Raw genomic sequence first — 46,790 nt, forward strand, 5'->3', positions numbered from 1 at the left:
GTGTACCACATATCTAGCTAGATATGTGGTACACTTGCAACTTTGGTGGGGGTGCAGTTATCTTGTTGTGGTTCACTTGATGCCATGCCTCTGTGGTGGTGCGGTTGCGCTGTTTATCATCATCATGGCGAGTTCACTTATTGCGGGGCGTGTAGCTTTGCTTCCTCTACCTTCATGCGCGCCATTAGATATGGCCTTGAATCAGTAGCCAGCTCGTTATTTGCTGCGTTCAGTTGTTCTTAAGCGCTTCATGCAGTTCGTCCTTTAACCCTATTTGTCCATTAAAAACAAAGATATGCGAACCGGAAACGACGTTTAGTCATGTCATCAACTGCGCCCTGGCAGCCTGAACAAGTGTGCTATAGCTCACATATCAAACTAAATTCAGGTTTGCATTTTGATTGTCATGTTTGCATTTAAATGGAAACCATGCGTTAATAATGAAAACCGCAAAACAGCGGGATAACGACCGGAGGGTGTATGAGCCTGATAGCTCTGCTAGATGAGGCAGTAATGAAGTCAACGGCGCTGGTGAAGGGCGTCGCCATGGGTCAGTTCGGTGGTGACTCACCGGAATCACGGACTATAAACCGCCGCTTTGGTATCGGTGAGGCCGCAGAGATGATCGGGGTCAGCAAGACCGCCATCGACAAGGCTGAGGAAGATGGCCGGTTGCCAGCGCCTGATATGTTGGAGTCAAAAGGCCGAGCCAAGGCGCCACGCCGTGCTGGCTACACCATCAACCAGATCGACAGCATGCGTACCGTATTCAAGAAACATCCATGGCGGGCCGAGGGAGAGGACGCGGTCGTCGTCTCTATCGACGGCAACAAGGGCGGGTGCTTCAAGACCGCCACCAATGTCCACCTGGCGCAGTGGCTCTCGATGGCTGGCTATCGCGTTCTGCTCATCGACATCGACCAGCAGGCCCACGCCTCGATGTACTTCGGCTACATCCCAGACCTCCATGTCACAGGCGATGACACCGTGCTGCCATGGATGCTGGGCCAGCGTGATGACCTCTCCTACGCCGTGAAGCCGACGGCGTGGCCAAACCTTGAGATCATCCCCTCCTGCCTGGCTATGCAGGTGCTCGAGCAGCAGATGCCTGGTGCAGTGCTGCCGGTGGCTGAACACATGATGCTGCGGGCCGGGATCGAAACCATCATGGACAACTACGATGTGGTGCTGATCGATGGCCACCCTGACCTTGGCCTTGGCACCATCAACCAGATCTGCGCGTCAGACATCATCCTGGTGGCCACCAGTGCAGAGCTCAACGACTACATGAGCAGCGTCCAGTATTTCACTGCAGTACGCGATGTGCTGCGGAATCTGGATCTCGGCGGGTTCGAGCCAACCCTCAAGGTGCTGCTGACCAAACTCGGCAACCCCGGGTCGAGCAGCCGGTGGATGGAAGAGCAGATCCGTAACCAGCTCGGCGGCTTGGTGCTGAGCGGGGGGATTGCCATCACCGATGAAGTAGGCAAGGGGCAGCTGCGGATGATGACCATGTTTGAACAGGACCAGGAACACCGCAGCACCATCAGCGCCTGGCGCCGTGGGCTTGGGGTGTACCAGGGGGTGTTCAACGAGATCCTGCACTCGCTGATTTGGAAGAAGTGGCCGTCAAAGTGGGAGGTTAAACCATGAAAGGAGCACCGATAGTAGCCCCTGTTACGCAGACAGAGGCATTACCAGGAGCAGCGGTTGGCGTAGGCCAAGTCCGCACCAGAGTGCAGCTCAACAGCATCAAGGCGGGCACCGTCGATATGCCGATGCCGAACGGCGGAACCAAGCCGTTCAAGCTAGTCATCATCCCTGCAGAGCATGTCGAGAAGAAGACCATGGTCAGCCCGCTCAACGAGCGCGACCAGCACCTCCTGACCGAACGGGCACTCTCAGACATTCTGCCATCCGTGCGCCAGTACGGCGTATCAGAGCCGGTCATGGCCCGCGATGTGAACGGCGTGCTGGAGATTGCCAAGGGCAGCCGACGCCGCGCCAGCGCCATCCATGCAGGTGTTGATCTGCCAGTGCTGGTGGGCGAGCTCACAGATGAAGAGGTGATGGCCCTCGACCGGGTCAGTAACTACCACCTCCAGCCAAGTCCATGGGAACGTGGCCGCCGTTACAAGAAGCTGGTGGACCGCTGTGGCAGCCTGCGTAAAGCCGAGATGTACCTGGCTGACGTCGGTGAGAAGGTGAGTCGTCGCGACATTAGTCGCTGCATCGCCACCTACCTTCTGCCAGTCGAAATTATTGCGGCCTTCGACTGCCCTAACGACCTCAGTGCGCGGGCCGGTGAAGACCTTGGCAACCTGTGGGCAGCAGGGGCGGATGAGCTGAGGGAAGCCTGGCTTGCGCTTGCTGGCCGCTTTGTGGCTGGTGAGGTAGAGAAGGGCGAAGAGTGGGACGCTGACCAGACCGCCGCTGCCTTCAAGGCGCTGCGAGTGGGTGGCGACAAAGAGGGCAAGGCCAAGCCGGCCAAGGTAGTGAAGAGCTGGGGGAGCGGGCGCATCAAGCTGACTCATGCCGGCAAGAAGGCCAGCATCGTCATCAACGATGTGGATCAGAAGGTGGTCGACTATGTGACCAGGTTGATTGCTGGCGAATTCCAGCTGCCACTTGATGCGGCCAAGGCCGAACAGGATGGCGATGGTCACGCTCAGCTCGACCTGTTGAGCCTGGAATACGGCCCCGCCTTCCAGGCTCTGCTTGGAGAAAAAGACAACCGCGAATTAGTTGAGATGGCGTGGGGGAAGTACCGCAAGGCCATCGGCGAATTCAAAGAGGAGCTGCAGGTGCGGGGCGCCAGCGAGGAAGAGATAGAAACGGTCGAAGAGCTGGCCGAGGAACGCTTCCGGGGCGAGACCAACCCCAAGGTGCTGCTCAATATCAGGGAAGTCCGCGCCATCGTTAAGCGCTGCATTGAAGAGCTGGAGCTGTCCTGCTGGCAGCCCTAGAAAGCAAAAACCCCCTGCGCTAACAGGGGGTCACCACATCAACTCGACCAGGAGTAAATATGAAAGCCAATCATACCCCAAGCAAGGGCGTTCGTCTAATCGACATCCCCAACCTGCCTGCCGACCAGGCGCTGGCCATGCTGGCGAGGATGCCTGAATACCTCGGCGAGGCCGTGGCCAAGCTCTGTTACAACCAAATCAACCAGCAACGATAAGCACGAGGAACATTTTTATGATCGCATTTAATCCGAAGCCAGCAACCGACCTTGAAGTGTACGAACTCATGGTTGCTGCATTCCCTGACAAGTTCAACGAGGACGGTCCTGACGACATCTGGGACGATGTTATGGAGTTTGTCGATGAACAGTTTGGTGACTTTGATGTGCTGGCTGATCTGTTAGGCCGCCTTGTTCTGCTGACGCACCCTATGGAGTCTGCTCTCACAAACCAGCATTCCCATTGCATGGGGCCAGTCGAGATTCGTGACGGCAAGGTATTTATGATGGCTGCAATCCAGCGGCAGGTAGAAGCCAAATCCAACAACCAAGAAGATGGTGATCAAGATGGCCAAAAATAAATTCGAGCTCAAGATTGACCAGGATGACATCTACCTCGATCTGGTTTTTGAAGTCGATGACGAGAAGTTCACTGAAGAAGTAGCCACCGAGATCAACTCATTCTGGTCGAATGAAAAGCGCCGGGTGGATGAATGCGGTGGATCTGTTGTTAAGGCCGCACTCAAGCTGTATGCCGCCGAGTGCTTTGCTCTTGCTGCATTCAACAACTTCAAGAATGAGGGATGGGTGATGGACCAGTTTGACTGGAGCAAAGACAAGGGGGTTGAGGGGTTCCCCAGTTTCCAAGAGGCGGGCATCATCCTGAAAAGAATTGATAACTTGCAGATTGGTTTTGACCTAATCGAGTTCGCATAATTATCGGCCCGAACACCACCAAGCCCCGCAATGCGGGGCTTTTCTTTGCCTATGATCAAACCATTGCCACCAGGAGTAACCGCCATGCCCATCATCGACGTCGACCATGTAGGTGGCTTGCCGGAAGGCAGCCTGATCGCCCTGTCAAACCATGAGCTGGCGCAGCAGCTGCTCGACACAGCCAAGGCCGAGGAAGGAGTGGGGGCTGTCCTGCTGGCCCTCATCGAGGAGGCTGCCCTGCGGCTGACTGAAGCCGGCGAGTGAGGGTGGGGCCACTGGCCCCACTTACAGATAATCCTCTACTCTGACCAGCTCCAGGTTCGGGAGCAACAAGCCGCCCATGGCTGCTTTGGCTATAGCCTGATCCCGGTTGACCGAGTTGGTCTTGGTCACGGCCTCCTGAATGTAATAGGTCACCGTTCTCGGAACGATCCCCAGAATGGCCCCTATCTCTGCGGCCGTCTTCCCTTCGCTGGCCCAGAACAGGCACTCCACCTCCCGTTTAGTCAGCGACCTATCCTGACCCCGCTTGCTGACCACTCGGATGGCCGCGTCCAGGATGTAGTCTGCCACCAGGCGTAATAACGGGCTGGTTTCCAGCAGGTGGCCAGACCCGTAATCATTGGTGATAAAAGACAGGATCCCCGCTTCCCCGCCAGCACCACGCAGCGGGAACGACACCCCATTGCGCAGGCCATACTCGCTCGCTCGTTCCATCACCTCCATCGCGCCCAGCGGGAGATCAGGCGTCCTGATGATGCTGGTCTGCCAGAAGATAGGCAGGGTCTGGCGCATGGCCATATGGATGATCGGGTCGCGCTGCAGCATGTTCTCCTTGGTGTACTGAGCGACCCACTCCTCAGAGCAATGGGAGAAGATCACAGCAATAGGACGCTGCAGGCTTTGCGGAATGATTAGGGCCAACCTGAACTGATGGAACCCCATGGCCGAGGAAAAGGATGCCAAGGCTCTGGTCAGCTCACCTTCCGTGGTGACCACGCTGAATTTATCGATAACCCGTTTGATGTCCATGCTACTTACCGAAGAGTTTGACCGCCCCTTTATACACAAGGATCAGCCACGAAGCATGGGCCAGAGGCATTTCCAGAAAAAAAGAGAGCACTGCATACCGTTCCTGTGACTGATGGCGCCAGGGAGCCTCTGGCAGGATGTCTCGAATGTGGATCCCGAGGGCATCGCAAACCATCACGGCATCACCCAGGCCAAGGAAGTCTTGCCGGTTGATGTTCAACCAATGGGAGATAGTGCTGGCCGGGATCCCTGTGATAGAGGCGAGCGTCGCATGGGTCATGTCCCGCTCTTTTAAGATCAGCTTTAGTCGATGCTTGGCAGCCAGCACATAGTCACGGGCAGCTGGTGTCAGATAGGCTTTTTTACGAGACGACATTTGTTGATCTCCGTCACAAATGCCCGTGCTTCTGCCTGTAATTTATTACAGGTTCTATCGTTTACTGAATTTTATAGCTGATGCCCCATATTTTTGCACGACAACTCCCCTTAACATCTGGCCCGACCACAATAAAGAACGGGATAATTAAGGGTTTATGAAAAACAAAAGCACATCCATTGGGCTGCTGTCTGTGCTCGAAAACGCACTGAATCCAGGCTTGGTGCTCGACGACAAACTGGTTGATGGCATGCTGGCCATATTGAAGCAGGTGAAAGCCGCACTTGAGGAGGCAGCACAACCAGAAAACTAAACTACAGTTTACTTTTAGTTATACTATAGTTTATATTCATGGTGTCTAACCAACCAGGAGACACCATGATGAATCAACAACCACCACATCCCCGCATATCCCTCTTTGACCCCACACAGCCAGCCTACATGGCAGGGGTGTCCCATGAATGAAGACGTCCGTCGTCGCTATGACTTCAACCACGACCGGGTCCACGACACCGGGCTTGCCGGTACCGGCGACTACACCAAAAAACTGATGGCAAGCATGGAGCAGACCAAGCGCCTGCGGATGAAGACCCGTGATGGAGGGAAAAAATGATCGCCCAAACCAACAAGCTCAAGGTCGGCAGCAAGGGCATAGCCAAGGCGTGGCTGAAAGAGCAAGGGTACGTGCAAGTGAAAGGCATTTGGCTGAAGGGGCAGCGCCATGCTGCCCGCATTGAAAAACTGGTGACCGGACGGGTCGCCATCATTGAGGGGGTGACAGCATGACAGCTGAACGCAAATACGGCATCGGCACCGCGCTGGTGTTGCTCATCATCTACATCTCAACCATCGCTGTTTAACAACGACCAGGAGTAAACATGCGAGACCGACACCAGGTGCTTTGCGCCAAGATTGAAGAAGCCAATCACCAGTATTACGTCCTCGACAAGCCGGAGATCCCGGACGCCGAATACGATCGGATGATGATCGAGCTGACGGCTATTGAAGCCTGTCATCCCGAGTTGAAAACAACTACCTCGCCGAGCGTTCGGGTGGGGGGCCAACCACTGGCCGTATTCAAACCGGTTAGCCACCGGATCCCCATGCTGAGTCTGGATAACGTGTTCAGCGCCGAAGATCTGCGGGCGTGGGAGCTGCGCACCTGCAAGAGCTGGCTCCCTGGCAGCATCTGCTGTGAGCCAAAGATAGACGGGCTGGCTGTAAGCCTGATCTATGTCAGAGGCATGCTGGTGCAGGCGGCCACACGGGGTGATGGAGCTACCGGGGAAGATGTCACCGAGAACGTGCGCACCATCAAGGCCATTCCCTTGACGCTGCGTGGAGAGGGATGGCCGCGCCTGCTGGAGGTTCGCGGCGAGGTGTTCATGCCAAAAGCCGGGTTCGAGGCGATGAATGCCAAAGCGAGGGTGGCGGGCGAGAAGGTATTCGTCAACCCACGCAACGCAGCGGCAGGCAGCCTGCGCCAGCTGGACTCTCGTATAACCGCCAGCAGACCTCTCTCCTTCTATGCCTACGGCATAGGGGAAGGCGGCGAGATGATGGCAAATTTTCACTCAGAACGACTCGCTCAGTTAAAAGCATGGGGATTGCCGGTCAATCCAGAAGTCATGCTGAAAGTCGAGGCCGAGGGATGCCTGGGCTTTTATAACGACATTCTGTCACGCCGTGCTGAACTCCCCTACGAGATCGACGGAGTGGTCTACAAGGTTGACGCGATTCACCTGCAGCAAGAGCTTGGCTTCGTCTCCCGTGCTCCACGCTGGGCAATCGCCCACAAGTTCCCAGCGCAGGAAGAGATGACCCTGCTCGAGGGCGTTGATTTCCAAGTCGGCAGAACCGGCGCCATCACCCCGGTGGCAAAACTCAAACCCGTCTTTGTCGGTGGGGTCACTGTCTCCAGCTCCACGCTACACAATGCCGACGAGATCGCCAGACTGGATCTGATGATCGGCGATACCGTCATAGTTCGGCGGGCAGCCGACGTGATCCCGCAAGTGGTGTCAGTGGTGAAGGATCTGCGGCCTGCAGCTGGGGTGCCAGTGGCATTCCCTGACCAGTGCCCGGTATGCGCATCCACCATAGAACGGGCTGAGGGAGAGGCCGTCGCCCGATGCACTGGCGGGTTGCTATGTGAGGCTCAACGCAAAGAAGCCATCAAGCACTTTGCCTCTCGCAAGGCCATGAATGTAGACGGGCTGGGAGACAAGCTGGTCGAACAACTGGTTGACCGCTCTATGATCCGCACACCCGCCGACCTGTTCAACCTCCGTGCAGGTGAGGTCGCAGAGCTCGACCGGATGGGCAAACAGTCTGCGCTGAAGGTGATGGCCGCCATCGCCAGGTCACGCAACACCACCTTGCCGCGCTTCCTGTTCGCCCTGGGTATCCGCGAGGTGGGGGAAGCAACCGCCATCAACCTGGCAAACCACTTTCTCAGTCTTGATGCCATCCGGGGCGCCTCTGTCGAACAGCTGCTCGAAGTCACCGATGTAGGGGCCACCGTGGCGACCCACATCTACTCATTCATGCGCCAACCACACAGCAATGAGGTGATCGACGCCTTGCTGGCAGCAGGTATTCAGTGGCCAGCCATAGAGAGAAAAGAGACAGCAGAGCAGCCATTTTCCGGCAAGGTCTTTGTGCTGACCGGGACGCTATCAACCATGACCCGCCAAGCGGCTGAGGAAGCGCTGCGGATGCTCGGCGCGAAGGTCGCCGTATCTGTCTCATCACGAACCCATGTGGTGGTGGCTGGGAGCAACGCTGGTTCAAAACTCAAAGACGCCGAACGCCTTGAGATCGAGGTGTGGGACGAAGAAAAACTGATTCAGGAAATTGGCGTACACGCATAACCAACCAGTGGGGCCACTGGCCCCACTGATAAAGGAGCTTATATGAACAACACAACCGAAACAGCCAAGGCCATTGCCGGCCAACTCGAAGCGCGGGGCCTGCTGGCTGGCTGGTTGCAGACTGGCCCTGATGGCCAGCGCATGGACATGGTGCTGATGATGAACCAAGCCCATCCAGAACCAGAGTGCCAGCGCCACTTTGCCATTTGTGTTTTCGACGGGAAAAACCTCACCGATTCCGCACCAGAATGGCTGCAGGTCATGCTTAAAGATGAACCGGAATTATCATGGAGCCGGTATGCCGACTTTGATGGTGCTCAATACGACTCGCTTGAAGAGTTGATCGACAACGAAGATATCCGAGAGGGGGATGTGGTCTATTTCGGTGAGAAGCTACCATATGACGGGATGAAGACCATCGACGCTGACTTCGTAGCGGAGCAGATTCAGGAGAGGGTTTCTGATGATATCGGTCAGTATGCAGAGTCCTGGGAGTATGCAGAGGAGGCACTCGATGAGCTGGATGCTTTCTTGACCGCATGGATGAAAAAGCACAACCCGACCGGGTTCTATCTCATATCCGAGGACAAGGAATACACCGTCACTGCGGAGGATCTGACGTGACCCAAGACAACAAGGTGGAGTTCTCCCCCATCGTTATCGTAATAGACACCGAGACCCTTGGCCGAGGAGAGAGAGCGGTCATCGGCACCATTGGCGCAGTGGCCCGCAACGTGATGAGCAAGAAAGATCTCGGCCAGTTCTACACCCGGATAAACCTTGAGCTCGAACAGCCAGGCCGTGAGATCCATGAGGATGTGACCGAGTGGTGGGATGGCATGGCCAGCAGCAACCCTGCAGCATGGCGTGAAATGTTCGACCCTGACCTGCCGCGTGGCGACCTGCCAACTGCGCTGGCCAGCTTGGCCGAGTTCATCGCCATGGTCAAAGCCCACTGCAAGCCGGGCAGCTATGTGCAGGTGATGGGCAACGGGCCGGAGTTCGACAACGCCATCATGGCCCATGCCTACGAGTCACACGGTATGCCCCTTCCATGGCAGTTCCGCGCTAACCAGAGCCTGCGAACCATGGTCTGGATGGGCCGCTTGCTGCTCGGCATCGACCCGAAATATGCCGGGGCATTTGCTGGCACCCAGCACCATGCTCTCCATGATGCCCAGCATGAAGCAGACACCCTGCAGGCTATCGTGGATGCGTTCAGGGGAGGCCTGCGGATATGAGCCGCAAATACTGCACGGGCCTTCGCAACGTGAAGCCTGAAACAAATACATGCTGTCATCAGCACGACAGGGACTACGGAATAAAGGGAACAGTAACCAGGTCACAGGCTGACAAGAGGCTAAGGGAGTGCCTTATAGCGCAAGGGAAGCCAATCATCGCCTGGCTTTTCTGGGGGGCATGCCGCCTTGGTGGCTGGATTTTTTGGAAGGAAAAATCAACATCGACACAGCCCTCTGGAATGTGAAAATAGAAGCTGAACCAATGGGGCCTGCGCCCCATTTTTTTGCATCAAAAAAAGGCTTGATATATCGCGCGCGCGATATTATATTTAGTTCATCGACACGGGGATGGCCCCCTTAGCTACCGAACAGGTAGCCGGTTCAACAAGGAGATACCGACATGTATATATTCGTGAATGGCTTGATTACTGTTTCCGCTTCTGCCCCTGCTGGCTTCACCATCACCAGCGACATCAAGGATCTGCTGGATGACCTGAAAGCGGAGAAGGTGACCGGCTCCTATGCCCTGTCTTGCGACGCCCTGGCTGATGTGCGCAATGCACTGGAAGATGGCGCCGTCCTGGCTTCCCTTGGGGTGGATGACGACTACCAGGAGGAAGTGGAAAACCTACACTCTGCGCTGGTTGACAGTGAGCGCCAAGAGGCATTTGAAGAGTAAACAGGCTGGGGCCAGAGATGGCCCCTCTTATCGAGGAAGAGTTTGTGAAACAAAAAGAACGGATAGCTATGCAGAGGGCGATGGCGGAAGAGGCCATCGGAAAGTTGAAGGCCATCAGGCAACTGTTCGGCGCCGAGGTAGGGGATGCCTGCGATGCCGGTATTAGTGATCTTGAAGCATGGGACAAAAAGTTGAGGGAGTTTGAGGCTTGGGTGTGGGATGAAAGCCCGATTGCATAATGGAGGATGGTTGATGTCATCAAGAACAGACGCGCACCGGGCGGCGGATCGGCGCTATAAGGAGAAGAAAGCGGGAGCGGGACGGTTCCCCGGCGTTCTGCTTGATCAGGAGGTGACTGATCTGCTCAATGAAATGGGGGCGCTCCATGGTGGAAAAACGGAGGCCATTATCAAGGGGCTGCGCCTGTTGAAAGAATCTGGCGGCACAGGTGAAAAAGGTGCTTGATATATCGCGCGCGCGATAGTATCTTAAACTCATCGGCAGGCAAGACCGCCCGCCACTACCTGACCAGGAGTAGACGATGAGAACCGAATTAGCCCAGCAGTTCCAACAGATTGAAGCCGCTGCAGAGCAGCTGGTTAAAATGATGAGCAACCTCACCATGGCCCAGCTGCATCTGGCAGGACAGCTTACCGCCGAGGAGAAGCTGGCCATGCTGTTGATAAGCCAGCAACGAGGTCAAGCCATGAGCCTCCTCAGCGGCCTTGGCGCCATCAACGAAGCCGCCAACAACTTGCGGCAGGAATAAAAAAAAGCCCCGGCCAATCGGCCGGGGCTTTGCTTTACTGCTTCTTTTCGCTCTTGATCGGGGTGGTCGCCTCAATGGTCATGCGATACCCGCCAGAACGACTTCCGCGAGCCACCACGCGATCGATGGACATCTCCCCAGCCATGCCATTGGGGAACGACTCGTCGAGCGTGATAGGCGTCTCAGCGGCTAAATACGGATCGCCTGGAACGTCCAACGTGATCCGCCGTTTCTCCCGCTTAGTCTTCCTGCTCTGCCCCTTGAGCGCCTGCGTTGCATGTTCGGCGTTGACATACATATGGGGCAGCTTGCGATAGGGAGCCTCCCCAGACTTCACTTCATGCACCTTGCCGGTGGCATCATCCTGCCACTGGGCGATCACCCCTCCACTGCTCTTGCGTTGTGGCATGTCGAGCTCGCAGTTCACAAAGCGCTGGTTGCCGGGGCGGTTATCTGGCGGTACCCGCAGGATCACAGGCTCCATCTCCTTGCCGCTGATTGTGGTGGTTCTGCCGCGCAGAGCCAGCACATACATGCCGTCCATCGGCTTGGCCACCGCGTCATGCTCCTTGGCAATCCTGGTCAAAAAGGCCGCATCAGTCTCGTCTGTCTGGTCAATATGGCCGAGGGGGATGCCATCCAGTTCCGGGTCAACTCGCGGGGTCATGTCGTGGGATATCACTACCTCCCTGAACAGCTCGCCGAGGGTGGGCGCATCCCAGCTGCGAGTTCGCCGCTCCTTGAATCCGGTCTCATCCTTGCCGGTGAAGGGGGCTGCGGTGGCCACGATAGTGATACGGCGCGGGAACAGGCGCGGGGTGATGCGGGTGATCTTGAAATCCCCTATCCGAACCGCCCCCAGTTCCTCGTACCCCTCAAACCATGTCAGCACCTGGTCAGTCTGCGGGATACCATCTACCCCCTCAACGTTCACCACCAGGGTGAGCTGGTCACTCTGATGGCCTGCCGCATCCACCCGGTCGAATGACTCGAGGCGGGCATTGATCATCTTGCTCCCAGGTCCCTCGCAGTAATGAACCGGCGTGGTGCCAAGTCTCAGCTCCATACCCCCTCCCGCTCTTTCGGTGCGCTGGGCGGTAACTCTGGCATGGTGATCATCACCCCGGCTGGCAGCACCAGGCCATAGGTGTGCAAGTGTGGGTTTAGCAGGTAAACCTCGTCCTCGATGGCATCATCATCCCGCCCCAGCAGGCGCCATGTCAGCAGTCCGACGGTATCGCCGTCAGTGGTTCTTACTTTCATCGGCGTTGACTCCCAAGGGATGGGTTAGCGAACTCCACCAGGTTGATCGATATGTCCTGCACGACACAGGTGCCGTCGTGGATCATCTGCTCCCCCTTCACCTCAAACGACTTGAGAACATACTGGCCATAGCTGGTGCCATCACCACGCACCAGGGTGCGCGGCTTGAACTCATCGCGGGCAAGCCTCAGCTTCTCTATCTGCGCTTCCCCATCGCTTGAATACCAACGGCCGGTAAAGCTGATGGTGTCCAGCTTGCGGCCTGTCTGCTGGAGCAACGGCAGCTCGTTGAGCAGTTCTATCTCTACCCAGCCGCCATCAAAGCTGCGGGTCATGCCGAGTAGCGGATTGCCGCCAGACATAGAGAAGTTGTAGCCGCCCCAGCTGAACTGCTTGTCCGGTTTGGCTTGCGCCGGATTCAAAAGAAAGCCAGCCCCGAGGCTGGCCAATAGTTGCGTAGGAAACGCCATCAATCACTCCCCAATCCAGCCAGGCTGGCATCTGTTCGCGTATCCAGCGAGAGGCTGCTGGTCAGCAGGGACGGCAAGAAGCTCGACAGCTGCGCCTTGATCTTCTCCACAAGGGCGTTGTCCTGCTCAGGGTCGCCACTGGCCCGGACATCAAAACGCAGGTCGAACTTGTTGGAGATCTCGGTCTTCTTGGTCTCCTGCTTGATCACCTCCTTGACTGGATCCGCCCCATTGGCCAGCGCCGTCTTGTCGGTGGCAAACCATTTGCCGATCTGCTCACCGATGACATTGCCAATCTCACCGCCGCCCCAGGCGCCAAGCGCACCCCCAACGGCTGCCCCGACCGCTGTGCCAATCACCGGCACCACAGAGCCAATGGCAGCACCAGCAGCAGCACCTGCCCAGCCACCTGCCGCACCACCAAGAATGTCACCGGTGGCGCCGCCCATGACCGCCGTGTTGCCAGTCATGGCAGCACCATACAGCTCACTGCCTGCCGAGATCATGCCGAGGGGGCGAATTACCTTGCCCGCCACATGGCCAACCGTCTTGCCAGCACCAGCCAGCACCTCAGCCGTACCACCACCTACATCGGCCACCTCCTTGACCATTTCAGAGGCTTCAGCGCCCTTTGGCATCATCATCAGACCGGCACCAAGACCAAGCAGGCCCGCACCTTTTCCAAAGCGGCCAAAGCGACCGCGAGAGCGGCCAGCCCCAGCGATACGCTCCTCTGCCTCACGCAGCTTGCCAAGGCGGGATCGGGCCTTGCCACCTCGGCCAGCTCGGCCACGTGCGCCACTGGGGCCACCGGCCCCACCCATCATATCGAGCTGGCGGTTTACCCGCGCCAACCCAGCAGCAGCACGGTTAGCAGAGGAGGCTGTTTTGTCGGTCGCACCGCCCAGCTTGGCCTTCATGATCCGGCCAGCCTGGAACATGTCGCTGAAAATAGACTTCACGCCTTTGAAGACGATGATCCCTGCCTTCAAACCAATGAGCGCCGCACCAGCCTTGACCAGCCAGCCAGCCGTTTCTCTGGCCGCCTCGGAGGTCTCCATCAGCTTGGCGCCAGAGGCAGCCATAGCAGACAACGGCTCCACCACTTCATCCATGAGCGGCAAGAACAGATCGCCCAGGTTGATGATCAGTCGGTCAAAGTTGGCACCAGCACGCTCCAGCATCGCCTGGCGGGTCTTGGCCTTGTTCTGGTACTCGGCCTCCATCGACCCGGCATAGGCTGCCTCATCACCAGCCAGGTTCATCGCCTTGCGCAGCAAGTCGGTGTTAGCCGTCAGCTTGCTGACTGCGCCCACCACCTCCTCGCCGAACAGCTGGCTGATCACAGCGGCCTGCTTGTCCTTGTCCTGAGTGCCGATCTTGCCAAGCACCTTGAACAACGTACCGCCAGCATCGCGCTGCATGTCCTTGGCCAAGACCATGGGGTCAAAGCCGAGCATGGCCAGCGTCTCTTTCTGGGCCTTGGTGGCGGCAAAGGACTTGTTGAGCCGACCTGTGATGTTCTTCATGGCCGTGGCGGTGGTTTCCTCACCCTCGCCACCGGCAATGAGCGAGGCCGCCAGTGCGGCCGCTTGACGGTCGGTAAAACCGGCCTTCATGGTGGTAGCGCCCTGCCGCAGCATGACGCGGGCCACCTCGGCAGGCTTGGCCGCCATCTCGTTTGAGATCGCATTGGAGTAGTCGGCCAGGCGCATCGCCTGATCCTGATCCATCCCCATCGCCGAACGCCACTTGGCCAGCGTGGTGCCCGCCTCTTCGGCAGTCATGTCCATGGCCACCGACATCTTCGACGCATCACCGGCAAAGCGCAGCAGCTCGTTGGCATCCGTGGTGCCGTCGGCCCGCTTGCCGATACCGGCCTCACCTGCCGCCGCCACGATATTGGTCATGCCGACTTGATCAACACCAAGCTGACCGGCCATCTCCATCATGCGGGAGCGGGTTGCCGCCTTCTCGGCATCATCCTTGAAGGTCACGACCTTGGTCACGCCAGCAAAGGCACTCTCGTAGTCAACCGCCTTCTTGGCAGCATACAGGGCCGGGGCGGAAGCCGCCGCCAACCCAAGCAGCTCTCCGGGGATATCGGCCCGGGTCTGCCGGTTGGCAGCCATCTTGGCCTGCGCATCTGTGATGGTGGCAAGCCGCTTCTGCTGCCGCTCCATTGCCGCCGTGGCGAGATCGGTATCGCGTTTGAGGCGCAGCTGCTCGGCGCCGAGCGCCTTGGTGTTGACCCCTGCCTTGTTCAGGTCATTGGTCAAGGAGCCGAGGCGACGGCCCTGGCTACCCAAGGTGTCGGTCAGTCGCTTGGCTTCACCGGTCGCGCTCTTCTGCGCCTTTTCAGCCTCTTTGATCTCCTTGCCTGCACCGGCATAGGCCGCTTTCAGCTCGGCTATCTTGCGGGTGGTGGCGGCAATGGCCTCCTGCTGGGCTGGCGTAGTCGGGCCGACAAAGCCCTTCATCTTCTCCAACTGGCGCTCGGCAGCCTGCAGCTCCTTCTTGTACCCCTTCTGCTGCTCGGTCAGGTTCTTGATGGCAGTGGCCGCCTTGCCGGCTTCCTCCTTCGCGCCGGCAAGCGCCCCCTTGGTGCCATCCATCTCCTTGCGCAGTGACCCCAGATCCGCCGAGCGCTTGCTGGTATCACCCAGCTGCTTGAGCTGCTTGTTGGTCTCGTCGATCTCTTTGCGAAATCTGGCCGAGGCAGAACCCGCCGATTCAAAGGTCGCGCTCAGGTTCTCTTTGGCCGAGAGCGTCACCGAATACTTTTTGTCAGTCATGCTTCTTCACTCCCAGCCTGGCCAGCGCCAACTCATAACGGCGCAGGGCAGCAGGCACCCGCCACCCCTTGATCTCCTCTTCCGATGCCGAGTAGACCAGCGGAACTACATCGATCAGGCGTTCGACGTCTGCAGGGGAAAGTAGTCCGCCGTTTCTTCCAAAAAATCGTTCAGTCTCCGCTGCAGGGCGAGCCAGTCAGGCATATGCAGCTTCATCACGGTGGCAGGCATCAGGTCAGTACAGGTAGCAACCAGCTCACGCTCCTGGTCGAACTCACCAAGCTCGCGCACCGAGTCGGTCAGACGAACCGTGGGTGGGCGCATCGTCACCATGGTGACCGGATCCTTGCCGCTGATCGGGTCAACTACCGGCACCAACAGGGTGAACTGATCGGCCTCTGCCTTCTCGGCGTTGTTCACCAGCTCGCTGCTCGACTTCATCGCAAGCTCATGAACATGCTGCGTGATCGAGTTGAGATCGGGCTTGGTAAGGTCGCCGCGCTGCTCCTCGGTCAGGCCGGTATGGGCCAGGAAGACAGCGACAGCAAAACCGTGTTTGTCCTTCTCCGCTTCATCACGGCTATCCATCTTGAACTTGGCCCGCAGTTCACGCATCAGACCGATGGAGATAGTGGAAATGATGACGGCGGTCAGATCGGTAAGTGGCCAGCGCAGGGTATGGGTGCGGGTGTAGGCGTTGATCATGGTTTTTCTCGCAATAAAAAAGCCCCGCATGGCGGGGCTATCAATGGGGCAGACTGAGGTGGGGCCACTGGCCCCACCTTGATGGAGGGTTAGAACATGCCTACGTTGAGGCGATGCGGGGCCAGCAGATCACCATCGCCCAAGTCGCAGATGGATGCCTTGCGGCTGACATGCCACTCCTGGATCCCGTTCACCAGACGGCGAGATTCATCCAGGCTGAGGTTCAGGGTGTCTTCCGGCAACTCGCCCACCACGCCACCAGAGCGTTCGCGGGTGGCAATCCGACCGGTCCAGAACTCTTGGATGGCAGTCACGACACCATCCTCATCCTCCCACGACTCGCTGACGATGACGGTCACTGGGGAGCCAGCCTTGCGGCCGACCATCTTGAGTACCCATGGGGTCAGCCCCTTGGCAACGATCTTGGCCGCCATCTTCTCGACGCCGGTGCGGATGTCGCCGCCGATAAAGCTGCCGCCGAGCTCACCGGTCTTTTCTTTTGGTGGGGTCGATTCCCACGATGTGATTTCACGCTGCACCGGAATGCCATCAATGACAATCCGTTGCATCATCCGTACATTTTGACCAGCCATCAGAGCACCTCGTTCAAGAAGGATTCAACAATGCCCTCGTCTTCGCGCAGGTGGTAAACCATGTGCTCGTTCGGGCTGTAACCGGCCCAGCCGATCACGATATGCCACTCGCCATTACGGTAGTTTTCCGTGTTGTTGAGCGTGGGGTGGAGGTAGACATTCGCGCCGATCATCTTGCCGGCTGCAGCCTCGCTATCGAGCCAGTTCTGCAAGCTGGCCACCTTGGACTGCATGAACTCCTTCGACAGCAGGCGGCCCATGCCAGGCTCGGTGGTGGCGATCAGCTTGCGGATAATCGCCAGCTCGAGGCGTTCCAGGTTGATGAAGCGGCCGCTCAGCGTCCGGTTCCCCAGCAGCGAGAAACCACCCAGGCTGGTGCGGCCGAAATAGCAGATCCCGTACTTGTTCAGGCGGTCACCACCACTGGTCTTGTCCAGCAGGTTGTAGTCAATGGTGCGTTGAACCCCGTCGATATAGACGTTCATGCGGCCTTGGCTGGGGTTCTCATGCACATCGACTCGCGCTACGCAGCTCAGGTAGTGCGCTACACCGGACATGTAGACATAACCCTTTTCCGCGTTGGACCACACCTTGACGAACGGGTCTACCAGCACGGCACCGGCAAAGCCGGTATCAACCACACCGAGGGATTGCGACAGGGCAATCGCGGCTTCATCAGTCGTGCTCGGCCCTTCCAGCGCTGGTGATGCAAACAGTCGCTTGGCCATCTTGGCCAGCGCATCATGCACCGCCTTATGGTTGAAGCCAGGCGCGGCAATGTCAGTCAGGGTTTCCGGGATGTCGGCGGCCAGCGCCTCGATGCCGGTACGGCGGCCTGTCTGAGGGTCAATGCCGCCGACGATGTTGGCGATGGTGCCGGCTGCTGCCAGATCTTTGCCATGGATCACGATCTTGCTGCCAGCTACCAGGTCAACCAGCTTGAGGGTGCCGTCACCCTTGATGGTCAGCACGTTGGTCTCGCCGGGAACATAGCTCACCAAGCCAGCTGTCTTGCCGCCGATCTCAGCGGTCCAACTGGCAGCCTGCGCACCAACAACCGCATCGAGCAGAGTGGGGTCGGTCAGGGTAACTGCCAGTGACCCGTTCTCGTTGGCCTTGGTCGTCACGATCACCCCTTCGTAGTCCTTGTCTGCGGGAGGCGTCGAGTTGTCCTCCTCTTCGATCACTACGTAGATGGAGCACTGTGCCGCGTCCAGCATCGCCTTACAGGCCCGCCACAGCGTACCGCGCTCAGTGCCAGCCACATCGAGCTTGGCCAGTGCAGATTTGCTGTTGACCCAGAACGCCTTGCTGCGCGGGATGTCAGGATGGGCATCCGGCGCCGTGCCGACCAGGCCGAACACGGCGCGGCCCAGCGGCCCCATCGGGGTAGGGGCCGCTTCGCGCCGGATACTGGCGCCGTTATGGACGAATTGTTCGATTACAGGCATGGCTTATTTCCCCTTGCTGGTCTTGGCCGCCGGTTTAACGATGAGGTAACCGCTGAGGAGAAGCTGGGTCGCCTCCCCTTCGGTCATCTCGACTGTGCTGCCCGCTGCCAGCCAGTGGCCGGTATTGGGGTGCTCGAAACCGAGCTGCACTAGGTACACGCTTTTTTCCATTTCTTCTCCATAAAAAAAGCCCCATACATTGGGGCTTTAGTCGAAGTCTTTTCACATTTAACCTAGGATTTTTTGCTCAAGCTTTAAAATCCTGTCTTTTATTAACTTCAATTCTCTTCGGTGATAGGCCGCGTCAAGTGCAAGAGCTTCATCATATCTAACGCCATAGATATTACCGGCAGGCTCAACAAGCATCATTTCAGTAACCAGCTCCCCACTTTCATCGGCTTTCTCTACGTGTACGTATTGGGCTTCCCATTCGTCATAACACAAAAGCCCATACTCAAAAGCATTCAGGTCATGCTCTTTAAAAACACGTTCAATTTCCTGCGCTATCAAGCCGATATGTTTTCTGGCAGCCTCACCCTTTTCTTCAACCGCTGATTTAAACAGGTATTCCTTGAAACTCACCTCTCCCCATGCGTCAAGCAATTTATTGCTAATATCTAATGGATTTGTTTTCTTTCTCCCATCAGAAACGACAATGGCATCCGAGGCAAAATAACCTTGTTTAAACCTTCTTTCTGGTCTTCCAAGAGTTGTGTCGTTGTCGAGCCCTGGCTCGATTGAACGCCCCCAGGAACGATCCCAAGCTGCAAGGATGGGCCGATATTCACCACTGTCTTCATGGTACGAGCAAACGGAGAACCCGCGTTCTTTGGCATTCGATGTTTTGAATGCAACAGAGCCTTTCCCATGGCGCAGTGTGCCGCTATAGAACTGGTTATCAAAGGTTATGCCAGGCTTGTCTTGTACGGAGTCATCAAGCGTTTCAGATATGTACTCGATGCCGCCAATGACAACGTCCCTTCTGCCTTGGTTGTTTTTGTACCTCCCGCTTGGGTAGTCTTTGAACCATCGGCCTATCTTGAGAGGAAGCATGCCAGGTGGAACTGAAACGCTACCAAAATTACATTTTGCAGCAGACACGACACCTATCCGTTGAGAACCATCAGATGGATATCGCTGCACTGACACTCTATCTACGCTGACTAAGGCTGCACACTCAGAGTCCGTGATAATCCTGTTTACAAAGCCAAGGTTATCAATATCCATACCATCAATGGATACTTCTGAGCTTTGATTTACTATCCTTAACCAAGAACTGTCCTTGTAAACCGCACTATTTAGAGAGCCATCGATAACATCCCTTATATAGAAGTTGCTCAATTTTACGTCATGAACAAAAGACAGGTTTGTTACTGCTATTGGAGAATGAACAATGCCAGCATCATCCTTCATGTAAAGCTTCACATCATCAACATTAACACCCATAAAACCTTGGATATCAACAAGGCGGGATGGGAATACGTTACTGCTTTGATTTAGTGCCGGCCCCCTTACGGTCAGGTTCTTTACGGTTATATTTCTGCACTTCCAATCTATCGTCTTAAATATCGCATCAGTATCTGTGTCAGCCCAAGCTTGAAATGCGGTAACACAACCGTGAGCCCTGATATCTTCAAACTTTATATTGTGCGCTGCTGGCGCATTCTTGTGTGTTGCAACAGCATAGCATTTTGAGTTTGTGTTATTTGCATCAGCCCTGCACCTAGTCACAACTACATCGCTGGAACCATCGTCTATTTCTATTGCATTCTGAGTGGCTACGTACTCCGTCTTTGACTTTGCATAATCCGTTATTCTTGCTGAAATATCGTCTATGAGTATGTTATGTGATGCGTGAGTGGTTATCCCATCATCATAACAGTAGTCCTCTATATCAGTCCCTGAAACTACAACGTTAAAGCTTGGTCCTATTATTTTTCCATTGTGACCGATTCCAATGTACGAGTCATTGTAGTTGGTTATATCAAGGCAGTGCTGAGGCCCTCGTGTTAACTTTGACTGGTGAATCAGGCAGTCAAAAACAGCGGCGAGACGGATGCTACGGCCCCATTCTGTCGGGATTTCCTTGGTTCGCTCAAATCCATTGCCATCGACATCAACGCCATGAATTATGATGTTTCTGTCATATCTTAGCGTTGGACTGCCATAGTTCTCATTACAGACAACATCAAGCTCACCTGGCATTGACGGCAGGGCGTATATTCTGCACCTGTCCTTTCCGCTGCCAATAATTACCGTGTGACTTGGAACGCGAACCGTCTTTCCTACTGCGAAATGTCCATCTGGAACATAAACTTTTCTCAGCAATGTTACTGCAGCCTGAATGGCATTCCAGTCATCAGCTCCATCACCCTTTGCGCCGAAGTCCAGTATATTGAGTGCTTTTACCTGCTTCCAGAGTGGCTCAGCTGGTTCTGTTCCCTTTTTTACATCAAATCCGCCTGGTGGTATTTCACCAGTAAAGACAAAGCAGACTGCATTTTTCTTGCTGAGTACAGCCTGCTTTTCATTGGTTACTTTTGACCCTTCCTCAAAAGAGCCAGGTGCAAGCATCAACCCTTGCCTGTAAAGGCTTTCCTCGATTAGCCGTCTTGCTAAAGGATATGCTTCTGCACCATGCTTCGCTTCAGCGGCTACTTGCAGCAAAGAGTCCTGGCTTGCAGCTACACCGGATCCACCCTCACCTTCATGGCTTTCGGCCAATCTAACCATGCCGAACTCGCTACTGGTAGCATGCGGGTGGTCAGGAGTTCGCCTGTGTTCATCAAACTCATCTCTGGTGATGTAAGTTGAGTTTGCATCGATAGATACAGATATATTCTCAGCATTATCAGGAATAAACCTTAACTGATATATATAGCTCTTTACCTCGCCAGATTCCATTAATGGCTTGAAGTCATTTGATACGCGACGATACGCGTATATTATCCCTTCTCCTTCGCCAGTAAGCTCGGCGGCCATTTCCCTGATATAATACCCTTCTCCATTAATGGAGTCATTGGCAGGGATGGTACATCTTGCAATGTACTGACCTCGATTTTTTTTATCCTGAAAAACCTCAGCCGGGAACTCTTTTATTTTATGAACAAGAGCTGTCACATCTGATGGGCTTTCTCCATCAGGGAGGAAGCCATCACCTATTAATATTTTACCTATAATAACAGGGTATTCGTTTTCCGCTGCGACGGCCTCAAATGCAAAGCCGGCTTTGGTTACGTACCCGCGATAATCAGACATTTGCAGCCTCGCAATCAGATATTACCAATGTTTCAGAAAGAACAAGTGTTCGGTTGTTTATGTCGGCGCTCACATCCATTTTGAACGCTATAGAGTCTGATATGACACTGACCTCTGAAATAACGCCGGTGGAAAAATTCAAATCTGACGACCTGACAATATTCGCTTCTACGCTATCTCTTGCGGCTTTATATGTATCAATTCTTCTGATGATTCTTTTAATAAATGGAATATCTAAACTTCCATCTATAATCTCTGTCTCAAGACCGATCACGTATGGTCTTAATCTCTTTACTGAGGAGATGTTCCCCAGCATGCTCAGTGAGTCATCTATCCCTTCAGCAGTGCACGCCTTGCTTTGTAACTGGAGTGAGGTCTTAACTATTCGGCGCTTGGCCTCTTCACTATCACTGATGTCCCAATCGGTAACACCTACCTCGATAGCGAGTGAAGTCAAGAACTGGGCCGGGGTCTGACTGCCATCAAAAAGCTCTGGGAGAGGCGCCTGGTCATCAACCCATCGGATTCTGTCATCCAACGCCTGCTCTATCGCCACCTGCAAGGCGCTTCGGTTATCAGGCTGGATGCTGTCAGTCATAGACCACCTCGACAGTCACCCCGGTGCAGTAAGGGGCCTCATTGATAGCGCAGATCAGTGGAGAGGCTGGCTCGAGCACTTCGACGCGAACAACGGTCTGATGGCCGTGGGCTATCGCATAAAGACGACCGGTATCAATGATGCCTTCTAACTGCCTTGCCCCTTCTGCGTAGACTTCCAGCTCCTGTTTAATTGGCCCCTGATCGATGATGCCACCAGGGGAGTTGCTACCATGGACAACCATCCTGATTTGATAACGACGAATGGTTGGCTTTTTGACTGTTACGACATCTGAGAGCAGCCTCACCGAGGGCCTGTTCATGTATTCATTGGCATGCGCCAACAAGTCAGCAGAAGGCGTTCCGTCCCCGGCCCTGGCCAGCAGCCAGCAGTCAACCAGCCCGGACTCTGCCTTGGCCATCTTGGCTCGGCCATCCTTTACCTCCGCAGCCCGTGAGTTCTCAGGGAAGTCGTAGGTCATCACAACCCGGTTAGGCTGAGGCGAGGTCACTGTTATGTGCGGCTTGTCCCCCAGTGTCATCAGGTGGAAGCGGTAGGCGAGCTCTGACCCGGTTGTTGCAAACCCAAAGGGCGCCAGCAGGCAGCGCGTCAACAGGTCAATGTCTGACTCCATCTCGTCCGGGATCGGTGGGTAGGCGGCCGGATTGCCGGCTTTGATCACCTGGCGGGTAATCCCGTAGTCAGCAGCCCGCGCATCGAGGTTGCTTCCCTTTGCCCAGAGCAGCAGGATCTGCCGGATCTTGTCATTCAGACGGCGCTCGCGATTAACCACCACCATGGCGCATGCCTGCGCAATGATGCTGGCCAGCTCGGCATCGTTCTCCAGCGTCTCTGCAACCGCTTCTGTATCGGCGGGACGCATGGCCATGACGCGCTCCAGAATGAGCGCCTTGATCGTGGCCAGCACCGCCTCGAAACCGTCTACTTTGAGAGCATCAGGCTCGGGGATCCGGTCAATCTGGGGATTGAATACGCTACTGGTCATAGAGGGGGACCCTTACTGTGATGTCTGAGCCACGCCAGCGGCCGTCAATATGCGCATGCAGGCCGTCAGTGACGACCTCAAACTGGATGCGGGTGGGCTTGAAATCGAGCACACCATTGGCCGGGTTCAACATGGCGTCGAACATCTCTGCCTTGACCTGCAGCACCAGTGCCTGGTTGGTCAGGCGGGCCAGCGCATCTGGCACATTGCTGCCAAACAGTCGGCGCCGCGTTCGGGATGAGTTCTGTGTGGTGAATACCTGGAGCAGCCGGCTGGCCAGTTGCTCCGTGCCGCTGATAAAGCGGCCCGTTCGTCTGCCCATGCCGAGCATGTTGCCTCACTTACTGTTTCTGGTTTGGTTTGCCTACCGTGGGTTCACCGTGCGGGTGATCGTGACCGTTGTATATTTCACGGTCTTCACTCATTGACCGGGTGGCATCGCTCAACTCGCCGGTTGAGTGAACCCCAGAGGTAACGAACTCAACGCCGCCTGGCGCCGTGACCGTCAGCTTTCCTGTCTTCTTGTCCCACTCCTCCATGCCAAGGTCGCCAATCTTTCGGACAACCTTGTTCTGGTCAGCAGAGGGAAGCGGGAACTGGTCAGAGGGGATGCCGACCAACGCGATAGAGCTGGTGTTGCGGTCGCCTGAGCCGTAATTGAGGACAAGCGCAAGCTCCCCCACGCTGGGGTAGCGGCACTCGATAACATCGCCAGCGGCGCAGGCAAACCATTTGATCGGAGGAGTTCTGGCCTTGCCGATGGCAATCACCACTCGCTGCCCGACCACTTTTGCTACGGTCCCCATCTGAATGGCATTGCGCCCACGGCGGGCGCCTGATTCGAGCTGCTCTTCCAGCTCCGCCAGCCTGTCTATCAGGGGGGCCAGCTTCTGCTCGATGTACTGTTCCAGCATTCAGCTGCTCCTTGTCAGGCTATCGAGTGACTGATGCCCCCGCGCGCTTCTGTCGGGCCATTCAATGACAGGCCGAGGTAAAGGGGCTGTAGCCACTGCACCCCCCGCGACTCCACGCCGTCGATACCAAGCAGGTAGCTGGTGTCACCGTTGACCTGTATCTGCGGCATGCCGACCTGATCCGAACTGACCAGCAGCACATCAGGAAGCCCAGCTTCTGCCGCAGGCGCCTTAAACAGGGCTCGGCGCTCCAGCAAACGCTCCACCTCGGCGGCAAGATCCAGCGCCTGCAGCAGCGCATTTGGCTGGCCCTTGGGGATGATGCAGTGCGCGGTGATCATGTACTGGTGGTTGTAGCGGCCATCGTTCTGACGCTGGCCAGGGTGGCCGTCTTCCCACTGGATCAGGATGGTTGGGCCGGCGATCTCGACCTTGCCCCACTCGTCGTATGACTCGATGGCCAGCCCTTCGACCAGATTGACGCGCAACCGCTCGACCAGCGCAGTGTGATACTGGCTGGGGGTAGTGATGTCGTAATGCATGGGGATTCCTATCTGGCGCCGCGAGGTCGCTTGCCGGGGCTCATGATGTTCGTGGACGCCTTGTCCAGGCTGCCATGTTGGCCACTGCCAAACACCGACGCCCACTGGCTGCTCTTGGTTCGGCCGCGCAGGTCGGTCTCGAAGTGGCGCATAAAGATATCCGGCATCCGCTCCAGCACCTCATCCTCGATCTTGACGACGATGTCGTCCGGGATGGGGATAGTGAGCTTGGTGATCGGGTATCTCATGTCTGTCTCGCGCTGCATAAAAACCTTGCGGCCCTTGCGCAGGCTGACGAACGCCTTGTCGTAATAGCTCCCCCTGAACATCAGGCCGCCCCGGGTCTTCTTCGGGGTGCCCTTGAATGCGTTGGGGCTCAAGTCGTTCATCCCGAACCAGAACTTCATTTCCGCCATATCCGACGCTGCAGGGCGGATATAGGTTCTGACACGGGCTTTCATCGACTTCTGGTTTCGCAGCGCCAGCTCTTTCTGCAGCACCTTGCGCGATTGCGACATAACGCTCTGTTCGGTTCGCTTCATGGCTCGATGGAAGGCCAGCGATATCACCTTCGGGTCGAGGTCCGCAAACTGGTCGATGACGGCTGCGATGTCTGCATCGTCGATAAACAGGTACATCACAGCCGCCACCTCATATGTTGGTCTTGCTAAAACGGGTTCCTGTGCCTGCCGGCAGGTTGGCGTCACCGGCCAAGCCGAGCATCAGCACTGTCGTGGTGGCATCGGTGTAATCCAGATCCACGACCCAGCGGGTACCAAGTGGGGTCTCCACTTCTGCCCCCATCACATCCTCGCGGCGCAGGCGGTTTTGCAGCACTGTCAGCACCCCTTGCTCGCTGGCCACACGGACACCGCGAGGATTGCTGCTGCCGGTTGGTACCTTTGCCTCCTGCAGGCTCGTGTCCCAGATGGCAGAAATCGCCAGCGGGGAACCGCTTTTCAGCAGCAGGCTGTACTGGTTAGCCATGACCGCGTTGATGGCCATGTCGGCATCAGCCACCAGGTCTGAGAACGGGTCGCTACTCATCGGCGTAGCGGGCCAGCTGCTCCACTTCTACAACCTGCTGGGCCTGATCCACGTCAATGAAGCAGGGCTTATCCTTCACGGCCAGCAGTGGCTCATTGCCGAGGCGCAGGTGCAGGGTGACCTTGGGGATGATGCAAACCATGCGCTGCACGGATCCGGCTTTGGTTGCCAGCTCATTGAACGGCTGTGCCAAGTTGCTATGGCCTTCATTCAGGGTGCTGGCGTTGTCTTCCAACTCGGCTTCCAGCTCTTCGATACGGGCTTTCAGCTCAAGCACCGTGCCGGAGGGGTCAGTCTCACGGCCAAGCTTCGCGCTCAGCTCAGCTACTCGAGCGATCAGTTGTTCTTTTTCAGTCATGGAATCTTCTCCAGAAAAATCGGAAAACAAAAGTGGGGCCACTGGCCCCACCTTTTCTTAGTTGACTTCGATAAACACGAAGGCGTTAGTGTCCGGCTGCACGGCAGCAGGGGAGCATTCGGTCATGGTGTAGATATCGGCGGGGTCGCCGCCCTCTTCCCACTGACTAACGAAGCGATCTCCCTCTTCCATGCCTTCCTTGACCGCTTTGATGTTCTGGATCACGCCATACATCATGACACCCTGGATGCCGAGGGAACCCAGCAGCAAGCCGTTCTCGGGAACATAGAGGCGCTGGGTCTTCTTATCGACCGGGTCGATGAACTTGTTTTTAGTTACGATGATCATCACATCACCGTAATACCCCTTGATGGACACCCATTTACCGAGGTCTTTCAGACCCAACTCGGCCAGCGACAGGGAACCGCGTTTGGTATCAAACTTCTCGCGGAACAGCTTGAAGCGGTTGAGTTCACGCCACGCCTTACTTCCCATCACCATCACATCGAGAGTACCACTGGATTTGTCCGCATAGGCGTCGATGTCGTGGGTCGGGTCGTAGGTGTCTGCATCCTGTTGAGACCAGCGGCCAGCACCAGCCTGCACGATATGGTTCTCGGGGTTGCGACCAGTATCCACATCGATCGGCTCGGGCAGGTTCTCACCGTTCATGGTGTACTTGCCGTAGAGCGCCATCTGCACACACTGATACTCTTCCAGCTGCAGAATGGCTTGCTCTTCATCATCCAGGTTCTGCATGGTGTACTGCTCGAAGCGGTCCTGCGGGCTCAGCTCGCCCATGGGCTGCTCACCAGCACGACGGGCCAGCGTTGCCTGCAGATCGACGGTATGCTTCGACTTCACATAACCCGGCTCAAAGGAGCTGGTCAGGTGGCCACGGGTCTTGTCGACCTTACCGGATACTCGCGGGGCACAATAAACCGCCATGGCCGCCTGGCCCGGGATCTCGTCCAGGTACACCTTCTTGGTCTTGAAGGTCATCACCAACGGATAAAACAACGTCTTGAACAACTGGCTGAACTTGAGGGTCTCGGTACGAGCTGCCATCAGTTCACCAGGAGTAAACAGGTCAAATTCGGCCATTACTTCACTTCCTCGATAGAGATGGGGGAACCGAGGAAGCCGGCGCGTTTGGCTTCCATGGTGAGTACGGTTTCGGGCCAGGCAACGGCGGCTGCGTTAATGCAGCCGGACTTGTGTACCGGCGCGGTTTTGGCGGTGGTAGCATCAACGGAGCCGACGGTCATGGTGACTGCCTTGCCTGCTGTGCCGTCCCATTTCACCAACTTGCCAGCATTGGCGTCAGCTCCCAGCATCAGCGGAGTGCGGGCGGCCAGCTGCCCTTGGCCAGCGGCAATGTGGCCTGTCATGGTCGGCAGTGGCTCACTGCCAGCCGAAATGTTCAGAATGCTGAACTCAGTTTTCATCGTCAGTCCTTACGCCCAAAGCGGGTCAGGCGAGCAACTCGGTCGCTCTTGGTGGTGTCGGCATTACCTTGTACAGCTGCGGGAGAAGTCTCCATCAGCTTGTCCAATGCGGTTTCACTGGCTGCCTGCGCGGTCTGCGGGATGGCCGCCAGCACTGCCTTGGCGCCTTCAACTGTCATCGCGCGATTCTTTGCCAGCTCTTTGGCAGCGGCCTCACGGCCCTTGGCTTCATCCAGCTCGAGGATCCCCATAATCCGGGCATTCTCTGCGGCAGCCATCTGCTCGCCATCAACCACAGGGGCTGAGGCAACCGGGGCGACAACCGGCGCGGCCTCGGCATTCTTGTTCAGTTCAGTGGTTGCGACCTTGAGATCGGCGCCTTCTGCGCTGGCGTTATGTTCTGTCACGCTCATATTTCTTCCTGTTGCAAAGATGGGTTTGTGAGAGATGCGTTCGGCCATCACTGCCACCGCATCGGCCGCATTGACCAGCTCATCGGCCAGCCCCTGTTCGATCGCGGCCTGTCCCTCAAATGTCCCGGCCTCTTGAGCCAGGATGCGGTCCACTGCCAAGCCGGTGTGCTTGGCCACCGTATTGGCGAAGCGCAAGCGCGTAGCCTCAACGTCGGCCTGCAGCTTTGCTCTCACCCGTTCAGGCAGTGCTTCGTAGGGGTTGCCGTCGACCTTGTTGGCACCCGCATGGATCAGCGTCACCTTGCGACCGGTCTGCTTCAGCATCTCGCTGACGTCCATATGGGCGATAACCACGCCGATGGAGCCTGCGATACCGGTCTGAGTGATCAGCCGACGTCCAGCACCTGACACAACAAGCTGACCAGCGCTGCAGTGCATGTCGTAGCAAAGAGACCAGACCGGCTTAATCTTGTTGGCTCTGGCGATCAGGTCAGTGCAGTCAAACGCACCGGCTACTTCACCGCCCGGGGTATCAACGTCCAGCATGATCCCGCGCACCTCGGGGTCTTTCAGTGCCTGACTAAGGCGCCCCTGAATGCCGTCGTATCCTGTAGCGCCACAGGAGGGCTGTAAGCCGCCCCATTTGTGCGCCAGAGTGCCGGAGATCGGCAGCACTGCGATTCCATCAACCAGGGCATAGCTGCGGCTTCTCTCGCCACGTTCAGAGAAGCTCGCCGCGTTCTGCTCGACCTGTCCACTCAGGTCGATAACTTTGCCCGAGGAGGCATCAAGCAAGCTGCCGACCCCCATCTGCTCGGATACCGCCGTGATGATGATCTGGGCCTCGGTAGGCCGGATCATCAACGGGGTATTAAAAAGCCGGGACATGATGCCCGGCAGGTTATGTTTCATTGCCATTCCCCTGTTGCTGCTCGTCGGGTGCCATCTGCTGGGCCTTAACCCACGATGGTGGCGGGAGGTTCTTCTCTTTGCGCTCCTGCGCCTCCCGATACTGCTGTGCGAAGATCTCCTCGTAATCCTCGCCGAGCTTGGCCAGCTCACGCTCATACGTGGACAAGCCCGACTCGATGAGCAGGACAGCCTCTTTGGCCTCTTTCAAACCGTCGATGGCCATGCGGCCCATGCCGATCCATTCCGAGTAGCACCAGGCATGACGGGCCTCGTAGAAGTTCAGGCGGGCCGAGCGGGGCAAGGTGATCACCTTGCGCACGATCGCCTCTTCCAGCCAGCAACCGAACATCAGGCTGGCCGCCTTACCGGCGATGAACTTGCGACGGCCCATCACATAGCGCCAGTTGTCGTTCGAGCTGGCCCGCAGGGCGCTATATGCCCCCTTGCTATAGTCCCGACTGAGGGCCGAATACTCGGTATTTGTGCCAGCCGCGACATAACGCAGGATTGACTCTTCCAGCTGGCTCATGCCGTTGTCAGCATTGCCTGGCCGTTGCAGGTTAAGCTTGTCGCCGGGGAAGAGGTGCGGGATCTTCACCCCGTTCATCTTCACCTGCGAGCCGGAGTAGTAGCCCGCATACTCGCTAATCCACTGCTCCATCGCGCTCGGCTCGTTGCCATTGGCTCCCGCACCGGCGATAAACTCCATCGCCTTCTCAGTGCCAAGCTCGCTCTCGATGGTCGCCGCGTACATGGCGCCCACTACGGCGTTCTGCAGCCAGGTATGCTGCAAGCTGTCGAGCATCTTCATCCGCTCGAGCGTCGTCATAAACAGGTTGGCGCCGCGCGTCTGGCGAGCATCCTTCTTCTCGAAGATATGGATAAATGAGAGGCGGCCGTTGGCCAGTTCTCTGGGGATAAAGCGCCACTCTGACTTGCCGCTGGGGTAAGTTGCTTCCTCTACCCAGCAGCCTCGAGCGCGACCGTTGCGGTCTAACGCCACCCCGCTACGCAGGTTGTCGGTGTCGCGCACTTTCTTCGGGTTGCTGACACTGCGCGGCGAGACCATGGCGAACTGGGTGCGGAACAGGTGATGCCCGCGTTCTTCCCGCCATGCTGGCTGCACCATGGCCTCACCCTGGCCGGCGTGAACAGCGACCGCCTCCCGGATCATTTCGGTAAAGGTGCGATGCCCCTCAACGTCGATGCAGCCGTGCGGGTCTTCGGCATATTCAAACCAGGCATCCTGCACATCACGGGCAAATGCCCGGCAATCCTCCTCGGAGATCCCGAGGCGGCGCCACATCGGTTTGTAACTCAGCCGGAACAGGTGTCCGACTATCTGATCCTGGTGGATCTGGATTGCGTTGCTGGCCGTCGCATGGTTGCGAACCAAGTCGTCGGCGCGGGCGTTTGCCTTGCCTAGCACTGGCAGAAGGGCGGCGTCTTGCCCCCTGCTGCGAGGGTTCCAGTCCGCCATCTGGCCACCGAACCCGCGCCCCCCCGCCGTGTAGACCGACTGCTGGCGCAGCGGGGTGACTCCATCGGCCGAGAGGATTTTGTTCATAAGGCTAATCTCCCGGGGCCGCGACGATTGCTCTGGCCACAAATCACTTCAAGCTTTTGGATGTACTTATCAAGGTCAGCAATAGTTCGCTGAGAGAAGGTGACCTGCCTCTGGCCATGGCCGACTTGCACGGCACTCTTGCCCATCAGCAGCTGGTGCCGGGCTTCTTTCGCCTGATCTAGGCGCTGTTCATCGGTCATCGGGATCCCCAAAAACAAAGTGGGGCCACTGGCCCCACTATCCATTCAGTTGCTGCCCCAGTTCAGCCAGTGTTCGCTTCTTCGCTGGGGCTGTTTTTTCTTGGTCGTTCGCATTGGCCGCCAGTGTCGGCAACTTCAATCCCCAACGGACTTGGCTGATGCGCAAGGCAGCGAGTGCATAGGCAAAGCAGTCAGTGCCCTCGTTTCGCCCCTTGGCTCGCCAGCGCACCACCGTCTTGCCTGCCACTATTTCAAGCACTTTCACTTCGGCAGTCAGCTGTTGGCACTCGGCCTCATCGCACATCTCGCCGCTTGGCATCGGGCCGAGGGGAAGGTGGACGCTGCCTGGCTTGCCGAGTTCGACGTGGTAGCGGCTGTAAAGCAGCTCTTTGGCCGTGTCTGACCCCACTTCGGTGTGGTAGACGCCCGCCCGGTTCTTCTGGGATGGGAAGTTGGCGATCGGCTTGCCGTAGACGTTGGCACCCTTGATGGGGATCAGCTTGAAGATCCCGAACCGCTTCGACATGTTGTTGACGTAGGTCTGGTCGATACCACCGGTATCCCAACAGCCACGCTGCCATGTCATCTGGGTGCCGTCCGCCTTGCGATAGGTCACTTTCAGCGCCTTTTCAGTACGCTGCAGGGTGTCAGGGTCGTCGTACTTTCCCATCACCACGATCTTGTCGATCAGGTACGCCTGCTCATCAGCCGTCCAGCCCCACATACGGATCTCGTAGCGGTCACGCTGGCTATCGATACCGGCCGTGATGTAAACCACCTCATCCGGCACCTCGGCGGCGTACCTCTCCCTCCGTTCCAGCAGGATCGAATGCTCGGTCGGTTCGCCGAGCTCTTCCTCGTAGAGCTCACCCAGCGTGGTGTTGATGAAGGTTTTTTCATCAAGTGGCTGGCCTTCTGCCTTGAGCCAGTCCATCACCAGTTCGCCCCAACCATCGAGGTTCAACGAATAGGCAGCCCACACATGCATGCCGACTGACGCTGGGCAGGGGATGCGCTCCCCATCCGCCGTATACCAGTCGTCATCCTCACCGGTTCGCGTCCATGTGCCATCCTCACCGATCCAGCGGCCTGCGATCTCCATTTCATAGAGGTCAGCGTAATGGAAGTGCTTATGGCAACCCTCGCACACGTAGTGAGCCGAGTTTGCCTTCCCTTCTCGGGTGGTTTTGGTGTCGTCCCACGTCAGCCCAAACTGGGCATTACGGCCTCCCCAGACCAATACCTGCTCATGTTCGCAGTGCGGGCACGGGAGATAAAATCGGATGACAATTTCTGCTGAGGAAAGGAAATTCTCGATATGAGACAGCCCCTTTACCGTCGGGGTGGTGCCAACAACAAATTTTGGATAGGCCGCTCCCTTCAACCGCTTTTTAGCCAGGCCAAGGGGGTTGCCCTCACCTTTCTTTCCTTTCCCTACTTCTCGCGGGAGCGCGTCGGCCTCATCGATAAAGGCACATTGTTTTGTCAGTCGGCGATACCGGCCAGCGGCATCACCGCCTCGAAAGTCGATGATGACACCCTTCATCACCTTCTTTTTTAGATTGTTCTTTTCGTTCTTCTTTTCCCATTCAGGGAAGATCGCCTTGATGACTTTCATCTCGGCGATGACCGGATCGACCTCATCAACGACAAAGCCGTCAGCCTCATCGTCGATTGGCTGGAATACCACGCTGGAGCGTTTCTTATGCTCGGCCATGTAGAGCACCGAGGCGACCAGCACCTTGGTGTAGCCAAGGCGAGCTGATTTCTGAATGCCGAACTCTCGACAACGGTCGTTCGTCATTAGGTTCAGCATCACGACTTGGACCGGCTGAGTCGTCCACTGACCAGCAATCTGACTAGACCCTTCTGGCAGCCTGAAGTGCTGATTCGCCCACTTAACCCCGGTCAGGAGCTTCCTCATCCTCAATGTCAGGGTCGCTCGCGAAACCGCTCTCGATATCGCTGTCGCAGTAATCTTCGGGATCGATTCCAACATCGGCTAACTCATTCATCATCTCGGCGATCTCGTCGCGGAACAGCTTGATGACGTGATGCGGTACGTCAGGCCATACCATTTTTATCCGAGGAAGCCAGGAGTCGACTCGGGTTCTCGCGCCGGAGCACCATGTCTCAAGGACATCGGAGAGGACGGTTATAGGGGCATACTGCTTGGCCAGCACCTTCCGCTTCAGCTTTAGGTTTTCAATCTGCTCACGACGATATTCGTTCGCCAGCTCGGCCTTCTGCCGCTCCAGCACCTTTTCAGATTCACCCCCTGCCATTTCCGGTTCGCCGCTACCAGGCTTTGCTGTTCGCAGGTATCGGATGTACCAGTGACGGCATGCATCGAGGTCATACTGCCCGCGCCCTTGTGGCACGGGGAATCCTGCCAGTTTTTGCAGGTTGTTTATCTGCCGCTCCGACAGATCCAGATGCCGGGCGATCTCACCTTGTGTTGCCATGAAAAACCCCAACCGGAACCGGAAATGCCAAAAACGAAAATTTTATAAAATGAGTGATTTCATGCGGGTCTAACGCCCCGCAGTGTAAAAAGGTCCAAAAAAGGACCCATTCCCCCACGGAGAGGAATGGGTCAACAATCGGATGCTCTTTCAGCCTTGCCTACTGATCGCCCCAGCACACGCAGCCGAAGCCGCTGGTACAGAAGGCAAGGGTGAAGGTTGCAGCGGGGTTGGGCCACTGGCCCCACTCCGATTACTTGATGCGGCCTTTCAGTCTGAACTGGAAGACTGCGGGGTTCTCTGGGTGAATGAGCGGTCGAAAGATCCCCTCAAGCACTCCCATGAGGTCAAAGAGAGGGTCAAGGATCGGATGCTTGGTCGTCACCATGCACTGGCCATACGGGTCACCGATATAGACCGGTACGCCGAAATAGCTACCGTGATGGGTGAAGCCAAGCTCCTTCGCCTTCTGCTCTGTCATGAATCCAAGCAATTCAATCTCCTTGGATGGGGCCAATGGCCCCACCTGTCACGTATCTTTTGGGAGAACTCCGCACTGGGCGCCGGCAGCATCACGCAGAAAGGCAGCGAGGCGTTCTTGCTCTTCTGTTGAGAACTTCAGGCCACCTACTGCTGGTGCCACCACTATGTGGACCGGAAGCGTGCGTGCTTCTATTCGGGCCAGTTGCTCGCTGATTGTGGTCAGGCTGATAAGGGGCCGACCACGCACCTGGGTAGCCTCAATGTCAGCCAAGAGCTGACGGGCATCTGCAAGCAGCGGGCTAGTGGGGCCAGTGGCCCCACCCTCCCGGTGGGCCTGCATAATGAGTTCGAATCCCTGCTTCATCAGACTGATCCCATCCCGGTTCACGATGTCGTCTGTTGGTGCTTGGGCTGCTGTATTCAGCAGGGACTCGAATATCCTGGTTAAAACTTTCTGGGTCATATTCACGGCGAGACTGGCCTCTGCTGCTTGGTGATGTAGTCCTGGCAGGCTGTCAGCTGCCTGACGACGTCGTTGGCTTCGTGTCCGAGTCGAACAAGAAACTCTGCATCCGCTGGCTGAAGTCCGCCTTGCGCGGCTTCATCACCGCCGCCGGGGGCGGCGCCGGGCGAGGGCAGAGGGTCGGGTCGTTTGGCTGGGGCAGGGCAGCGGAACTTGTCGCGCACCCGCTTGCTGCCGTCATGGATAGCAGCAACATCAGCATCAAGGCTCTTTTTGCCATCTTCAATTCCTTTTTGATAAGCACTGTCGACCTCGGCAGCCAGCTCGGCGGAGCGTCGCTCCCACGCCACTGTCTGTTCAGCGTGAGAGAGGTTCGCGCGATCCTGGGCGGCCTGTTGTTCTGACCACTCCTTCTGTGCGATCGAATACTTGGTCGTCCAGATCATGTCGGTGGCCGACCAGCCAATCGCAGCGCCAGCAAGCAGGCCGACGGCTAGGACGAGCCACGTCGTATGACCAGTGAGGAAACCACCAATAGCCGCGATCGTCTTCATGCCTCGTTCCTCGACATGGCCACCGAGTCACCCGCCGGCAACTCACCGGCTGGCACAGGCTCGCCTTCTGGCCAGCGATAACCAGTAACCCGGCTGAGGGGGAATGCCTTCACGTTCACCGCGTCGCCCTGGTTGCCACCGAGCACCAAAAGGTTGCCCGCCTTGTCCTTGCCAACGACAAAGCCGACATGGCCGCCGCCGTCCCGGGAGAACACCACCACACAGCCATATGCCGGCCGGTCCAGCTGCTCACCCCAACTCAGGTAGGACTTGGCTGACTCAAAGCGGGACGACTGGATGCCGCTGCGCTCCAGCATGGCGCCCACGAACGCGGCACACCAAGGCGTCTCGTCGTCCTTGATGCCGCCACGGCGAATATCCTTCCAGAACTGCACGATCACCGGGTTATGGGTCGCGCCCTTAACCTCTTTTACACCGATATGGTTCTCGGCCTGCAAGATCCAACGTGGTTTATTCATCGCTACCCTTCTCCATTACCATGCCGGCCTTCTTGCCGAGGATCCGCTGGGCGTACTCACGCACCGTCTCAACCCCGAGAAAGCCGACCATGCCACCGACGAAGCCGCTGGCCGACGCGGGAACGCCCATCCAGTCCATGCCGGACATCAGGGTCAGCGCGATAGCGCCGCACATGATGGCCTCCAGCAGTGCCTGGCGGCGTTTGCCACCACCGTAAACAACGCGCAAAGCGGCGGTGCCCATAGACAGCACCACCCCGTAGATGACCGGCTGGTGCTCAGCCAGCCAGCCAAGAATCACGGCCCACAAGCCAGGATCTTTCATCGGCATCTTCATAGTCCCCACCCCGCAGGGTCAGTGCTCGGGCAGTTCTTCAAACTCCCGACACGTTTGTTCATAACGTGGGGTCTCAAGCTCGACCCCGATAAAAGAACGGCCGCACAGCACAGCCTGCTTGCCGGTCTGGCCAGACCCCATGAAGAAGTCGGCGACAACCGCACCGGGGCGAGAGCTGGCCATGATGATGTCGCGCATCATCGCAGCCGGTTTCTCGCAGGGGTGCTTGCCCGGTCTGGCCGGTACCGAGGGGTACATCCAGACATCGGTAAAAGGAACGTGCTTGGTCACAAAGAAGGGGCGCCGCAAGCGCTCAAACTCCTCCTTCAGCTGGTCATAGCTGGCAACCAGGCGGGTATATGTGGAACTCAGCCCCTGATAGGTTTCGGTCAGCTCGGCATAGTCCTGGCTGAGAGAGGGGGCCTTCGACGCAAACAGCGCCTGCAGCTGCTCGTACTGCTGCTGGCTAGGCAACTGCCACTGCGAATAACCGAACCAGTGACCGGACATCTTGGTGCCGGTTGCCGCGTTGATCTCGGCGGCCGTCACGCCGGATGCCTCTCTGGCATGCCGGAAATACTCGATCAACGGGCTGAACACCTGGCGGCGCAGGTCGCTGCAGGCGGCGGCATAACCACTACCGGCCTTGGCGCTACCGTCTGCCCCGTACTGCTCGGCAAAGATCACCCGCTCGGTGGCAGGGAAGAAGCTGCGTAAGTCCTCCTTGCGAGCCTTGTTCCATGGCCCGGACGGCTTAGCCCAAACGATATGGGACAAGACCCGCAGATGGCGCTGGATCATCAACTCAACGGCCGAGGAAAGGCGGCTCGAGCAGAACAGGTACATCGAGCCGTTCGGCTTGAGCACCCGGCGAAACTCCACCACGAACTGCTCCAGCCAGGCGAGGAACTCCTGTTCGGACTTCCACTGGTTGTCCCAGTCGAGCGCCTTCACCCCAAAGTAGGGAGGGTCGGTTGCAATGAGGTCGATAGAGGCATCAGGCAGGGTCTTGATATAGACCAGGCTGTCTGCATTGATCAGGCGGGCTTGCCCGTCCATCAACAGTTTTTCCATTCACTATTTCTCCGAGTTGGCACTCGGAGGTGCTCGCGTAGTTTGTTACCTTGCAGCGCGGGCACTTAATCTCAGCGGCGCCGCAAAGGCGGGCCAACTTGCGGGAACAGTTCCCACAGCGAATATCGTTCAGGTTCATCGGGATCGGCTTATGTGATAAGCTCCGGCCGCTTTGCAAAGCGCCGTGGCTTTAGTCCGGCCCGTGACCGAGTGCGCGTGGCTGGATGGTCACTTCCTGTTACAGCAGGGGGTGGCCGCCACGTTCTACAGGCAATAAAAAACCGCCCACGAAGGCGGTTTTGTTTTATGAGGGTCTCTTAGGCATTCGCTACTGAACACACAGATTTCTCCAGCTTGGATAATTTATCGCAGCCATCCCCAATCTGTCAACTGTAGTTTATTTAAGTATTTACTATAGTTTACTTTATCAGGGTGGGGCCACTGGCCCCACCTTTACATGGGGGCCGACTCTTCACCGCCAAGGGCATCGATCAGCGCGGGAACGAAGCGGGACATCTCACCGGCCAGCAGCGCAATATCAGCATCCATCTTGGCCAGCGGGTCTTCGTCGTTGATGTCGTCGTTCTTCTCCATCAGTTCGTCGCTCCACTTCACGCCGGTAATAGACAAGTCATCAGACAGCACGAAGCTGACGGTCTCACCCCAGTTAAGGGCCAACTTGGTCACCAGCTTGTCGTTTTTGGTCAGATGGTTTTTCACCTCATCAGTCATCAAGTCCTGTTGCTTGAACCGGGCGATCCCGCCGTGCTGCATGGCGCTGCGCAGCTCGGCCTGATCTTCCAGCACGAATCCAGCCGGGATAGTGCCCTCCTGCAGCCAGGTGGTCATGGTGACTTCTGGTGGGTTCTTTACCGCAATCGGCAGGACGGGCAGAGAGCCAATGGTCTTGCGCAGCAGGGCCAGGGCATCGTCTGCCGCTTTTCCCTTGGCAAACACCACCATCAAACCGCTGGACGGCTGATACCACAGGTGGGTGCTAGTGCGCTTGGTGTAGGCATGAGGCAGCAAGGTTGCAAGAATGTCTTCCTTGATCGCCTCCTTCTCTTTCTTTTTGAGTGCGCGGCCTTGCTGATGCTCGATAGCCTCAACCTTGCTGGCCAACAGCTGCTGCAGCTGCGCAGGGGGCACCACCGCCTGATCCCGTACCAACCGCAGCAGGATATGCCCGTCACACTGGTGAACAAACACAGGCTGAGGAAGGGTGGCTGCGTTTTCAGGGTCAGCCTTGGCGATCTCGAGCATGGTACCTCGGTCTTTAAAATAGCCATCAGTGAGCTTGGCCATGACTGGTGCCCAACCGATAGAGGAGGCTGAACTCGACATGCGCGGGAAAAACTCGGTGGTCAGGAACTGGCTGGCCGCCCCCTCGCTCACCAGGTCAATCTGGCGGGTGAGCCGATACAGGCTTATCGTTTTGATTTGCGAGAACATCGTCTCTCCTTTTTATAGTCATGGCCGGCACAAGCGGTCGGCATCGGGTTTGGTGACGTCATAGCAATCACCTGCAACACATGGGAACGGCGAATCGGGGCTAACTCACCTATCACTCCATCAAGACTTACCAGAGGCAGCAGGCCAGCCCATACCAACTCATCCTGGTTCTGGCGATACACGCCGGAGTGATTGGTGCTGACGAGATGGACCAGCGACCCCTTCTTACCTATCCAACGGTCGGCCAGCAGGATAGGGCTCATGCGGCCGCCTCAGTCTTCACGCCCTGGGCCGCATAGTCACGGATCCAGAGTGTCTGGATATGCTGGTCACCTGGGCGGCAGCAGCTCTGCCACATGGCCACCGCTGCCCGCGAGTTTTCAAACCCGTCATGACCGCCGATGTAGAAGTTACAGTTAGGGCAGACGCAGAACCAGCGACCTTTTAGTTGGCGCAACTGCGGTAACCTGGGCGCAGGGACTGCATCTGGCCATACCGTGTGACACAGGCAGAAGTGCGTTGACTCAGGAAGGGATGCGGTTGAGCACATATCGCAGCGCCTCCTCTACCATGCCATCACCGACTTCATGCAGGGCAGACCAATGCGGACCAACCGACTTGTCTATCTTCTTGCGCCACTGGTCTTCATATCGGCGCTCATAATAGGCGCTCACACCGCTCTTTACTGCGGCATCCGGCAAGGTGATTCGAGGCTGCTCTACCAGGGCGTAATGCACGTTGGCCAGCACGACAGGGTGCAACTGCTTCAACTCATGGCGGATCGCCAGAGAAGGGCGACACCGGCTGAGGAAGCGGGACTCGAGCTCAGACAGCGCGGCATCGAACTCCTCACCGCGCCCAGCCACCAGTCCCTTCAGTACCTCTCGCATCCAGTCCGGCGTACTCTCAACCGTCCGCTTCACCTTCGTCAGCTCATAAGCATGATGGGGAAGAGGGCATGACGAACGGCCGCGAGGTCTGGTCTCTGTGATGTGCTGCGGCGACAAAGCCCACAACTCGCTGCCGTTGTCGCGCTCTGGCCGATTCCGGCGATCGGTTATCAATGCTGGTCCGGTGAAATCAGGATCAAGCTGGCCGCGAGTGAAGGCATTGCACTCGTAGCTGGCCCTGACCAGTTCGGCGACCCAGCTCAGACGATGGGCCTCGCCTCTACGGGGTCTCTTCACGCGGCCCCCTTATGCAGCTGCAGGCCAGCGCGAACCCGGGCTATTTCAGCAGCGGTAGCCTCTTTCAGGTCAACCAGCTCCTGCTCCAGCCTCAACAGTTGATTGAGCTCGTCTTCAGTACCATAGGTGCCATCAAAGGCAGGGTGGGCATGACTCATCACATCGGCAAAGGCACCGGCAAGCACATCGATAGTGGCTTCCACACTACCAGTGCCAGTCGTGGTCGGTACCTGAACCAGCATATAGCCATGCATCCTGGCAGTGCTGCGCATGATACCGGCGGCAACATCACCAGGCAGGGCGGCCAGCCATGCCTCCCGCCAGCCAAACGGCAGGGGAGAGTCACCACTGAGGATCCGCGCTACACGCTTGGCGTACTTGTTGCGAACCCGGAACAACTCATCGGCAGTGGTAGGGTCGTCATCGATAAGGCCAGCAGCCTCCAGCGACGGCACCAGGCATTCGTTGGCGAACTCCACATCCGACATCCTCGATCGTTTAATCCACTCGATAGAGGTATTGAGGATAAACTTGAGTTCAGACTTTGTGTCCGATTGAGGACAATTATTCATTTATTGTTCCCCCTTCAGCCGCTCTTTTGTAAACTCGGATATAAGTTGATAGGCGCTCTTCACCTCGATCTCGAACTGGACGGAGTCTGGTAGCTGTTCTGTCCACCGATACACAGCAACAGGGGTCTTGCCGAGTGCGTCGGCAACTACCTTGGTTGCACCGCGGGTATGGCCACCCGCATAAAAATCAAAAACGTCTGACTTGGTCATCATCTGACTCCACTTAACAGGGTGGAGTAATGTTAACTCAAGTTTATTTTCGAATAAACTAAAATCAATAATTGGATGCTCTATGCGAACCGACTCTCTTGGCCAGCGACTCACTTTCCTACGGGAAAAGGTACTCAAACTGAACAAGGCGCAACTGGCTGATCAACTCGGCATGAGCCCGGCTTGGATTGGCAAAGTGGAGAACGATGCTTACTCGGACATCGGCGCCAAAGTAGCTCATCATATTGGCCAGCTCGTTGAGCCGTATGGTTACGACGCTCGGTGGCTGATCGGTGGAGGGAACAAGCCGAGTTCTGGGAGAAAGATCCCAGTTGTAGGTAATACTCAGGCTGGCCCAGATTGCGTGTGGTTCGACATGGGATACCCTGATGGCGTCAGCGACATCTACATAGACTTCCCGTCACGTGGCAATACCTATGGCCTGATGGTCGTTGGCAGTTCGATGGACCCCTACTACAGAGAGGGTGAGGCTGTGATAGTAGACCCGCAGTCAGAACCCATGACGGGAGAGGTGGTCGTTGTCCGGATGGCCGATGATGAGGTCATGCTGAAAGTGTTCGCGGGGATCCGCAACGGAGAAGTAGTATTGGACAGCATGAACACCAGCTACAGCAGGCAACTCAGAAAGCAAGAGGACGTGCAGTTCATGCACCAGGTTGTCGGGAAGGTGACTGGCTCAAAAATCATTCACTCCGCATAATTTATACTGTATTTAAGTTTATACGAAAATTGATTTTTATATAGGATCTGGGTAGGATCCGAGGCGTTGACCTGTTCAGTGGCGAACAGCTCATTTAGCCAACAGATACAAAAGAAAAAAGCCAGCGTGGCGGCTGGCTTCTTGAAAAGAAAAAGACCGGTTGTGGCGACCGGTCCTTTAATCGGAATGGCTACAATGTCCACTCACAACAATTCGAGGACATTGTAGTCAGTAACAGATCCCAGTGCAAGTGGGGCCAGTGGCCCCACTTGGTGGGTTTTACGGGACTACCATGTCTAAGAAGAAAATCACCACTCTGCAAGATGCAGAGAAAGCGCTATCTTTCTGCAACCCGAACCTACCGCATAAGGTATGGCAAAAAATCGGATGTGCTCTTGCCGGTGAGTTCGGCGATGAAGCCTTCGATATCTTTGATTCTTGGTCGGCTCCTGGCCAAACGTACACTGAGAAATCCACCAGAGAATACTGGAAAGGATGGATCCGCAATAACAACCCAAACCGCCCACAACTAAACTCATTGGCTTTTGAAGCCAAGAAGGGAGGCTGGGTTCCAGATCGTGATACCACACTCTCACCGGAAGAACTCGCCAGACGCGGAAAGGAGCTGGCTGAGCGAGCGGCGCGCCGCGCACGGGAACAAGCGGTAGCCAAAGAAGAAGCCGACCGAGGCCTTGAGCAGCATCGCGCAGACTTCTTTGCCATGCCAAACGACCTGCCTGCCACCGAATACATGCTGAAAAAACACATGGCGGGCATCGTTGAATTCCTCGATATCCGGTTCCAGCGCAAGGGTGGTTTCCTCGGCAGAATGTTTGCCTGGCCGCTGTGGGATGATGACCCCAGGGTTAACCCGCAGGCGCAGTGGTGCGGCTACGAGAAGATCTACGAACGCAAGAACGAACAGGGACGCGGAAAGTTCCTCTCAAGCCACGGCAGAAATGACCGTGGCTTCGGCGTTATTGGCCAGCCACTGAACCAAGTCAAGCGGGTCTTCATCTGCGGCGGTTTGGCGGATGGCTTCTCCGGCCATATCTCGACCGGTGAAACCATGGTGGTGGTGGTGGGTGAATCCAACATCCCCAACATCAAGCGCCGTCTGCAGGAGCTCTACCCCGATCTGATCGTGGTGGTCTCACCGGATAACGACAAGGCTGGTATTGCCCAAGTCGAGAAGGCCGGTGGCTTCTGGTCACTGCCAGAGAAAGCCGGGGCCGACTGGTCTGATGTATACATCAATGACGGGGCCGAGGAAGTGCAGCGCCAGCTGCTCAACATCCGCGGCCTGGTCTATAACGTCGTAAACCAGCCCAAGTTGGACATCAAGATCCAGCCTGGCCTCAACCTCATCAAGTCAGGGAAAGAGACTGGGAAGACCTTCTCTACCTCCATTTGGAGTCGCAACAATCGCCACTTAAAGACCCTGGTGATCAGCTATCGCCGCAACCTGCTGCAAGCACTAGCGGACCCCAAAGCATTTGATGCCCAATACTACGAGAACCTGATCCTGGATGAACGAGGCTCCGACGCAGATCGCAACGTGCTATTGCGTCAGGCCATGCGTCTTGTGATCACCCCTGACTCACTATGGCGCCTGCAAGGCAGCGAGTGGGACGCGGTTATTGTTGATGAGGCAGATCAAACGCTGCAGCACTTCCTGTCAGAAACCATGCTCAAGAGCGGGCGTCAGGTGTTAAACATCGAGATGTTTGCCCACCTGCTATGCCGTGCATCAACTCAAGTAATGATGGATGCCGACCTATCCGACCTCACCGTCGGGTTTTGCAACTACATCGGCCTGCAATCTGGCACCTATCACATCAACGAGTACAAGCCCCGTCAGGGATCTACCCTGTTCGTCTATGAGTCGCCTCATCACATGCTGGCCCAGCTCAAGGACAGACTGATGACCGGCGAGCGCCACTACTACTGCGCGAACTCCAAGAACCAGATCATCAACTTCGATGAGAAGCTGCAGATCGCTAAGCGCCGTGGTCACTGGAACGGCAAGTGGTTCTCCGTCTGCTCTGACAACTCCACAGACGACCAGACAGGTGAAATCGTTCGTGAGATCGACAAACAGGTCGGCGAGTGGAGCGCCCTGCTCGCATCCCCCAGTTGGGGCACCGGGATCTCCATCAACAAAGGTCACCCATTCCAGGCTACCTGGGGCCGATTCGGATCAAATACAGGAACGTCCGAACAGGCACACCAACAACTAGCCCGCGCTCGTGGCATCACCGATTACCATGTCTACGTTGATCCGACCGAGCGGGCCGAGCCAACCGACCCGGATCAAATCCTGCGCCTCAATCTGGAAGAGCCAGATGCTGAAACTGCCAAATTTCTCAAACTGGAAGACGGGAAATTGGCGTTCTCCAGCAACCTGTTCGAGTGGGTCTATTGCCACGTCAAAGCTGCGGTCAACAAGTCCAAGAACGCCTTCAAGGAACGGTTCCTCGCCCAGGCGGAAGCCGAGGGCTATAGCATTGTCCACGTCATGAAGAACAAGATGATGGTCACCTTCGGCAAACAGGATGCCGAGGAAGCGAGTGATCGCCTGCGCCGTCTCGATATGCTCTCGATGATCGATGCCAACCTGCTCGATGAAGACCAGATTCGCAAGGCCATGCACGGCGAGGAAGACCAGACCCAAGCAGCCATCATCAAGTCGAAGACCTACCAGTCCCTCAACCTCGACGCCATGCAACCAGAGCACGTTGACCAGCTGGTATGGGATGCGGCGGCAACATTCCAATCGGTGACTGCGACTGAAACAGAGTTCGGCGATGATGTGATCAACGTATGGCCAGCCGGCCGCCGCGAGCTCATCATCAATGCCCTCGCCTTTGGCCAGCAGCAAGAACGCCTCGTTAGCCGGATCAAAAAGCTGGCCATAGCGGCCATGCCCGCCGAACTGGTCAAGGCCCTCGACCTCAAAGACCGCAAGTTTGCCCAATCCCGCGCCCACCTGCATCACTACGCCAAGCGCCGCCATCACCTGCAGTGCATCCTGGCCGCCGTCGGCATCGACGAGCAGCTCAACTATGACGGAAGAACCTGGAACGCCATGCAGATCACCAAAGACCTGCGCGGGTGGATGATCCGGAACCGTGAGGCGCTCTACAAGTACAGCGATGTTAGCCTCACGGATACAGCGATTGAAGAGCCCCTGCAGTGGCTGCACGGCTTCCTGCGGGGTTTGGCCATAGATGTGGTCAGCCACGGCCAGAGGCGCGTGAACGGCCAGCGTGTGCACGTTTATGGCATCGACGGAGACAGCCTCTCCTCTATTCGCATCCTCACCAGTTTGCGTGTCAGCGGTATCCAGGCCAAGACGATGAACGATGGCAAAGTGTCACACCCTGCGCAGCTGGTTAATAGTGATCAACTGGCTCAAGGTGTGACACCCAATATTCGCGTTGAAGCCGCGCCACACTTGACGTTGAAGACATCTGAGGAAGTGCCGACTTGCAAGGGATCTGCGGCGGAAAGTACAGAAGTTCTGTATTTTGCAGACTCCATTCCTGAAGGGTCGGTGGGGAGAGTCGCTGCATATCTTCAAGCAGCCATGAGAGACGGCCGGGCGACCAAACTAAGCCGCCGAGACCAAATGACGCTGATCCATGTTGCCCCATGGCTAAACAAGCAAGAGGTGATATCGGCGCTGGCAGAAGGGAGTGCGATTCCGCTCTTGAGACATATCAAAGAGGCGGCAAAATCTGGTGTGGAGTGTGGAGCTGACCGCCTCTCGGCATCTGTTCTCTTTGAGCTTCTTCAGTCAGACATCAGCCAGGACTCGTTGGCAGAGTGTTTGAGCGGGGCCGCAGAGCAGCCCCTTGGGGTCATGGCTTAACGATAGGCGGCCTCAAAGGCCCCTCTCAATGCATCCACATCGACCCTGACCATATCGCCAGCCACTGGCGATGCCCTGAACGAGGCGGCCGCCTGTGCCGCCTTTCCTGTTGCTGGTTGTGCGATGAATCCACGCGGGTTGGCCGCCTCTGTCACAGCATAGGCAAGCCCGCCGAACTTCCCGCTGCTCCGGCACATGACGAACCAGCGGTCGCTGAACACCAGCCGCTTGCAGTCAGCCGTTCCGTCAGTGTCCCAGCGAATATCCTGCTCGATGTCCATCTGCGCCCCCTTCACCCACGATGGGGAATCCGGCTCACCTGAACAACCGGCCAACACCATAACCACCAGCACCGCTGCTATCTTCTTCATCGATCACCCTCCATTTGAAACCCTGTCATGGTAACAAAAAAAGGGTGGGGCCACTGGCCCCACCCTCTGTTTTGTCATCACTTCCGTGTTATCGACTGCTGCCATTCCTGCATCGTGGCCTCTACCGCTTGCCGCTGGGTGCCCTTTTGCCATGACTCATAGAGCACAGCACCGCCCTTCTCAAGCCTGACCCGCCAGCCCCCGGCCTCTTTGCTGATCCGTGGCTTGGGTGGCACCTTGCTATCCTCCCACGCATCCCAAGCAGCCCGCATCGCCTCCAGTTTGGAACCGGCCTGCTTACTGTCATGCGCAACCGCTCCGTCTACGGTGATGATAACGTGCCAGCTGTCGCCATCCATCGTGGCCACCAGCTTGGGTTTTTCATCCCTGGCCACCGGCTCCTCGGCCTCGTCTTGGTCGTCATCGTTCTCGACCTCGGCGTCGACTTCATCTTCATCATCCAGCTCCAGATCAGGCAGCTGCTCTGCCGGGATCTCGGCCACCAGCTTGGGCCAGTCCACCTGCTCCTCCAGGTACACCTTGCAGGTCCTGAGGTTCAACACCTTCCCATCGATGAGGCAGTACCGGCGAATGTAAGAGGCACTCACACTGGTAGGTGACAGACCAAGATCCAGCTGCTCTTTCATCCATGCGTGGATAAATTTCATGTTGGGCGAGCGCAGGTACTGCTCGATCTGCCCGTCTTTCTGCACCAGCGCGGCCACCAGCTGCTTGTTTGCCCCCGTCCGCTTGGGGCCGTTGCCCGACACAAACTCGGCCTTTTCAACAGCCGAATCGAGTTCGAACTTCTCATAGTGCTTCTGGCTGTCACCGCTGCCGCCTGCTGTCGCATGACCATATACCCTTGTCCGGTAAACGGACTCGGCTTCACCAGGGCGCTTGAACTGCTGGTACCCGATGGCCGAGTACATGTCACGGCTGTGGCGCCACTCGAGCTCTGGGTTGTCAAAGGTCTTGCGAATGATCAGCTGGGCGCCATGGTTGTAGTAATAGGAGACCGCCCGGTTATGGTAGAGGTCATCCTTGCCTTCATCGAGCGGGGATACCCCATCCAGCACCGCGCCGGTAACGTCCTGGTACCGCATCAAATCGGCGCGCTGCAGCTTCCTCAGCACCTTCATCCCCTCAATGACCAGCTCAGGCGAGATCAGGGTCGGGATCGGGTACGGCTTGACGTCATCAAAAAGCTGCCGGTCATGGGTCTTCAGCTGGCCGCTGAACATGACGTGCCCCTCAGGTGTAGTCTCGGTCGCCCAGAACTTGCCCGTCTTGAATATCTCGCTTCGGCGCCGGCCAGTGGCGATGGCCAGCCCCAGAGCCAGAGAGTATTTGATCTCCTGAGACTGCTTCTCGATCCCCTCTTTCACCAGCCTGGCTGCCTCAGCGACCGCGAACTCCGGGTTGACCTTGATCTGCGCCGATACCTTCTTGGCCAGGCTGGCGCCGTCATTGGCAGTGGCCACCTTGCGCGACCACTCATAAGCAGGCTGCAGCAGATAGTAGGCGTGATGCTCGATGCGGATGCTTCCCAGTATCTTCTTCACCACACTGCGCTTCTCGTTCTTGCGCAGTACGGTGAGGCGGTTGCGCAGCTCCTGGATAGGCAGCTCTGGGTTAAGGCGGCTGGCAAGATCAGGGATGAACTCTGCCAAGTCCTTGGCTGCCTTCTCGATGTGCTTGCTGACCAGGTGATGCTTCATCTCCAGTGCACTGATGGCGTCTATCCACTGGCGCAGGTTGTTGGACACGCTATGGATGCTGTCAGGCCCGCGCAGGGTGTAGTCATCTTCAACGAGCCCACCGGCCTTGCTGGTCTGCTTTGCCACCCCGATCCGCTGCAGGTGACGGTTAATGAATGTCCGCAGGCGATCTGTCACCTGCTTCTTGGTCAAGCTCTCGTCCAGGTAGATATCACGGCAATAGTCCGCAATCTCTTTTTTGGTCATATCGAAATCAGCCATAAAGCCTCCATAAGTGAACCACCAACAAAAATAAGTGTACTCGCCTATCAATAATTGAGCAACCGTATTTAACTGAACCACAACCAAATCAATCCAGGTAACTGCACCCCCATCAATGTGGCAGGTGTACCACATATCTAGCTAGATATGTGGTACAC

The 46,790-nt window shown here is 56.9% G+C and carries 58 protein-coding genes; 18 read left to right on the plus strand and 40 right to left on the minus strand.

All coding sequences use genetic code 11. The annotated features are described in order from the left end of the window. Positions 1–480: 480 nt before the first annotated feature. The 6 genes from BN1129_RS13430 to BN1129_RS13450 all read left to right on the plus strand — a co-directional run bounded on the left by BN1129_RS13430 (position 481) and on the right by BN1129_RS13450 (position 4,162). Positions 481–1,653, plus strand: a complete 1,173-nt coding sequence (locus tag BN1129_RS13430) for an AAA family ATPase (RefSeq protein ID WP_209418511.1) — start codon at positions 481–483, stop codon at positions 1,651–1,653. After that, entirely contained in the window at positions 1,650–2,966 is a 1,317-nt protein-coding gene (locus BN1129_RS21865) for a ParB/RepB/Spo0J family partition protein (RefSeq protein WP_084204650.1), read from the plus strand. Before BN1129_RS13430 ends, BN1129_RS21865 begins: the two co-directional genes overlap by 4 nt. Positions 2,967–3,025: 59 nt before the next feature. Beyond that, complete coding sequence (locus BN1129_RS23435) at positions 3,026–3,181, plus strand: hypothetical protein (RefSeq protein ID WP_157013393.1); 156 nt, start codon at positions 3,026–3,028, stop codon at positions 3,179–3,181. Positions 3,182–3,198: 17 nt separating this feature from the next. Then, a complete protein-coding gene (locus BN1129_RS13440; RefSeq protein WP_042037200.1) occupies positions 3,199–3,543 on the plus strand; it encodes a hypothetical protein in 345 nt (114 codons plus the stop codon). Then, a complete protein-coding gene (locus tag BN1129_RS13445) occupies positions 3,530–3,898 on the plus strand; it encodes a DUF2528 family protein (protein ID WP_042037201.1) in 369 nt (122 codons plus the stop codon). Before BN1129_RS13440 ends, BN1129_RS13445 begins: the two co-directional genes overlap by 14 nt. Before the next feature lie 84 nt (positions 3,899–3,982). Then, positions 3,983–4,162 (plus strand): hypothetical protein, encoded by a 180-nt coding sequence (locus BN1129_RS13450; protein WP_042037203.1) that lies wholly within the window; start codon positions 3,983–3,985, stop codon positions 4,160–4,162. A 21-nt stretch (positions 4,163–4,183) separates the two neighbouring features. Here BN1129_RS13450 and BN1129_RS13455 read toward each other — a convergent pair whose 3' ends face one another. Then, complete coding sequence (locus BN1129_RS13455) at positions 4,184–4,930, minus strand: LuxR family transcriptional regulator (protein ID WP_042037204.1); 747 nt, start codon at positions 4,928–4,930, stop codon at positions 4,184–4,186. A gap of 1 nt (position 4,931) precedes the next feature. Beyond that, positions 4,932–5,306 (minus strand): helix-turn-helix domain-containing protein, encoded by a 375-nt coding sequence (locus tag BN1129_RS13460; RefSeq protein WP_042037205.1) that lies wholly within the window; start codon positions 5,304–5,306, stop codon positions 4,932–4,934. Positions 5,307–5,463: 157 nt separating this feature from the next. On the opposite strand from BN1129_RS13460, the gene BN1129_RS23440 reads away from it, so the two are divergent. The 10 genes from BN1129_RS23440 to BN1129_RS13495 all read left to right on the plus strand — a co-directional run bounded on the left by BN1129_RS23440 (position 5,464) and on the right by BN1129_RS13495 (position 10,868). Further along, entirely contained in the window at positions 5,464–5,619 is a 156-nt protein-coding gene (locus BN1129_RS23440; RefSeq protein ID WP_157013394.1) for a hypothetical protein, read from the plus strand. Between the two features lie 144 nt (positions 5,620–5,763). Continuing rightward, positions 5,764–5,919, plus strand: a complete 156-nt coding sequence (locus BN1129_RS23445) for a hypothetical protein (RefSeq protein WP_157013395.1) — start codon at positions 5,764–5,766, stop codon at positions 5,917–5,919. Next, positions 5,916–6,092 (plus strand): hypothetical protein, encoded by a 177-nt coding sequence (locus BN1129_RS23855; protein ID WP_167335280.1) that lies wholly within the window; start codon positions 5,916–5,918, stop codon positions 6,090–6,092. The genes BN1129_RS23445 and BN1129_RS23855 overlap by 4 nt, the downstream gene beginning before the upstream one ends. Positions 6,093–6,184: 92 nt before the next feature. Further along, complete coding sequence (ligA, locus tag BN1129_RS13465; protein ID WP_042037206.1) at positions 6,185–8,179, plus strand: NAD-dependent DNA ligase LigA; 1,995 nt, start codon at positions 6,185–6,187, stop codon at positions 8,177–8,179. A 42-nt stretch (positions 8,180–8,221) separates the two neighbouring features. Then, positions 8,222–8,803, plus strand: coding sequence for a hypothetical protein (locus BN1129_RS23995; RefSeq protein ID WP_042037208.1), 582 nt, complete (start codon positions 8,222–8,224; stop codon positions 8,801–8,803). Beyond that, the gene (locus BN1129_RS13475; RefSeq protein ID WP_042037209.1) at positions 8,800–9,420 is read left to right on the plus strand and encodes a 3'-5' exonuclease; all 621 of its coding nucleotides are present in this window, start codon (positions 8,800–8,802) and stop codon (positions 9,418–9,420) included. The genes BN1129_RS23995 and BN1129_RS13475 overlap by 4 nt, the downstream gene beginning before the upstream one ends. Positions 9,421–9,820: 400 nt before the next feature. Continuing rightward, the gene (locus BN1129_RS13480; RefSeq protein ID WP_042037211.1) at positions 9,821–10,099 is read left to right on the plus strand and encodes a hypothetical protein; all 279 of its coding nucleotides are present in this window, start codon (positions 9,821–9,823) and stop codon (positions 10,097–10,099) included. 17 nt (positions 10,100–10,116) lie between these two features. After that, entirely contained in the window at positions 10,117–10,338 is a 222-nt protein-coding gene (locus tag BN1129_RS13485) for a DUF6835 domain-containing protein (protein ID WP_042037212.1), read from the plus strand. Positions 10,339–10,351: 13 nt separating this feature from the next. Then, positions 10,352–10,564 carry a hypothetical protein gene (locus BN1129_RS13490; protein WP_042037213.1) on the plus strand — a complete coding sequence of 71 codons (213 nt, stop codon included), beginning with the start codon at positions 10,352–10,354 and terminating at the stop codon, positions 10,562–10,564. Positions 10,565–10,640: 76 nt separating this feature from the next. Beyond that, a complete protein-coding gene (locus tag BN1129_RS13495) occupies positions 10,641–10,868 on the plus strand; it encodes a hypothetical protein (RefSeq protein WP_042037214.1) in 228 nt (75 codons plus the stop codon). Between the two features lie 34 nt (positions 10,869–10,902). On the opposite strand, the gene BN1129_RS13500 is transcribed toward BN1129_RS13495, so the two are convergent. The 36 genes from BN1129_RS13500 to BN1129_RS13660 all read right to left on the minus strand — a co-directional run bounded on the left by BN1129_RS13500 (position 10,903) and on the right by BN1129_RS13660 (position 39,684). Beyond that, entirely contained in the window at positions 10,903–11,934 is a 1,032-nt protein-coding gene (locus BN1129_RS13500; RefSeq protein ID WP_052449353.1) for a contractile injection system protein, VgrG/Pvc8 family, read from the minus strand. Further along, positions 11,925–12,131, minus strand: coding sequence for a tail protein X (locus BN1129_RS13505; protein ID WP_042037216.1), 207 nt, complete (start codon positions 12,129–12,131; stop codon positions 11,925–11,927). The genes BN1129_RS13500 and BN1129_RS13505 overlap by 10 nt, the downstream gene beginning before the upstream one ends. Further along, positions 12,128–12,601: a phage tail protein gene (locus BN1129_RS13510; protein WP_084204654.1), complete on the minus strand. Its 474-nt coding sequence runs from the start codon at positions 12,599–12,601 to the stop codon at positions 12,128–12,130. Before BN1129_RS13510 ends, BN1129_RS13505 begins: the two co-directional genes overlap by 4 nt. Further along, positions 12,601–15,396, minus strand: coding sequence for a phage tail tape measure protein (locus BN1129_RS13515; protein ID WP_042037220.1), 2,796 nt, complete (start codon positions 15,394–15,396; stop codon positions 12,601–12,603). Before BN1129_RS13515 ends, BN1129_RS13510 begins: the two co-directional genes overlap by 1 nt. Positions 15,397–15,510: 114 nt before the next feature. After that, on the minus strand, positions 15,511–16,101 hold the full coding sequence (locus BN1129_RS13520) for a phage tail assembly protein (protein ID WP_167335281.1): 591 nt from the start codon (positions 16,099–16,101) through the stop codon (positions 15,511–15,513). 89 nt (positions 16,102–16,190) lie between these two features. After that, on the minus strand, positions 16,191–16,694 hold the full coding sequence (locus BN1129_RS13525) for a phage major tail tube protein (protein ID WP_042037222.1): 504 nt from the start codon (positions 16,692–16,694) through the stop codon (positions 16,191–16,193). After that, a complete protein-coding gene (locus BN1129_RS21870) occupies positions 16,694–18,145 on the minus strand; it encodes a phage tail sheath protein (RefSeq protein WP_052449354.1) in 1,452 nt (483 codons plus the stop codon). The genes BN1129_RS13525 and BN1129_RS21870 overlap by 1 nt, the downstream gene beginning before the upstream one ends. A gap of 3 nt (positions 18,146–18,148) precedes the next feature. Next, positions 18,149–18,316, minus strand: a complete 168-nt coding sequence (locus BN1129_RS23450; RefSeq protein ID WP_157013396.1) for a hypothetical protein — start codon at positions 18,314–18,316, stop codon at positions 18,149–18,151. A 57-nt stretch (positions 18,317–18,373) separates the two neighbouring features. Then, on the minus strand, positions 18,374–21,403 hold the full coding sequence (locus tag BN1129_RS21875) for a tail fiber domain-containing protein (protein WP_052449355.1): 3,030 nt from the start codon (positions 21,401–21,403) through the stop codon (positions 18,374–18,376). Beyond that, positions 21,396–22,001: a phage tail protein gene (locus BN1129_RS13540; RefSeq protein WP_042037223.1), complete on the minus strand. Its 606-nt coding sequence runs from the start codon at positions 21,999–22,001 to the stop codon at positions 21,396–21,398. Before BN1129_RS13540 ends, BN1129_RS21875 begins: the two co-directional genes overlap by 8 nt. After that, complete coding sequence (locus tag BN1129_RS13545; RefSeq protein WP_042037224.1) at positions 21,994–23,007, minus strand: baseplate assembly protein; 1,014 nt, start codon at positions 23,005–23,007, stop codon at positions 21,994–21,996. The genes BN1129_RS13540 and BN1129_RS13545 overlap by 8 nt, the downstream gene beginning before the upstream one ends. Next, entirely contained in the window at positions 22,997–23,329 is a 333-nt protein-coding gene (locus BN1129_RS13550) for a GPW/gp25 family protein (RefSeq protein WP_157013397.1), read from the minus strand. Before BN1129_RS13550 ends, BN1129_RS13545 begins: the two co-directional genes overlap by 11 nt. A gap of 19 nt (positions 23,330–23,348) precedes the next feature. After that, positions 23,349–23,921: a phage baseplate assembly protein V gene (locus BN1129_RS13555; RefSeq protein WP_052449356.1), complete on the minus strand. Its 573-nt coding sequence runs from the start codon at positions 23,919–23,921 to the stop codon at positions 23,349–23,351. Positions 23,922–23,935: 14 nt separating this feature from the next. Then, entirely contained in the window at positions 23,936–24,463 is a 528-nt protein-coding gene (locus BN1129_RS13560) for a hypothetical protein (protein ID WP_042037227.1), read from the minus strand. Between the two features lie 8 nt (positions 24,464–24,471). Further along, a complete protein-coding gene (locus BN1129_RS13565) occupies positions 24,472–25,101 on the minus strand; it encodes a phage tail protein (RefSeq protein WP_157013398.1) in 630 nt (209 codons plus the stop codon). A 13-nt stretch (positions 25,102–25,114) separates the two neighbouring features. Further along, on the minus strand, positions 25,115–25,510 hold the full coding sequence (locus BN1129_RS13570) for a hypothetical protein (protein WP_042037230.1): 396 nt from the start codon (positions 25,508–25,510) through the stop codon (positions 25,115–25,117). Then, positions 25,503–25,868, minus strand: a complete 366-nt coding sequence (gpFI, locus tag BN1129_RS21880) for a DNA-packaging protein FI (RefSeq protein ID WP_052449357.1) — start codon at positions 25,866–25,868, stop codon at positions 25,503–25,505. Before gpFI ends, BN1129_RS13570 begins: the two co-directional genes overlap by 8 nt. 57 nt (positions 25,869–25,925) lie before the next feature. Further along, positions 25,926–26,972: a major capsid protein gene (locus BN1129_RS13580; protein WP_042037232.1), complete on the minus strand. Its 1,047-nt coding sequence runs from the start codon at positions 26,970–26,972 to the stop codon at positions 25,926–25,928. Beyond that, a complete protein-coding gene (locus BN1129_RS13585) occupies positions 26,972–27,316 on the minus strand; it encodes a head decoration protein (RefSeq protein ID WP_052449358.1) in 345 nt (114 codons plus the stop codon). The genes BN1129_RS13580 and BN1129_RS13585 overlap by 1 nt, the downstream gene beginning before the upstream one ends. Positions 27,317–27,318: 2 nt before the next feature. After that, positions 27,319–28,641 carry a S49 family peptidase gene (locus tag BN1129_RS13590; RefSeq protein ID WP_052449359.1) on the minus strand — a complete coding sequence of 441 codons (1,323 nt, stop codon included), beginning with the start codon at positions 28,639–28,641 and terminating at the stop codon, positions 27,319–27,321. Next, on the minus strand, positions 28,631–30,208 hold the full coding sequence (locus tag BN1129_RS13595) for a phage portal protein (RefSeq protein WP_042037236.1): 1,578 nt from the start codon (positions 30,206–30,208) through the stop codon (positions 28,631–28,633). Before BN1129_RS13595 ends, BN1129_RS13590 begins: the two co-directional genes overlap by 11 nt. After that, complete coding sequence (gene gpW / locus BN1129_RS13600) at positions 30,205–30,408, minus strand: gpW family head-tail joining protein (protein ID WP_167335282.1); 204 nt, start codon at positions 30,406–30,408, stop codon at positions 30,205–30,207. Before gpW ends, BN1129_RS13595 begins: the two co-directional genes overlap by 4 nt. A gap of 37 nt (positions 30,409–30,445) precedes the next feature. Then, positions 30,446–32,407, minus strand: coding sequence for a terminase gpA endonuclease subunit (locus BN1129_RS13605; RefSeq protein WP_339366205.1), 1,962 nt, complete (start codon positions 32,405–32,407; stop codon positions 30,446–30,448). Beyond that, complete coding sequence (locus BN1129_RS13610) at positions 32,307–32,873, minus strand: hypothetical protein (protein WP_042037240.1); 567 nt, start codon at positions 32,871–32,873, stop codon at positions 32,307–32,309. The genes BN1129_RS13605 and BN1129_RS13610 overlap by 101 nt, the downstream gene beginning before the upstream one ends. A 253-nt stretch (positions 32,874–33,126) precedes the next feature. After that, positions 33,127–33,390 carry a hypothetical protein gene (locus tag BN1129_RS13615; RefSeq protein ID WP_157013399.1) on the minus strand — a complete coding sequence of 88 codons (264 nt, stop codon included), beginning with the start codon at positions 33,388–33,390 and terminating at the stop codon, positions 33,127–33,129. 12 nt (positions 33,391–33,402) lie between these two features. Beyond that, a complete protein-coding gene (locus BN1129_RS13620; protein WP_157013400.1) occupies positions 33,403–33,825 on the minus strand; it encodes a radical SAM family protein in 423 nt (140 codons plus the stop codon). Next, the gene (locus BN1129_RS13625; RefSeq protein WP_042037244.1) at positions 33,822–34,373 is read right to left on the minus strand and encodes a lysis system i-spanin subunit Rz; all 552 of its coding nucleotides are present in this window, start codon (positions 34,371–34,373) and stop codon (positions 33,822–33,824) included. Before BN1129_RS13625 ends, BN1129_RS13620 begins: the two co-directional genes overlap by 4 nt. Next, positions 34,370–34,852, minus strand: a complete 483-nt coding sequence (locus tag BN1129_RS13630; protein WP_042037246.1) for a TIGR02594 family protein — start codon at positions 34,850–34,852, stop codon at positions 34,370–34,372. Before BN1129_RS13630 ends, BN1129_RS13625 begins: the two co-directional genes overlap by 4 nt. Then, positions 34,845–35,183 (minus strand): phage holin, lambda family, encoded by a 339-nt coding sequence (locus BN1129_RS13635; RefSeq protein ID WP_209418512.1) that lies wholly within the window; start codon positions 35,181–35,183, stop codon positions 34,845–34,847. The genes BN1129_RS13630 and BN1129_RS13635 overlap by 8 nt, the downstream gene beginning before the upstream one ends. A 24-nt stretch (positions 35,184–35,207) precedes the next feature. Beyond that, a complete protein-coding gene (locus tag BN1129_RS13640) occupies positions 35,208–36,263 on the minus strand; it encodes a DNA-methyltransferase (RefSeq protein ID WP_042037250.1) in 1,056 nt (351 codons plus the stop codon). Next, positions 36,187–36,402 (minus strand): Com family DNA-binding transcriptional regulator, encoded by a 216-nt coding sequence (locus tag BN1129_RS24600; RefSeq protein ID WP_157013401.1) that lies wholly within the window; start codon positions 36,400–36,402, stop codon positions 36,187–36,189. Before BN1129_RS24600 ends, BN1129_RS13640 begins: the two co-directional genes overlap by 77 nt. 314 nt (positions 36,403–36,716) lie before the next feature. Beyond that, the gene (locus BN1129_RS13645) at positions 36,717–37,715 is read right to left on the minus strand and encodes a recombination-associated protein RdgC (RefSeq protein ID WP_042037251.1); all 999 of its coding nucleotides are present in this window, start codon (positions 37,713–37,715) and stop codon (positions 36,717–36,719) included. Next, positions 37,691–37,978, minus strand: coding sequence for a hypothetical protein (locus BN1129_RS23460; RefSeq protein WP_157013402.1), 288 nt, complete (start codon positions 37,976–37,978; stop codon positions 37,691–37,693). Before BN1129_RS23460 ends, BN1129_RS13645 begins: the two co-directional genes overlap by 25 nt. Positions 37,979–38,239: 261 nt before the next feature. Then, positions 38,240–38,902 (minus strand): hypothetical protein, encoded by a 663-nt coding sequence (locus BN1129_RS23465; protein ID WP_157013403.1) that lies wholly within the window; start codon positions 38,900–38,902, stop codon positions 38,240–38,242. Next, positions 38,899–39,390, minus strand: a complete 492-nt coding sequence (locus BN1129_RS13655; RefSeq protein ID WP_042037253.1) for a hypothetical protein — start codon at positions 39,388–39,390, stop codon at positions 38,899–38,901. The genes BN1129_RS23465 and BN1129_RS13655 overlap by 4 nt, the downstream gene beginning before the upstream one ends. An 84-nt stretch (positions 39,391–39,474) precedes the next feature. After that, on the minus strand, positions 39,475–39,684 hold the full coding sequence (locus tag BN1129_RS13660) for a Cro/CI family transcriptional regulator (protein ID WP_042037254.1): 210 nt from the start codon (positions 39,682–39,684) through the stop codon (positions 39,475–39,477). Between the two features lie 82 nt (positions 39,685–39,766). On the opposite strand from BN1129_RS13660, the gene BN1129_RS13665 reads away from it, so the two are divergent. Further along, a complete protein-coding gene (locus BN1129_RS13665; protein ID WP_042037255.1) occupies positions 39,767–40,405 on the plus strand; it encodes a LexA family protein in 639 nt (212 codons plus the stop codon). Between the two features lie 292 nt (positions 40,406–40,697). Beyond that, positions 40,698–44,279: a plasmid replication protein, CyRepA1 family gene (locus tag BN1129_RS13670; RefSeq protein WP_084204655.1), complete on the plus strand. Its 3,582-nt coding sequence runs from the start codon at positions 40,698–40,700 to the stop codon at positions 44,277–44,279. Here the strand turns inward: BN1129_RS13670 and BN1129_RS13675 are convergent. Next, the gene (locus BN1129_RS13675) at positions 44,276–44,650 is read right to left on the minus strand and encodes a hypothetical protein (RefSeq protein ID WP_042037256.1); all 375 of its coding nucleotides are present in this window, start codon (positions 44,648–44,650) and stop codon (positions 44,276–44,278) included. The two genes, BN1129_RS13670 and BN1129_RS13675, sit on opposite strands and share 4 nt — an antisense overlap. Before the next feature lie 77 nt (positions 44,651–44,727). Continuing rightward, positions 44,728–46,632: a protelomerase family protein gene (locus tag BN1129_RS13680; RefSeq protein ID WP_042037257.1), complete on the minus strand. Its 1,905-nt coding sequence runs from the start codon at positions 46,630–46,632 to the stop codon at positions 44,728–44,730. Between the last annotated feature and the right edge of the window lie 158 nt (positions 46,633–46,790).

Source organism: Aeromonas popoffii (assembly GCF_000820025.1).
Taxonomy (GTDB): Bacteria; Pseudomonadota; Gammaproteobacteria; order Enterobacterales; family Aeromonadaceae; genus Aeromonas; species Aeromonas popoffii.

What these genes read in the sequence shown, in the direction of transcription:
- BN1129_RS13430 (WP_209418511.1), top strand. Translation starts at nt 481, where the DNA reads ATGAGCCTGATAGCTCTGCTAGATGAGGCAGTAATGAAGTCAACGGCG.
- BN1129_RS21865 (WP_084204650.1), top strand. Translation starts at nt 1,650, where the DNA reads ATGAAAGGAGCACCGATAGTAGCCCCTGTTACGCAGACAGAGGCATTA.
- BN1129_RS23435 (WP_157013393.1), top strand. Translation starts at nt 3,026, where the DNA reads ATGAAAGCCAATCATACCCCAAGCAAGGGCGTTCGTCTAATCGACATC.
- BN1129_RS13440 (WP_042037200.1), top strand. Translation starts at nt 3,199, where the DNA reads ATGATCGCATTTAATCCGAAGCCAGCAACCGACCTTGAAGTGTACGAA.
- BN1129_RS13445 (WP_042037201.1), top strand. Translation starts at nt 3,530, where the DNA reads ATGGCCAAAAATAAATTCGAGCTCAAGATTGACCAGGATGACATCTAC.
- BN1129_RS13450 (WP_042037203.1), top strand. Translation starts at nt 3,983, where the DNA reads ATGCCCATCATCGACGTCGACCATGTAGGTGGCTTGCCGGAAGGCAGC.
- BN1129_RS13455 (WP_042037204.1), bottom strand. Translation starts at nt 4,930, where the DNA reads ATGGACATCAAACGGGTTATCGATAAATTCAGCGTGGTCACCACGGAA.
- BN1129_RS13460 (WP_042037205.1), bottom strand. Translation starts at nt 5,306, where the DNA reads ATGTCGTCTCGTAAAAAAGCCTATCTGACACCAGCTGCCCGTGACTAT.
- BN1129_RS23440 (WP_157013394.1), top strand. Translation starts at nt 5,464, where the DNA reads ATGAAAAACAAAAGCACATCCATTGGGCTGCTGTCTGTGCTCGAAAAC.
- BN1129_RS23445 (WP_157013395.1), top strand. Translation starts at nt 5,764, where the DNA reads ATGAATGAAGACGTCCGTCGTCGCTATGACTTCAACCACGACCGGGTC.
- BN1129_RS23855 (WP_167335280.1), top strand. Translation starts at nt 5,916, where the DNA reads ATGATCGCCCAAACCAACAAGCTCAAGGTCGGCAGCAAGGGCATAGCC.
- ligA (WP_042037206.1), top strand. Translation starts at nt 6,185, where the DNA reads ATGCGAGACCGACACCAGGTGCTTTGCGCCAAGATTGAAGAAGCCAAT.
- BN1129_RS23995 (WP_042037208.1), top strand. Translation starts at nt 8,222, where the DNA reads ATGAACAACACAACCGAAACAGCCAAGGCCATTGCCGGCCAACTCGAA.
- BN1129_RS13480 (WP_042037211.1), top strand. Translation starts at nt 9,821, where the DNA reads ATGTATATATTCGTGAATGGCTTGATTACTGTTTCCGCTTCTGCCCCT.
- BN1129_RS13485 (WP_042037212.1), top strand. Translation starts at nt 10,117, where the DNA reads ATGGCCCCTCTTATCGAGGAAGAGTTTGTGAAACAAAAAGAACGGATA.
- BN1129_RS13490 (WP_042037213.1), top strand. Translation starts at nt 10,352, where the DNA reads ATGTCATCAAGAACAGACGCGCACCGGGCGGCGGATCGGCGCTATAAG.
- BN1129_RS13495 (WP_042037214.1), top strand. Translation starts at nt 10,641, where the DNA reads ATGAGAACCGAATTAGCCCAGCAGTTCCAACAGATTGAAGCCGCTGCA.
- BN1129_RS13500 (WP_052449353.1), bottom strand. Translation starts at nt 11,934, where the DNA reads ATGGAGCTGAGACTTGGCACCACGCCGGTTCATTACTGCGAGGGACCT.
- BN1129_RS13505 (WP_042037216.1), bottom strand. Translation starts at nt 12,131, where the DNA reads ATGAAAGTAAGAACCACTGACGGCGATACCGTCGGACTGCTGACATGG.
- BN1129_RS13510 (WP_084204654.1), bottom strand. Translation starts at nt 12,601, where the DNA reads ATGGCGTTTCCTACGCAACTATTGGCCAGCCTCGGGGCTGGCTTTCTT.
- BN1129_RS13515 (WP_042037220.1), bottom strand. Translation starts at nt 15,396, where the DNA reads ATGACTGACAAAAAGTATTCGGTGACGCTCTCGGCCAAAGAGAACCTG.
- BN1129_RS13520 (WP_167335281.1), bottom strand. Translation starts at nt 16,101, where the DNA reads ATGATCAACGCCTACACCCGCACCCATACCCTGCGCTGGCCACTTACC.
- BN1129_RS13525 (WP_042037222.1), bottom strand. Translation starts at nt 16,694, where the DNA reads ATGGCTGGTCAAAATGTACGGATGATGCAACGGATTGTCATTGATGGC.
- BN1129_RS21870 (WP_052449354.1), bottom strand. Translation starts at nt 18,145, where the DNA reads ATGCCTGTAATCGAACAATTCGTCCATAACGGCGCCAGTATCCGGCGC.
- BN1129_RS23450 (WP_157013396.1), bottom strand. Translation starts at nt 18,316, where the DNA reads ATGGAAAAAAGCGTGTACCTAGTGCAGCTCGGTTTCGAGCACCCCAAT.
- BN1129_RS21875 (WP_052449355.1), bottom strand. Translation starts at nt 21,403, where the DNA reads ATGTCTGATTATCGCGGGTACGTAACCAAAGCCGGCTTTGCATTTGAG.
- BN1129_RS13540 (WP_042037223.1), bottom strand. Translation starts at nt 22,001, where the DNA reads ATGACTGACAGCATCCAGCCTGATAACCGAAGCGCCTTGCAGGTGGCG.
- BN1129_RS13545 (WP_042037224.1), bottom strand. Translation starts at nt 23,007, where the DNA reads ATGACCAGTAGCGTATTCAATCCCCAGATTGACCGGATCCCCGAGCCT.
- BN1129_RS13550 (WP_157013397.1), bottom strand. Translation starts at nt 23,329, where the DNA reads ATGGGCAGACGAACGGGCCGCTTTATCAGCGGCACGGAGCAACTGGCC.
- BN1129_RS13555 (WP_052449356.1), bottom strand. Translation starts at nt 23,921, where the DNA reads ATGCTGGAACAGTACATCGAGCAGAAGCTGGCCCCCCTGATAGACAGG.
- BN1129_RS13560 (WP_042037227.1), bottom strand. Translation starts at nt 24,463, where the DNA reads ATGCATTACGACATCACTACCCCCAGCCAGTATCACACTGCGCTGGTC.
- BN1129_RS13565 (WP_157013398.1), bottom strand. Translation starts at nt 25,101, where the DNA reads ATGTACCTGTTTATCGACGATGCAGACATCGCAGCCGTCATCGACCAG.
- BN1129_RS13570 (WP_042037230.1), bottom strand. Translation starts at nt 25,510, where the DNA reads ATGAGTAGCGACCCGTTCTCAGACCTGGTGGCTGATGCCGACATGGCC.
- gpFI (WP_052449357.1), bottom strand. Translation starts at nt 25,868, where the DNA reads ATGACTGAAAAAGAACAACTGATCGCTCGAGTAGCTGAGCTGAGCGCG.
- BN1129_RS13580 (WP_042037232.1), bottom strand. Translation starts at nt 26,972, where the DNA reads ATGGCCGAATTTGACCTGTTTACTCCTGGTGAACTGATGGCAGCTCGT.
- BN1129_RS13585 (WP_052449358.1), bottom strand. Translation starts at nt 27,316, where the DNA reads ATGAAAACTGAGTTCAGCATTCTGAACATTTCGGCTGGCAGTGAGCCA.
- BN1129_RS13590 (WP_052449359.1), bottom strand. Translation starts at nt 28,641, where the DNA reads ATGAAACATAACCTGCCGGGCATCATGTCCCGGCTTTTTAATACCCCG.
- BN1129_RS13595 (WP_042037236.1), bottom strand. Translation starts at nt 30,208, where the DNA reads ATGAACAAAATCCTCTCGGCCGATGGAGTCACCCCGCTGCGCCAGCAG.
- gpW (WP_167335282.1), bottom strand. Translation starts at nt 30,408, where the DNA reads ATGACCGATGAACAGCGCCTAGATCAGGCGAAAGAAGCCCGGCACCAG.
- BN1129_RS13605 (WP_339366205.1), bottom strand. Translation starts at nt 32,407, where the DNA reads ATGTTGGAATCGATCCCGAAGATTACTGCGACAGCGATATCGAGAGCG.
- BN1129_RS13610 (WP_042037240.1), bottom strand. Translation starts at nt 32,873, where the DNA reads ATGGCAACACAAGGTGAGATCGCCCGGCATCTGGATCTGTCGGAGCGG.
- BN1129_RS13625 (WP_042037244.1), bottom strand. Translation starts at nt 34,373, where the DNA reads ATGAAGACGATCGCGGCTATTGGTGGTTTCCTCACTGGTCATACGACG.
- BN1129_RS13630 (WP_042037246.1), bottom strand. Translation starts at nt 34,852, where the DNA reads ATGAATAAACCACGTTGGATCTTGCAGGCCGAGAACCATATCGGTGTA.
- BN1129_RS13635 (WP_209418512.1), bottom strand. Translation starts at nt 35,183, where the DNA reads ATGCCGATGAAAGATCCTGGCTTGTGGGCCGTGATTCTTGGCTGGCTG.
- BN1129_RS13640 (WP_042037250.1), bottom strand. Translation starts at nt 36,263, where the DNA reads ATGGAAAAACTGTTGATGGACGGGCAAGCCCGCCTGATCAATGCAGAC.
- BN1129_RS24600 (WP_157013401.1), bottom strand. Translation starts at nt 36,402, where the DNA reads ATGAACCTGAACGATATTCGCTGTGGGAACTGTTCCCGCAAGTTGGCC.
- BN1129_RS13645 (WP_042037251.1), bottom strand. Translation starts at nt 37,715, where the DNA reads ATGTTCTCGCAAATCAAAACGATAAGCCTGTATCGGCTCACCCGCCAG.
- BN1129_RS23460 (WP_157013402.1), bottom strand. Translation starts at nt 37,978, where the DNA reads ATGAGCCCTATCCTGCTGGCCGACCGTTGGATAGGTAAGAAGGGGTCG.
- BN1129_RS13655 (WP_042037253.1), bottom strand. Translation starts at nt 39,390, where the DNA reads ATGTCGGATGTGGAGTTCGCCAACGAATGCCTGGTGCCGTCGCTGGAG.
- BN1129_RS13660 (WP_042037254.1), bottom strand. Translation starts at nt 39,684, where the DNA reads ATGACCAAGTCAGACGTTTTTGATTTTTATGCGGGTGGCCATACCCGC.
- BN1129_RS13665 (WP_042037255.1), top strand. Translation starts at nt 39,767, where the DNA reads ATGCGAACCGACTCTCTTGGCCAGCGACTCACTTTCCTACGGGAAAAG.
- BN1129_RS13670 (WP_084204655.1), top strand. Translation starts at nt 40,698, where the DNA reads ATGTCTAAGAAGAAAATCACCACTCTGCAAGATGCAGAGAAAGCGCTA.
- BN1129_RS13675 (WP_042037256.1), bottom strand. Translation starts at nt 44,650, where the DNA reads ATGAAGAAGATAGCAGCGGTGCTGGTGGTTATGGTGTTGGCCGGTTGT.
- BN1129_RS13680 (WP_042037257.1), bottom strand. Translation starts at nt 46,632, where the DNA reads ATGGCTGATTTCGATATGACCAAAAAAGAGATTGCGGACTATTGCCGT.